The sequence below is a fragment of the Paenibacillus sp. Paensp38 genome (assembly GCF_059491915.1).
In genome coordinates, this window is the sequence record NZ_CP168516.1 from 5,097,672 (window position 1) to 5,155,342 (window position 57,671).

The window sequence follows — 57,671 nt, forward strand, 5'->3', positions numbered from 1 at the left end:
TCTGTACTCACTTCAGAAACGAACTATGTCAAAACCGAAAGCATGGGGCAGGAGGAAAAGATTGAGAACCTCGTGTTTCCTGATAAAATGCTAATTCACCAAGGTGAGAAGAAGCATACCGTTTTTTATCCGGGTGTTACTTTTTACGATTTAATTTATACACGGCTGGAAAGCCGAAGCTTTAACAACTTTCAACGTCGAAGTATTCAATCGGCGGACTGGGCACAGATTCGCAGCGAAAACGAAGGCATCGAATTATCCTTTTCAGGCGGAGTCCCGGTTTCATTACTGGAGCGGGTTATGCGTCTGACGCCGGATTCGGTGTTTCAGGGAGAGACGATTAACCGCATTTGGATCTATATAGACGAAAAGAATGCCAAGCCACACGCGCTCTTTTTCAGTGCCAGAGGCGATGTGGTGTATGAGGCGAACCAGTTCGATATGACAGTAGAGGACATCCGCCAGCATGTGAATTTCGGTAAAAATGCCCCGTTGTACGAGCTGGTAAATAATCAGTACTACATTCCCGTGGATGATCTGGAAACTACGCAGCCTGTAGTGTATGCTGGATTGTTTACGACAGAGCAAATGCAGCGGAATTTGTTTTTCGATCCGGGGATTACGCGTAATATTCAGGAGAAGGACGGCTCCCAAATTTATACGGATAGCAAACGTAGTCTGCAAATCAAGCAGGAGCAACGTTGGATGAGCTATACCGATCCGAGTGCGCCAGGAGCGGGTGGAAGCAGCCCGATTAGGGATGTGCTGGCCGCAGTTGATTTCGTGAATCAGCATGGCGGTTGGGATGCTTCGTATCAGCTGAAATTGAGAAGCAGTGATGAAAATCGTACATCTGTGATGTTTCAGCAGTATTATGGTGCTTATCCAGTGCTCGACACACCATCGTTCCGCTTTGGTACGATTTCGCTGCAAATCCAGCAGGAAACGGCTTCTGTCTATGAACGTTCGTTGCTGTATCTCAAGGGAGGAGAGCAATCCTCGAAGAAGGTTATGCTGCCGGGCGGCGAGCCCTTGAAGAAGCGACTGGAGACTGTAGGCAAAGGGAAGACGATTCGAGATCTGACTCCCGTATATCAACCGGAGCTGACCAATGATGGATTGAAGCTTGCTCCTGAATGGCGCGTTACGTTCGGTGACGGTTCTGTTGCAGAAATTCTTGCTGTTCCTGTAACGACAGCATCCAACACAACACAAACGAAGCCAGACCGGGAGACAAAGAGGTGACAGGAAGGGGGAACGGGAATGGATTGGAGCCGCGCCAAGAACGTATTGATCTGTACATTTTTGCTGCTCAATGTGGTATTGGGTTACCAATTGTGGCATGATGCGCAGGAAACGGCAGGGCCGAGTCTGGATTTTACTTCATTGGATGAAAATACGCAGCGTTTAATGGAAGAGAAAAGCATTCAGGTGCTGGCTCCGATTCCCGGCGATACCCCGCAGCTGCCTAAACTCTCTTACACATACGTTCATAGTGGAGAAAAGGATGATCGTGTGCAGCTGGTGAAGCCAGTGGATAGCAAACTGGTATTCACCCATGATGCGCTAGTGGAGGCATTGGAGCCACAAATCAAGGATATCGATAACTTTCAGTACGATCCGCTGGATGTTCAGGAGGAATTGGCATCCGGACAAGCAGATGCTTTTGTACTTCATCCGCTGGTTCAGGGCAAATGGCCGTTATTTAATGTGAAGCTGGCTCTGTTTTACAGCAATCAAAAGATTACAGGGTATCGCAAAATTAAGGTCGAGCTCCAGCCTTCGGATGAGGCAAAGAAAATGCTGCCTGCGTCCAAAGCACTGGCAAGGCTGATCGACGGCTATTTGCCGCGTGATACGATTGTGAAGGATATCCGGCTCGGTTATTACGGACAGACCTTTAACTCCGATAGTCAGGTGGCTGCCCCCGTGTGGCGGTTTATGCTGGACAACGGAAAAGGTGTGTATTATGTGCAGATGAACGGAGATGTCATTAGTCCAAAGACAGAACATACAGAAGGGTCTTGAACAGATATGGGGATTTCATTTACCGTGCTGTCGAGCGGTTCGACCGGCAACGCTACCGTAGTGCGGAACGAAGACACGACATTGCTCATCGACGCAGGTCTCAGCGCGAAGCGTATTGACGAATTGCTGAAAGAACGCGAGCTGAGTGGAGAAGAGTTGGATGGTATTTTGGTCACGCATGAGCATTCCGATCATGTTAAAGGACTAGGCGCCATGGCGCGTAAATATAATTTACCTATATATGCTAACGAGAAGACATGGTTTGCCATCAGCAATGCTGTTGGGCAAATTGCAGATGATAACCGTAGAATATTGGAGACAGGCGCAACGCGGGAATTTGAATCATTACGCGTGGAGTCTTTTGGTATATCCCATGATGCGGCCGAGCCTGTAGGATATAGCTTTTATGATGGGGCGGAGAAGCTGAGTGTAGCGACCGATCTTGGCTATGTCAGCGACAAAGTGAAACAGGCGATATCAGATGCGGATGTATTGGTGCTGGAGTCTAATCATGATGTGGAAATGCTGCGTATGGGTCGTTATCCGTGGAACATCAAGCGCCGTATTCTCAGCGATATCGGTCATTTATCTAATGAGATGGCGGGCGCGATTCTTAGCGAGCTGCTGACAGGACGGACGAAGCGAACGTATTTGGCACATTTGAGCCGCGACCACAATATGATGGAACTTGCGAAGCTGACTGTGCGTGGGGCGATGGAAGACCGCGGCTGTTTTTACAAGGATAGTGAGTTTCGATTGTGTGATACGTACTATGATCGTCCTACACCTTGGGATAAGGTAAGTGAGCCATAAAGCTGTCCAGCTCGGCGGCTTTGCGTTCTACCTCTTCACGGGTCACTACGCCTTTGTCCACCAGTAGTTCAATCAATGTACTTAGCGCCAGTGTATTGCGGTAATGCTCGTCTTTCAAATCCGCCAGCTTGGCAGCCATGCGAACTTCATCCATAGCCGAACGATGTGAATTCATCATATATTCCTCCTAAAAAATATTTTAGAAATGGCGTGCAATGAGCTTGGTTCTGCCTGTGGTTTTGCTAAGTGCTGTGATACAATAAAGCTAACAACGGAAAGCTTTCTGAAGGAAGGCTCTCATCGAAAGTATAGGCAGCTTTAAGCGGACGGGAACAGGCCAGAACGTCTCTATGAGACGATCATTTTGTAATAGAATAGAAGACTTGTTACTATTGTAGTCCATTGGTTTGGAAATCATTCCTCTTTTTTCCTCTATTCGGAGTCAGATTCGGCGTGTATGCTAATTTATGAGATTCGGTTGCTTAGGAAGGCACCATTTGTGGTGATTAATAAGTAGGCCGGAACGATTGGTTGCTGGATTCCGATGATAAGGGATATTCAATCCATTTGAGATGTTCAACGGAGCAGGTTCTCTGTAGCATAGGTTGGCGCAAGCCCGAATAGCCCTAATTTTTTAGTGAGTGTCGGTGCATGACAACGAAGGGGAGAGGATTAGCATGGGCTTGTTTGAGGACGATTTTTATTCAACGAAGGTATCCACACGTGCGGCTAAAAAAATGGCATTTAAGGCGCGCCGTGGAGGACGGGGACGTTGGCCACACAGGAAGCGTGGAGTAAGTCCGGTGCAAGCTGCTGTCATTAGCGGTGCAGTCAGTGCAGTGATTGCCGTGCTTCTGTTCAGTTTTATTACAGGTCTGCCCTCCACTACAGCGGTAAGCGGAGCCAGTCACTATCCCTTGCGGCAAGCAGCGGGTGACCCGTATGACCGGATTGTGCAGGCGGCAGCCAAGGTGCGCCCAGCCGTCGTTAGCATCGTGAATCTGAAAGATGAAGAGGGTAAAAGTACGGAACAATCCGCGCTTGGATCGGGTGTCATTTTCCGAGTGAGTTCGGGCAAAGCCTTCATTATGACGAATAACCATGTGGTCGAAGGATCAGATGATCTGGATATTGTAACGGTAGACGGTGTCAGAAAAGAGGCAAAGTTGATCGGGAAGGATCGCATTAGTGATATCGCGGTACTGGCAGTTGACGATAAAGGCATTAGCACAGTAGCGGATATCGGCGACTCCAGCAAACTTCGTCTGGGTGAAACGGTCATTGCTATTGGCAACCCGCTTGGCTTGGGAGATACGCTTACCTCCGGTATAGTAAGCTATACGAATCGCATCATTCCGATTTCCATTAATCAGGATGGGGTATATGACTGGGAGCAGCATGTCATCCAGACCGATGCGGCGATTAATGAGGGAAACAGCGGCGGCGCGCTGGTCGATCTGGACGGACGTGTGATTGGCATCAATACGATGAAAATCGCTGATACTGGTGTTGAGGGACTTGGTTTCGCTATTCCCGCCAATGAGGTAATGAAAACGGTGAATGAACTGGTTGAGGACGGCAAGATCACCCGCCCTTATCTGGGGGTATACACGGTCGATCTCAATAATGAATATGCACCGCTGGATGAAACTCAGCGCAAGGAGCTCAAGCTGCCGGACAGCGTGAAGAATGGAGCAGTCGTTCTGGAAGCCCACGGTCCTGCCAAAGAGGCTGGCTTGAAGCTGAACGATGTCATTACAGCGTTTGATAGCGAACCGATTAACTCTACGCTTGATTTGCGTCGCTACTTGTACGATAACAAGAAAATTGGCGATGAGCTGAAAGTTACTTTTTACCGGGCAGGCAAGGAAGAAACGATGACGTTAAAATTAACAGATAAGCCGGAAGGCTAAGGTATGATTATAGGCTTAACTATAAAAAGGCGTTCACCGGCTTAGTTCCGGGAACGCCTTTTTCGATCTTCTGCTGCGCCTTAGATTAAGATGTCGTTCCCGTTACACGGGTTTCGCTCTTAGTGATCTTGTATGTCACCACATCGCCGCTCCAGAAGTGGAACTTCAGCGTGACTTCACCATCTTTTACACTATTAAAAAATTCAGGCAATAGCTTGATCCCATTGGCATCATAGGCAGGGGAAAAGGTATTGCCAAATTCTTTATAAGGTGTCCAATCCTGTGGACCGGCATTACCACCATTCGTATACACGGCTTCCATCGTGGCAAGCTGGCTACCACGGAAGTCTGTTGGAATGGTAAAGGCTTGAGTAGTCCCTTCGACAGCACTTAATTTTGGGGTATCATACACGACGACTCTAAAATTCCAGTCTGCCCCCTTGTTAAACTTAGCGGTAATGGCGGCATTCTCCCCATATTTACCGGAAGTGGTCAGGCTGGTGAGCAAGCTGGCCTTGAACGTTAATGTATCTCCGCTCAGCGTATAGTCGGTGCCCTGTTTCAGTTGCTTGCTGTTAGCACTGAGTGTGTTCAGCTGATTGCCGTTCAGGTTTAAGGTGACTTTGGTGTCCTGAGCAGAGGTGCCTTTCTTCAAGTGAATGAGGTCACGGTCTGCATTGGAGGAACGCCCTTTTAGGCTGGCTTTAATAACATTAAAGAGTTCGGGATCAGACCATTTGTACGTTGTGCGATTAAAATGCTGGCCGTTATCCCAGAGTATGCCTGTTATTTTCTTCTCCTTCATGTAGTAGGTCAGGAACTCGAAGAATTTTAGCTTTTCGCCCTGTTCAATCACGCCTGTATGTTTATCGAAGCCGAGCAGGCCATATTCACCGACAATGACCGGAATCCCCTTGGCTACAAAGGTGTTATAGACGTTATCAAAGGTTTGGATGATATCGTTTTTAGTATCTTTATCAAAAGTAGTATGGCCTGCAATATTTACACTGAAAGGCCAATAACCATAATAGTGGACGGTGGCAATCAGGTTGGGATCGTTCAGCTTGGTTATCGTGTTGTACAGCTCATTGATTTTGGTCTGAGCAGGTGCGGTGTCCAAACCAGGCAGAACAAGGGGACGAGTGGCATTTTTACCGCCAGAAGCACGGACAATTTTGTGGAAGGATATATTCAGTTCCTGGAGCATCTGGTTCATTTTCGCTTCATCCGTAGTCCCTCCTTCGGAGAAACGGGGTTCGTTAATACTTTCGAACATCAGCTTGTTAGGCTGGTCTTTAAAGCGCGGGGCAATTTGTTTCCATAGTGCGTTATAGCGAGCTAGCACCTCATCATGTTTGGGCTCCATACTGCTTACCCACGTCCATGAATCATGATGGACATTGATCATGACGTACAGATTGGCATCTAGTGCCCAGCGAACAACCTCTTCCACACGGTTCATGTAGGCAGACTCAACGGTATAGTTCGGTGCTGCTCCAATGTGTTTATCCCAGGTGACCGGGATGCGTATGCTTTTGTACCCTTGGGCAGCAATTTGCTGAATCAACGCCTGGGTAATGCGCGGATTGCCCCAGGCTGTCTCATCCGCGCCGACAGCATCCAGAGAATTTCCTAAATTCCATCCAGGCTGCATGGCTTCTACATACGATTGCATGCTGCTCGCAGCCGCAGCTTGTGGTGCTTGTTCGTCAGATTCGGCAGCAGCGGCGACGGATGCGAACGTAGATAACAATAGAGTGATGGCAAGCGTCAACGACAGTAATGAAACGGGTCTTCGTTTTAACATAACAGGCCCCTTTACAAAGTTATTTTTGAAAGCGCTTTCTAATAAAAAACTACCATACTATTTGAATATGGAATACCTGTATAATTCATGTAAAAATCATGTGTTTATTAGATATTTTAAATTTGTAAGCGTTATTATTGAAAAAATACAGAAATGAGTGTAGAATCTATGACCCTACAAAATCCTCAAATACAAAAGAAAGAAGGAGATGAATATGAATAAGTGGGACACGGAAGAGGCCATTCGACGCTGGGATATGCATGCAGAAAACTTTACGGCCAAGTACACGGAGGAAGGGGATCGATCTCGCGAAGTCCTGCTGAATCCGGCATTGCAAGCCTGTATGGGGCCCCTTGAGGGCAAAAAAGTGCTGGATGCCGGCTGTGGCGAAGGTTATCTAAGCCGGAAAATGGCCAAGGCGGGTGCTTTGGTAGAGGCTGTCGATTACTCGACAGAGATGCTGAGGCTAGCCAAAGAGCGAACGCCGTCAACGTTGGGAATTACATATCACCATGGCAATCTGGAAAAGCTGGAGATGTTCGGGGACCAGAGTTTTGATCTGATCGTGTCCAATATGGTCATACAGGACTTGGCTCAATATGAACAGGCGATTGCCGAAATGCAGCGGTTATTAGTTCCAGGAGGTAGCTTTATTTTTTCTATTCTGCATCCGTGCTTTCTGACGCCGCAGAGTGGATGGGTGAAGGATGAGACAGGAAAAAAGCTGTATTGGAAAGTGGATCAATATTTCAATGAAGGCCCATTGGAGCAAGCGATTCCTTATGATCAGGAGGAAAAGCTTTTGTATTTTCACCGTACGCTGGGCAGCTATGTACAGACCATTGTTGTGGCGGGTTTGTTGTTGGATGGAATGATCGAACCGAAGCCGTCTGCTGACATGCTGGAGAAATTTCCCCATTTCCGTGAAGACCTGAACGTCAGTAATTTCCTCATTTTTAAGACCAAACGTCAGGGATAGTAGGCAAGCCCTTTCCTTTCCGCGTCAAGTGTGGTAGAACAAAAGAAGGCAGTTTTGACACACCTACAACACGGAGAGCTTCAAACGGAAAGGGATGCAACTGGAATGTACGTGGTATGTAAAGAGCATGTGGAACTGGCAATTGATATGTTCGTCGATGAATACGAGGATGCACCGGATGTCGTCGATCTCAAAGAAACGAAATTTTCGGATTGGGACCCTCCAGTGAAGTGCAAGGAATGTGAGAAGAAAGCCGAGTTTTTGGTCGTCTAAAAAAAACAAGCACGGGCGTTTCGGGCAGAAACGTCCTTTTTGTATACCAGGATTTATTGCAAAAACACCCCATACATAGAGCTATATTTATTCCCACCACGTGCTGAGACAGGAGTGAACGATGGATGGACCCTTTGCTGCATTCACTATTTCGTCCCCTTCAAGTCAATGGAAGTGATCTGTCCACGTATTATATCGAACAAAAGCCCTCTGCCGCGCTGAGAGCTTATGTAGCTTGCTATTGGGAGTCCGGTCCGGCTAATAGGGTGGTAGAGGGGAATCTAGCAGCTTCGTACGAAGACACCGCTTCGTTAAGCCTGCCGCAGGAAGAAACCATGGAGCGGGTATTACCTGACGGCTGTACGGATATTCTATTAGAATACGACTCGGTGAGTAAGCGTCAGGAACTCTCGTACTGCGGGACATTTACGAATCCGTTCGTGTCTACCAGACAAGTAGGGTCCGAGACACGTATTTTTGCGGTGCGTTTTTTTCCGGGTGGTGCGCATTATTTTCACGGGATGCCGACTCACTTGTTTACAGGCGGTAATTATCGCTTGGAAGATCTCTGGCCCGAAAGCATCGCCGTCATAGGTGAGCGCATTATGGAAGCGCAGAATTTCAATGAACGGGTGCGCATAATGGATGAGTATCTTAACCAGCTTCTGTTTCGCCAACGCACGAACGATTGCGACCTGATGAAAAACCTGCTGCATCGCATCTTTGTGAGCGGTGGGAGAGTGGGGGTCAAGGAGCTTGCGGAGCGTGAGGCGATCAGTGAAAGACAGCTTAACCGCAAATTCGGGCAATGGATCGGGATCAGCCCCAAAAAGTTCAGTGAAGTCGTCCGCTTCCAGAGCGTTCTACACAGTATCCAAAGCGGCGGGAGTCTGGATTGGACGGAGCTGGCATTGAAGCACAGCTTTTTCGATCAGGCGCATTTAATCCGCGATTTTCGCAGGTTTTATGGAGATTCTCCGCTTACTGCGGCTAAGGATTTACGGAAGTTGTCCGATTTTTACAATACACGCCCAGAGGCTTCGGCTATACTCAAAATATGAATAAGAATGGTAAAGGAGAGATGAGAATATGAGTGGAACGCTGCAAGTTCGAGGTCATTTACTGAATGAGCTGGAGACCGGAGTACGGACGGGGGAAGCCTTGATCCGTAAAATACGTCCAGAGGATTGGAGCTTTCGTCCACAGGACAATTTCCGCTCGCTGCTGGAGTTAGTACATCACTTTGTTCTTATTCCTGCTTCGGATCTTGCGATCATGCAGGAGAAGTCCGAGGGTGAAGTAGGAGAGATTGAAACCAGCCTGTCCGGGGTGGAAGATCCCGAGCGCTTGGCTGCGGCTTTCAGGGAAAACTTCGAGGCTTATAAGACTTACATTCTTTCGCTTAGCGAAGAAGATTATCTGAACCGTTCGACGAAGGCCTTTTATATGGAGCATGGGCATCTACAGGTTCAATGGCAGATTGAGACCGTGACCCATGTATTCCATCACCGCTCACAGATCTACAATTATTTGAAGCAACTAGGACATGAAGTGAGCTTTTTTATGTTGTACGCTTGAGTATGCGTATAGCTGTAAAAAGATGGAGATGAGCTGGAGCACCTATTAGGTGCTCTTTTTTTTAGTTTGCTTTTTGTAGGTAGACATTGGATCATGAGGGGGTTACATAGAAAATAGTGTAACAGATTGTATGAGTTTCATTATCTTTTTGGACAATCGGAGGTATGGGAGTTATATTGTTTACACTTAGAGCGGGACTAATGAGGAAGTATGCTTATTCAGATTATTGGACTGACAATTAAAAGAAAAGTATTTGGTACAAGGGATTGCAGAATATGCAAAACGTCTTATGCCTTATCTCGAGCTTTAAATCATAATAATTCTGATGAAAGACACCAGATACCCTAAGTAATGCTGAGGTGAAGATCATTAAGGATAAGGAAGGCAAACGGATTTTGGGATACATTAAGCTAGAGGTATAGCACTCACCTTGTATGGGGAAATGTGGGTATAATAGGGGTTTGCAAGTGAATACTATTGCTCCGGCGCCTAAGAAAGCAGCCATGTGGTGTTCGTCATCGGTGGCAGCCACGGGCTAGTGGATAATGAGATTAAATGTAATCAATAGAAGCTATGCTTTGGAAAGATGAACTAGCGCTATCAAACGATGCGGCTGTTGCTGGTAAAGCAGATTTTTCGGCGGTAAAATTAATAGCTATGAACCGTAAAGATTAGAGTCTGAAATTCTTAGAATGCTAGAGGTGTCTATGCATGCTACTAGCATTCTAATGTGGTTTTGAACTATCCCGCCAATAGAGATTAATTTATAGGTATTGTACATTGAGGAAGTTATCATCTTTTTTTCGATTGTATATGTTTGAAAAGGACAAGTTTGTTTTTTTAAACCGTACATTTTGAAGTACGGTGTTTCCAAAATTAGCTTCGAATAATTCGGAGAAAATAAAGTTAGTACTTATAACTTTTGAATTCAAAAATGTGGTTAATGGCATTTTACAACATTTCAATTTAGTAGCATGAAATTTGCAATTGTTAAAGTTTGCACTCTCAAATAAACATGAATAGATTTTTGTATTGCTTAAATCGCTACCCTCTAAATTTACATTATTGAAATTCGAGAAAGAGATTGTACTAAAAGAAAAATCTACGCATTTCATGTTTGATATATTCGAAAAATCTTGAGTGCTAATTCTTGTATATCTCATACTAGTTTTATAAAAAATACAGTTATTAAGTTGAGATGTTGTTAGATCAGTAGAATCCAATATCGAGTATGAGAAGTCTACATTCTCTATAGTAACTTTGTTAAAAATACATCCAGTCAAATTACATCCTCTTAGATTGGTATTAGACAAAGTTGAGTTTGTAAGGTTAGCACCAGTCAGTATTGCATTCTCAAGATTCGCATCTGTGAGATCAACATTTGAAAGGTCTGCATTTGACAGATCTACGTTGCTCAAATCGGCCCCATATAAATCAGCAAATCGTAGGTCACATGATGTAAGTTTTGAGTGTTGGAGCTTTGATCTACATAATTGAGAATATGATAAGAATGAGTTCGATAAATTGACATTAATGAACACACTATTTTGCATGCTTGCCCCTGATAGATTGACATAAATCATTATAGTGTCCTCAATATGAGAATCGTCCATTACAGCGTCGCTTAAGTCACATTGAATAAGTTCTGAATTACTTAAATAACTATGATCCAATGCTGAATTTGTTAGATCAGAGTTATATAATTTAATTTTTGTTAGGGTCGCTCCAACAAAACTTGTATCTATCATGTTTGTTTCGCTTATATTTGCGTACTTCAGTTCTGCAAAATCAAAGTTGGCCCCTTCAAAGTCACTATATTGGATATTTATACTAGAAAGAAGTCCACTATTCAAATTTGAAAAAGATAGATCTGAAAATTTAATAATAGAATTTGACAAGTTGGAACTTTCTAACTCTATTTTCACTAAACTAACATTAGTTATTTCTGAATTTTGTAAATCAACCAAGTCAAATCGTAGTTCATCTACAGTGAATACATCATTAGAGAATTGTACAACTTTCCGAAGTTGATTAGATAAGTCAGATAAATTAACTTTAAATGTTAATCCTAATAATTTGGCAATAGACGGTAACAGTCTAAGAAGGGAGAAAAGTACATTAGATTCTAACGTTATTTTATTATCTGCTTTTCCTGGATATTGGAGGAAAAATTTTTTTAGAAATGCAGTGTTTTCCTCATTTAAAAATTGATGATTTTTCACATAGTTATTGTATAGATGATTCAAGTTGTTATAGATTAATCTTAACTTCTCTGATTCAATTGAACCGAGCATTGGTATCAAGAAAGACTGTAAAATTTCATTGGATAACTTGAATCCTGAGAAGCTGGTATAAAAGTGAGCCTTCAAACTTTCGTCTTGTTCATTAATATTTGCTAAAGAAAGTAATATATCAAGCAAGGCTTCTGCGGCTAAATATTCATAAAAACTTTTATGAACAAACTCAAAAGCAGTTTCATTGATATCAGTCTCGTGGTTAATCTTCATGTAGTTTAAGACAATAAATGAACTAATTAAATTTTCGCTGTTTAAAATTAGAGATTCAAAAAACTTAGGTAGTAATCCTCTGTTCTGGATATCTCGATTTGTTATATGGAATTTATTGGATTTGTACATAGACAAAGAAATATTTTTGTTAAATGTTCTTTTATATTCTGAGAGGGCCTCAAAATCCATATGCTTTTGAAACGGATTAAATGAATTATCGAATTTAGATGTAGCACATGTCCAGTCCATTAGTCTCTTATAAAATTGCCACTTTTCAAGTTGATTTAATTCTTCTAGATTTAAATCATTATCTTCATATAGCATTGTACAAATAAGATAGAGAAACAGAGGTAAGCTTACTAAGAGGTCTTCTTCAACATTACTGATACTAGTCTTATTATTACTTAAAGAATCATCATCCTCATTATTAAATCTGTAATAATCCATATGTTTATTTATGTTTATTATTTCAGTAGATAGCTCTTTATTATAATTTTTAAGTTTTGACCACTTTTTAACCCATTCTATAATCATAAGTGGTGAAAAGTGTTTAATTTCTACTATAATAGACCCCTTGGGGATCAATGTTAAGTATTCTTGAAAAACAATTGTTCTTCCTGTTAAGACAATGTTCACATTGCTATAATCCCTTTGAAAATCATTTAATGACATTAAAAAATCATCCATTTGTCCATCACTAATTAGGTGTAGTTCATCAAAACCATCTAAAATGATTAAGAATCGAGATTTCTTTAAATGGATTAGTTTGAAGGAAGGCAAAATCTCTTCAAACTCCTGCTTGATAGCTATCTTGAAATTATTCACAAATTTAAATCTCTTCAAATCAATATGAATTGTTATTATATCTGGTTTTTTTTCGATAAAAGTGGAGAATAAAAATTTAGAGAAAGTGCTTTTACCTACGCCAGGATCCCCATGTACAAAAATCGGCTTCTTTGTTTCATCCATGATCGTTTCAGTAATAAATAACTCGGTTACTGATATGTCTTTAAGCTTCTTTTTTGATTTGAATTTAATACCTAGATCCTCCTCTAGATCTTTAAACTCGCCTTTGAATTCATAACTTTTGTGTTCAGGTAAAACGAAAATATCAAATAAGTTAAAGTTTTCGTTAAAAATAGGTTCAGAAAACTCTTTTAATTTATTTTTTGAATATTCAATAAATTCGGAATGAAGCCTCTTAATACCATATTCCTCTAGATGATAGTTTACCTTATTGTCAATATCAGATACATCCACTTTTATACTATTCAAATCATATGTAAACTTACCAATTAATTCGATCAGTTCTGAATTAGTATTAGAATGCATCTCCATTATAGTTTCTTCCAGAATTTCACCAAATAAATTATTGTCCAAGTATCTAGCTTTTGGATCAGGGTTTGCAGACTTCATAACTACCTCAGTGAGAAGTCTGCTATAAAGTAGTTGGGTAGGTAATTTTCTTTCAAGTTTGGAAATGTGTTTTTTAGTACTGGCTATTATATTGATTACACTCTCTTGAGGGTCTAGCTCCATAAAAGTCCAGGATATTCGTTCTATAAAGGATTTGCGGACTTCGGATTGATCTAATAAAAATTTGATTTTTTGATATGAGTTTTTAAGTTCAATTTTCACTTCAGAATTTGTATGAATTCTCAAAAGCGCTTTCTCTGATTCTTCTTTTAGAATCAGGCCAATTGTAGTATAAATATACTCTTCACAATTAAGAAGTAAATCTTGAGACAGGCTACCCATATTTTTTATCCATTCATTCAGTAGTTTGTCTCTACTAGAGGGTTTAGAAGAAGAAATAAAATCAAAATAAACTTCTCCTGATTGTAAATATAATAGAAAAAAATTGTATAAGGATTTCTGGACTCCCTTATCACTTAGTGACAATGAATTAGAATAACACTTTGCTTGTTTATAATTAGTGCTAGAAGATTGAATATCTATTGTTTTAATATCATCTTCGACTTCGCAATAAATTATTATGTCATTTTTACTAAGATAGTTGGTGAGCCATAATTCAAGCGTAAGTGCATACTGAAATAAGAACCCACGGTGAGTATAATGAGCATCTGTATTTTTCTTGAAAATATGAAGATTTACATCTTGCATTTTTACCGCACCCATCTTCTCGAAAATATTGAGAATTTTCATTTTTATTTGTAAGTGAATACAAAGAATCGTCAGACGATAGCATTACCTATCGGTTTTTATTTTAAGATGAAAATAAGTCCACTATTAATATATTTATTTCAAAATAAATTTCACTTAAATGCATTTCTAAATTCACTGATGATGTTATTTAAGTTTTGGACCTGTTTAGGGCTTAGTTCGCTAATAATTGAACTATAATTATCTATTATTTTCATCTGTATAGAGTCAATATAATTATCGGAATTGTAAAACAAAGAGTAAGCAGAGACATTCAATCCGATTAAAATCTTTTCCAAGGTATCAATCGAAAAGTTTCTTTCGCCACGCTCTACTGATCCGATATATGCATCATCTAATCCTGAAAGTTCCGCAAGTTGTTGCTGTGTTAATCCCTTAGCCTTCCGAATTGCTCTAATTCTTTCTCCAACTGAATTCCGTAATTTTGTCATATTAGCCACCTCTCCTAAAGGTTAGGAGAGTATCGATGTAATTAGCAGAGACATAAAGGCGGTAAAATTTATTGAAAAAACTGCGATTAAGTTAATTTATTGTACTACTTATTTGGAGTTTCACAAAGGAATATATTAAGAGCGAGTGCTTTTTATCCTAGTCATTTTAAAGGAGGAACCCTCTTTGCGAACTTCTATCCTGAAATCACTCAAACCGGACATCATTGTTGAAATGTTAGAGATGGCTGTGGCTTTTGAAAATTGGAAAAAGGTGATGGAGACGGCGGATATTTTGTACCAATGTGTACAGCGTATCTATGAAGAAAGGCAGTATCATAAAGCAATGAAATTATCCATCCCGCATGTCAATTTAGAACGTCCATTGGTATATTATTTTGGGCTCAGTCACCTGATGTGTGGAATGGCTCACCAGAACCTGGGTGCATATGAGCAGGCAAGGGAGTGCATCTATAAGTATGCTGAGCTGGGGTGGATGGAGGATTTAAAGGAAGAAGACATTCAGGTTGTTGAGGAGTTCAGGTTTTTAGCCAAAACTAATTTATATGCAGTAGATATTTTGTCTGGAAATATAGAGCTGATCGAGGAATACGTAGCCTTTTTGCAGGATAATCTAGAGGAAATATTACCGGGGCTGAATACCATATTACGGGCAGCGCTTATGTATCATTTGGATGTGTCAGATATTTTACATACGTTTGCAGAGCAGATTCATGAATTCGAAAGTTATGAAGACGCAGAGAACGTATCCTACTATTATAGCTACTGCTATCATTTGGCTTTGTACTATCGGAAGTGTGGCAGATTACAGGATGCAGTGGGACTTACTGTGAAGGCGATGCAACTAGCCGATCAGTCGGGTAACGATCGTAATTTCAAGAAATGTACAGCATTGTTCGAATCATTACGGGAGTCAGCGACAGCGGAACAAATCAGCCAATATCGACAGCTGCTAATACAGTGTCTTGATGAATACGGAACTGAAAGCATTCCATCGTGAAGAGTGTAAATGAATAATCCGCTATGATCTGAACAGGGAATAGGCTCGTAATAGAGAGGAAATAGATAGGTAAGAGACGTTTCAGGTGCTAAAATAACTATGTTAAAGGTATCTTTTCATGTTAGGGATCGTAAATACGATTTTACATTATCATTCGACATAGATAGGGGTATGGAATTTGTTTATTCAACTTATAGGTGTGGGCAAGTTAAAAGAGAAGTATTTGGTCATGGGCATTCAGGAATATGCTAAACGGTTAGGGCCATACATCAAGTTTCAAATGATCGAAGTAGCCGATGAAAAGGCTCCCGATACACTGAGCGAGGCGGAGGTTCGACAGGTCAAGGAGCGGGAAGGAGAGCGTATCCTTGCTCATGTGAAAAGCGAAGCACATGTCATTGTGCTCGCCATTGACGGCAAACTGTGGAGCTCGGAAGAACTCGCAGAGGAACTGGACAAGCTCGGAACTTACGGCACAAGCCATGTTGTCTTCGTCATTGGCGGCAGTCATGGTCTCTCTGACGAAGTCCTCCGCCGCGCCCAGCAGAAGCTGAGCTTCGGAAGAATGACCCTGCCTCACCAGCTGATGCGATTGGTGCTGGTGGAACAGATTTACCGAGCGGTGAAGATTAATCGGGGTGAACCGTACCATAAGTAACGGCAAGTTTTTTGTTACGACGTGGTTATAGGTAATCAAAGAAGTAACCTCTGTTAATTAGATATGGTAAAATGAGGATGTTTGACACTAGTTGCTTTTATACGACTTTAGCTAGGGGGTAGATATGGCTGTTCCTGTGCATGAAATTGACGAGTATTTACGTGTACAAACCCGAAAGATCAATGCCCAGTTCTCTAACATGAAAGATGCATCTGCATTATATGATGACTACTATGAAAACATTAAGAATGATGACCTTAAACAAGTTTTCCCACTGTTTCATGCCATGTTAAATAATTTATTTTCCTTCATGAATCAGAAGCTTTCACCTGGATATGGTGGACATTTCAATGCAGACCCTAGCCGGGAATTAATTGATGTGATTGAAGCTTTTCAGAAGCTTCAGACAAATTTGAAGAATTCACCGATTGCCTTTGATTTGGATCCATATTATGTGGAGTTAATAGGTAGATGTAGTGCCTTTTTGAGTAAGAGCGGGGGCAGCACTATTCCCTCTGATTTTCCAATGATTGAACTGATTGAGCATCGAGCTATATTTATAATGATGAACGTCGTCGAAGTTAAGCGTTTATTCAATAAAGAAGTCTTTCAAACCAAGCTAATCGGCGGTGGGTCATATGCTCAGGTATTTAAATACAAAGACCCGTATTATAATCGTTGGTTTGCCCTAAAGCGTGCCAAAACTAATTTAACGGCCAAGGAATTACAGAGATTTAAGAATGAGTACGAGACTACACGTAAATTTAATTCGCCTTACATTATTGAAGCCTATAACTACAACGATGAGAAGCATGAGCATACCCTTGAGTATGCTAATGGAGGAACGCTTGCTGATTACATTCGCGACAATAACACTAAGTTGGATATGCAAGATCGGCTTAAGCTTATTGGTCAGCTTTTCAACGCTTTCATCTACATCCATGAGAAGGAAATATTGCACCGAGACATTAGCTACCACAATATTCTGATTCATCACTTCGATCAAACGTGGACTGTACTCAAGATAGCTGATTTTGGTCTAGTAAAAATTCCAAAAAGCTCATTAACGAGTATAGATTCGAGTGTGAAAGGCTCACTAAACGATCCTGACTTGACAAAGGTGGGATTCGTAAACTACGAAGTGAGGCATGAGATATACGCTCTCACTCAGGTCGTAAACTTTTTGTTTTGTGGGAAGAAGCATGGAAATGGACTCTACGGGAAGAGCCAGGCGGTTAAGGAATTTCTTTTAAAAGGTTTGGCTGCAAATATTGATGAACGCTTTATTTCTGTTGAGGAAATGGTAAATGCCTTTCAAAGTGTGAAGCACGAGTTATTAAAGTTGTAAGGCAGCAGAGTATTTTGAGGACATCATAAATAAAGGTCAATATTTTAGCGAATGTAGGCATTTATGATCTGTTACCTGTTAAAAGTCATTAGGCTAACTGTTAATGAGGAGCGTAACCGAATGGAAGATGAACGTATTAAACAAGGACTATACAGTCTTTCTATTGCGACAAATGCAAGTGAAGTTTTTGAAGCTTGGGTAATGATGGGGGAGTCAACGGAAGGTAAGTCATCAATTATCTCTTTAGATAACTATCACAAAAGTGTATATCCTACTGAGTTGAATAAATTAATCAACAATATCGATAGCCACTTCATTCCTTACTTTGAGACGGACAAGCTATACTTTATTGATGACGAGTTATTGAATGAAATCTTTAATAACGGGGAAAAGGACACCATATTTGGTCTTGACTACTCAATAATGCTGGATACAAATTATGCTAGCTATATACATAATTTTGTAAGTAGAGATTATTCGACTTTAAATAATGAGATATTTACCACAATTGACCTGCTAATCAGGAATAATTTTAATTATGATCATATTTTTTATATGATAGAAAACTATAAGAATTCGTTTGTAAATATAGAAGGTGAGGATGAAGAGACCAAAAGGGATAAAAAGGCCAAGGTATACCTTAATTTGGTCAGCCTCGAACTTTTCAAGAGCATTAATAGAGAAGAATATATTAAAACAGGAAAGTTGCAATATGGGATTACAGAAAATGAAGCACAATTGCAAGCCGATCAAATCTTTAATGGAATTTTCAATTCTGCTTATGCACAAGAAGGGATGGATTATTTCTTAAGAATACAGAGGTATATGGTACTATTCATAATAGGGGTAATGCAAATTAAGTTCGAATCAAAAACAACTGTACATAAGAAAGTTCAGAAGCTCTTTGAGTTTTTAACTAATATTGTTGGTGTGTATTTTGACAGAGAGTTTGTTATTGCTCATAAGTATTTCACTACACAAAACGATGTTAAAATTCTCAATAAAATCAATAAAGGAATGAACCCTAAAAAGGTGCTTCAATTTATTGAAAATATAGCCTGGGATTTCTCTGTACCTAGGATGATGGAGCGACAGCTTATAAATGGCGGACATGGACGTTACTTCATTCCTTTTTTTCTAAGTAATGATCAAAACTTAAGAGAGTTACTACGACTTTTTAAAGTCAAAGGCATTATGTACAGTAGGTCGAATGACTTTTTTATTCCATTTACTAAAATTGTTACCCAAGAATATTTTGAAGCGCATAACTGCAATGTGGAGACTTACTTTACGAAAGAAGCACTTGCCCGTAGGGCAGCAACATTTGAGAATAACAAAGATAGCCTTCCGCAGATTATCGAAAGAGAATTTGAAAAGTTGGTAGGAATATTGGGCTCATAGGTATTGTACGCCGTCAGCCGGGATAATCGAACCAACCACAAATGACATTACACTGATCCAAACAAAAGCATTGTTACTTACAAGAAGGCAAGTTTTGAGAAAGTCCATCCCTCCAGGATGGACTTTCTCAAAACTTGCCGTTACAGACAACGCGGTGAACCGTATCACAAATAGGGCGAAATAGCTGATAGCGCTTCAGCCTTCCCTTTAGACTTTAAAGATGCAATTTAGAGACATCCAATGTATAGCCCAATTCGCTTGAAAGCCTAGCGATTTCTTGGGAATCGCTCTCAGGTACTTATCTAATCAAATAACAACACACTCTCGATTTATTGATTTCTTCTAATACTGGTATATTTACAAAGTTGTACATCATACTCATCGCCATATATCGACAGATTGAAAGACTGATCGTTTTTCCTCGTTGGAAGAGCACATACAGGATCGTGTTGGTGGTCCCTTCGCAAGTGCAGACACGCTTAACGAGCTGGTCTTCTTGTACGACCAGCTTTTCGTAGGCATCCATATTAGGGGGCATTTTTTCACCTCCTGAGAGCAGATTTTTGATCGTTGGCTTTCATGTTTATTTTTTTCACAGACATAAAGAAATATAAGAAGATTCAAGAGCACTTGATCTAGTTTTTTACATTGAGTAGGTGTTAATATAAGAAGGTAAAATTTGTTTTCTGCTCTTAATTCTACAAACAAGGAGAAGGAATTTATGGCCATGTTTTTCATAAGTCATTCCTCAAAGGATGCTACTATAGTAAGAAATCTCATGGATTTACTTCAAAACCAGTTCAACCTTTCGCGAAGTGATTTCTTCTTAACTTCTGACGAAGAGCTAACTTACGGAGGAGATTGGGTAGAGCAGATTCGAAAAGGTATGGAAGAATGCAAAATAATTCTGCCGTTTATAACTCCCAACTACTTACAAAGCCAATTTTGTTTATGTGAGTTAGGGGCTACTTGGGTAAATAAGCAAGCAATTATACCCGTAGTGGTGCCACCGCTGGATTATAGGGCACTAGCCGAAACCCCATACCGTACTAATTTGCAGACCATTACTCTTTCAAATATTGAGGACTTGAATAAGCTAGCTCAAGCCATTGTAGATCGTGGATTGAATTCTCCTAATATGGTGCGTTTTGGAACTAGGGCGAAAGAACTTTACGAGGATAAACTTCTCCCATTTATCAAAGCGACAGAGGAATTGAAACCACTCACAGATGCCGATTTCGATACGCTAAAAACAGAGCTGGCTACTTACAAGGAAGCATATTTAGAAATGGAAGTAGAATTAGAGGACTTTAGAAAGCAGAATGAGCAACTTAGAAAAATGAAAGACGCAGAAGAAGTTAAAGAAATGGACTATGCTGAAATGAGCGAATGGGATACCTTTATGGAAAAAGTAGAGTCCGTTAAAACTAAACTAGATTCTTTACCAGCACTGGTAGTTAGCATCATATATAATGCTCGTCGTCCAGGCTATGATGGTTTTACCAGCAACGAAGATAGGTCGGAGTTGAATGCCCATGAGAGCGATGGCTACATTAAATGGGAAACAGGATGGGAACCTGATTATGAACATCCTATCATTTCCAAGGCAGACGACGCCTTAGACCAATTAGCAGCTTTTATTGGCGATATAGGGCCGGCTATCGAAGAAAGATTTGAAGCAGAGTATGATTCTGTACGAATGAATTTGATCTACCGACCGTTTTGGGAGAAGGTATTGGAACAACGAATACAAATTTCGACATAAATTGATTTAGAGTCTGTGCTTACGCAGACTCTTTTTACTTTACGATACCGGAACATCCTACAATAGGGCGAAATTATGGTTAGAGTAAGCAGTATCAGGGGATATATGGTAAGATGTTTCCGTGCGGAGAAGCAAATAATGTTTATAATGGGGGTTTAGATTATGGCAAATCGGACTGGAACCTATGTTGCCTTTGATGGTTTAGGAGAGGCAGACCCTGCAAAGTCTGACTTCAAATACTATGCTACTCTTCAAGCATGGAATGCGAATAAAAACATTCAGTTTTCGCTGACTAACAGTCACGAGAAAACGGATGCGGTACGTGATACAAGTAAACGGACAACATTGTATGCACGCATCCAGGAACGGCTTAGAGCATCGAAAAACATGCTCGTCATTCTTACGAGTAAGACTCGTTATACCGGAAGTGTTTTATCTTATGAGATCGAGCAGGCCATAGACACGTACAGAATTCCGCTTATTATCGCTTACCCTGAATTCTCATCTGTTTTGTATGTGGATAGCCACAGTGGCATTTGGCCCAAGGCACTTAGAGACCGTATAAATGATACCGGTATAGAAGCAATCCATATCCCTTTCGCTAAAGAGTGCATTTTAAATGCTATCACACGTTTTCATGTGAATGGTGAGCATCTTAGCAGTGGTAAGAATCATTACAAACGTGAAACGCAAATCAAATGGGGCCTAATTCAATAAAGGAGAAGATGTGAATGAAAGTCCCATTTTTTGATAAAAAGATACTACATATATTCTATGGCTTTCTAAGCGTGATAAGTGTAATCACCTCTATTGTGTTTCTTTTCGTTGAAATAGACCCTAAAATCAAGATAGTCATTGGTGGAGGAGCACTGGCATTGTTGGTCCTTGTTTACATCGGAATCTGGGTCCATGCCAATATGCGTCGCAGTATCAAGCTAACGATTAACACTTCAGAGATTGAGGTAAAGTTCGGTGATATATTTTCTGAGGAGGCTGATCTGAAAGCGATCGCTTTTAATGAATATTTTGACACACTGGTAGACGAGAAAGTCATCTCAAGCAGTTCACTCAACGGAATATATATTAAAAAATTCTATCAGGGAAATATCGCTGTTTTAGACGAAATTTTTTCTTCTGACACCCACTTGCCAGAAATGATCGCATGTGAAAATGCAGGCAGAACTGTCGGGAAGAAGATTAGATACAGGCTTGGAACAATCTGCACGGTAGACGATTATCTCCTTACGGCGTTCTCACGTTTCGATGATAGAAACAAAGCATATCTCGAGATGAACGACTATATAAACTGCCTGTTGAATTTCTGGAATGAGATAGACAGAGTCTATGCCGGTAGAACAGTCGCCTTGCCTGTTTTGGGATCTGGGATCACTCGCTTTAGAGGATACGAAAATATACTGGATCAAGAATTGCTTGAGCTCATTATATGGACATTTAAAGTGAGTCGTATAAAATTCACATTTCCTTCCAAGGTGAAAATCGTGGTCTGGCAGAAAAAACAAGAAAAGATAAATCTACTCGCTCTGAAGGACTTGGAATCGTGAAAGTAAATATACAGAACTGGCCAAATTGTAATGACCAACTTCTGATGGAGAAGTGGGGCTTTTCCGGGCAAAAGAAACGCCCCTTCCGTTATATTGTTTGCGGAAGGGGCTGCACTTAAAAAATGCTTCTCAGTCTCCTCGTTGAAGGGGAGTTCAACGCTGTTGACACGCTTTTTGTTGTCCAGCGTAATTTTCTTTACGATCAGGTGCAGGAGAGTCTTGCGTTGCTGAAAAGGGAATGATGCAGCAAGGAACATTAGTGAGCCTGTCGAAGGTAGCTTCTGTTAATTGGATAAGTAAAAAGGAAAACAAACCTGTTGGAAGAAAAAAACTGTATTCGTTGTATACTCATTTAGGTTGGAACTATAAAGGTTATGGGAATTTGTATCATATGCGAAAAAGGCACATTCTGTTTTCGGAAGTATTCCCTTTATCGAAAGCCTAATTTACAAACAGATAAAAAGGCATTGGAATAAAATACAAAGTCGCTTAGTAAATTATCCATAAAACATTGCTTTTCATATAGCAAAGGTCGCACTTTCTTGAGTGCGACCTTTGGATTTCAACCAACTAATAATCCGCCTTACTAACTAAGCAATCGGGGTGAACCGTACCACAAGTAGGACGAAATCTGTGCGAAAACATGGAGATTTCCAGAATGGATGAACATGGTATGTTTAAGAGATGCCATAGTGTAAGATAAAAAGTCCAATCTCATTACAGACACACCGTGCAATCGACAAAAAATCATTTTATCGTGGTATAATTAACCAATACACTGGTTGGTTTGGAGTGATAAAGTGAACTGTAGAAAATGTGAAAGAGTAGTCAATGAGGATTTTAATTTCTGTCCATATTGCCAAGAGCCAGTTCAACAAAGAGACAGTGGCTATAATACGATAAATGCTGGAAATAATAATATTAATATTGGCTTAGGTAATAATAGTAAGCAGGAGTTTTATATTGACAACTTTAATGTTGCTCCTAATATATCCAATGAGTTAGTTGTAGAATATGAGAATTGCTTGGATAGAAAAGTAGTGGGTGGTATTAGAGGATACAAGTTAAAGTTTGAAATTTCAGGGGTGCTATCGGTAATATCGGCAGTTATAACCATATTTACTTACTTCGTTAAAAAAAGTGATTTCTCATTCTTTTTATTAATGGTTTCGCTTGGTTGTGGGGTATATGCTCTTGAATCAATCAACAAACATAAGAAGCTAAAGAACAATGGTGTTTATAAGGGGAATAGTCAGCTGGTACTTTATAAGGATGATAATGGTGATGTTTATACAATAAGAAAGTATGGGGTTTGTCCTATTTGCGGTGGACGAGTGAATATTTATAACGATGAAAGATTCAAGAAAAAACTGGGCAGATGTGTAAACAATAGAGATCATATTTATAGCTACGATCACACTATAAATAAAGGTTTTCCACTTGAAATTGTTGAGTTTGTTTCAAATAAGTAATTTGCAGCGAAGCTTAAGGGAAGTACACATCATTATATAGTTAGTGTTGTATACTCTGGGAATGCAGATAAGCAACTAAAGTATATGAAACTACCAATAAAGTGTTCGTGTAGTCAACGAGACTATTGATCTTCTGGATAATACCAGTCTTCAAGTTGAAGTTATTATCTAAAAAAGCCTAACAAAATCTTATCTACACCTACATTGAGTGCCTCATTCAAACGGGAGTCTCCAGGCAATTCGTGGAAAATATCAGGTTAGTGTGGCTTGCTGCTCGGCAACAATGAGGTTTCTATACCTTCCGCCGTATTCGTTCCCAACGAATGAAATACGCAACCAAGTGAGGTGGAAATTGTTTCTTATTATATAAATGGTGAGTAGTTTCTAGTGGGATTAAAATGATTTAAGTGGCTTTGTTTATGTCTAAAGAGGATATCGAACTTTAGTGGAATCTCATCTCCTAGAAAAAATCCGGTATAGAGGCTGGGGACTCATAAAACTCATACAAGTGCTGCAAAACTAGTAATGTGAACGTTTGACTAGATAAATACCGAATTTCAAGGAAGTGGCCTTGTGTGTAGTGTTGGGTGTAGGAGGAAGTTATTTCTAGCATATTTAAGATCAACAGTTATAGACCAATCTAATTGTAGGTATAAGAAAAGGGTAGTAATAAACAAAATAAATCAGTTTCAAGAGTAATGGGAATGGAAAAAAATATTATTTTAGTAATAAATCCTTTATATAAGTTTGTAAGTAATTTAGTTAGAGGTGAAGAGTTTGACGGAACTTGTAGTTGTTTTTGCAGATAACTGGGGAACTGAAGGAGGGGGAATAAATTCTTTTAACCTTGATTTAGTCAAATCAATCGATTCTTACTTATCCACAATAACATTAGAAGATATCAAAGTAATTTGTGTAACTAACAAAACTGAAGTGTTAACGAATAGCAATGCAATACTAATTAATGGGTATGAAAAGTCTGGTTACATGGTGAACTTTTTTAAAATATTAGAAAGATTATCATTTGTTCTGAAATTATCAATCGAAGAAGTAAAAGAACAATTTAAATTCTCATGGTGGGTGGGACATGATGTTATTACTGGCGAACATGCAATTTCATTATGTAAAGAATATAACGCCTTATTTAAAAAAAGCTCTCGTTTCGCTTTAATACATCATATGGTCTACGAAGATTATTATGGCCTCAAACAAGACCTACCTATTTCTGAAGAGGTACAGAAGGAAAAATTCGACAAACAAAAAGATTTGCTAAGAAGAGCAGATATGGTGTTTGGGGTAGGGCCTAAACTTACCAGGCATGCAAACGAATATGCAAGACAAAATGCGGTTGAGTTGATCCCCGGACTTCAGGACTTAAATAAAAGGCATCGACCTGGAGTGGGCAGTAAAAGAACATTTACAGCCACACTGGTTGGGCGATTAGATGCGAAGGATGATGCAATTAAGCAATCTTCCCTAGCTCTTGAAGCACTAGAAGATTTTTTTATGCAACATAAAGATACTTTAACACCAGAATCAAAAGTGAATCTTATAGGCGTTGAGGAAAAGGATGCTGAAAGGTTAACAAAAGTTCAATTTCATACTTATAGAGGTAGAGACCATGTTTATGAGTATCTAGTTAAATCAAATATCGGATTTCTACCGTCATCACACGATGGTTTTGGATTAGTTGGTTGGGAGTTTATTTCAGCAGGAATTCCACTAGTTATTTCTCAAAACACAGGTCTGTATGAATTCTTAGATTCTTTCATTAGGGATTCAGATCTTGTGGATGCTATATATCTTTTAGATTTAAACTTAACTCCAAACCATAACATTTTCCTGGATGATTCAGAAGATGCTATAGCAGAAAAAAATACAATTATTAAAAATTTGAATTTTAAAATTAATGAAGTTTACAACCGATTTGCATTTTTTAATAAACAAGCTGAGATTCTAAAAGAAGAATTACTGAAAAAAGGATACACGTGGGAACGAACAGTTGGTGACTTTTTGGGAGGACTAGGATACCGAGTCAACATATCTTCATTAGAAAATTATGTCGCTAAAGCACAAAATCCTTATGGTATTGTTAAAATAATTGACACAAATGTTCAGCGAATTGAAGATTATAAGACATGCCTTTATGAGGCAAGAGGCCATATTTTTATTTCAGGTACTTCAATGATACATCTTTCTAGTGACTCTAAGGGATTAATTTTGGAAAAGGCAAAAACTAATAATATAAGTTTATTATTACTTGATCCTGATTGGATTGACCAATACCATGATATATTATCATTTCGTAACTCTTTTGAAAAAAGTGAAGATTTTAGCTCTGAAATACGGAACTCAATAAATAGGTTGAAAGCTGTGAAGGCGAACTTAGGAGATTTGGGAAACAACATTACAATTAAGACGTATAAGACAATATTCCCATATATTATAACGGGATATGATAAAACCAATTATGGAAAAATGGTTTTTGAAATAACGGATTATGTGCCTTCTGAGCATAGACCTAGATTTACTGTTTATAAAACAGAAAATGAGGAATCATTGTATACACAGGTTTATTCGAAGTTTTTTGAGTTGTGGGAAAATGAAATCCTAACAAGTGAGGTGAGGTAACTTGATGGAAAATGAATATAAATATCTAAAGTATGATTGGAAGTATAGTAAGGAAGACTTAAAATTTTGTCCCCGCTGCGGTTCTCCTTTTATTCTTCAAGACTTGCATATAGCTGACCAACCACAACTTGTTTGTGACAATTGCCAATTTATTTTTTATTTAGATCCCAAGTTAGTAGTAGTTGCTCTTGTTCTTTTTGAGAATAAGGTGTTGCTCTTGAGAAGAGCTGAGAACCCGAGCAAGGGATTATGGGGGTTGCCAGGTGGACATGTAGAGCGAGGAGATGATGTCTTTGAAACAATAGAAAGAGAAGTAAGAGAGGAGGCAGGAGCACGAGTAAAAGTTAAAGATATTATCAAAACACATTCTATGTCAAAATACGGAACAGTTCAGTTGGCGTTTGAAGCCACTGCTGAAAATCAATCCCTTAAGACAAACATTGAAAGTTTTGAGGCTAAATATTTTGGTTGGGGAGAAATACCTTGGGATGAGCTTGCTTTTGAAACAACAAGAGATATTCTAAGTGAATTCGCATATAAGAATAATATTAATATGGAGAACGGCGCTAATAGTGATTAACTGAATTGTAACCAAGAGACTGTAATAGAAGAAGGGCCCAAAGATCATGTGAACTGTGACCCACAAGAAGGACACTTGAAAAAAGTGACCCTCTTATGGGTCATTTGTGTAGTAAGCGTTGAAAAAATTGGTTACTGACATATATATACATAAATACCATATAAATCATGTTGGAAGATCGCGGAATGTGGAATGACACTGAGTTCGATATTTGAAGTGTTGCATGAATGTGAAAAAGAACGCAATAACCTGTCGAACTGCCGGCAACGGCTAGTTTTGCTTCCAACGTTTTTGAGCAGGCTAAAGCTCCGATGACGACGAGATCATCAGGCGATTTTTGGCGTGCGTATGTCCTATTCGCACAAGCAGGCAGCCCGCCCCTGGCGTAAACTGAATTATAATCAGTGAGCGAGGTGAACTTCCATGGCACAATCGAAAGAGATGCGTGCACGGGCTAAGAAGTTTCAGGGCCGTCCGGTCTGTGTCACCCTGCACAGCGGAGAGACTTACGTCGGCTACATCACCGACGTTAATTACGGCGGGTTGGTACTTTCCAGTGCCGGAGTCCCCCCACGCGCTTCTTCCGGGAAGCAAGACTCCCGATCTATTAAACGCAGAGCTGGTGCGCATGCCCCGGGCGTCCGTCTCGGCAACCGGAAAAGCGGCGCGCGTAAGCCGTCCGGCCGTTCGCGCTCCCGCAAGCCAGACGCCAAGGTGTCGGCATTCCTGCCGATGATGGGCTCGCTGTTAGGCGGCCTTGGCGGCTCCACTGCGGGCGCAGGAGGGCTTGGCGGTATGCTCGGCGGCGGCTTGCGGCTGTTCGGCATGATCCAGAAATTTGTCCCGGTCGTGAAGATGGGCTACGGTATGATCAAGTCCATTCGCCCGTTTCTCGGCGCCGTTAAAGGCTTGATGCCTTCGGCCAGTCCGGCCACGCCAGATAACGAATAGTCGTATCCCTGTGAACTTTAAGCCTCCTTTGAGTGGTCAAAGGGGGCTAGTTCACAAACCATTACGACTACCACTGTCTAATCCAGATCGGTTTGAACTCGGAATAGCCCATTTCCTTTAGTAAATCCCAGGCATGATCCAGAACGTGAGGCTTCCCCTGGACCCAAAGTTCTTGTCGTTTTGCCATCAAGTAAGAGATGATTTCAGCAATATGTTTGGGTTTACCTAGATGGATGGCAGTTTCTACTTCATTATTTTGGGCTGAAATGTCATAAAAGGACCAAAAAGTATGAGGCTCTTCTTCAGGAGGAATGGCCTGAAAGATGAGCGTGATTTTGATGTTTTTATTCTCTTTGGGAGATAGGTTTAGGATGAAGCGAGACCCGCCTGAGTACCAATAAACGAAGGCATAACCGTCGACCGTAATATTTCTTAATTGGCTTTTCATTATTTTCTCCCTCAATCTATGTTGTTTAGAATGAACTGCGTTTAATGAGTTTAATTAAATAATATGTCGTTAATTTCCGAGAAATGAGGAGTGGCTTACATGAATAACAAGGTGATTATAGTCTAATCCACATATAGGTTCCATTCATATGGATTTTTTCCTGTGGTACTCTAGATACATATCATTTTAAAGAGGTACGACCCATAGAAAAAATAATAAAATTGCTGGATAAGCAAACAAAGGAAACCTGGCTATGGTCAACAGGAGGGTTCAAATATGTGGTTTGGCAAGAAAGAAACGCAACTGGATCGAATAAAAAACAAACTGAGCCAAGCTATGCGCAAAGACGCGGGTTTCTCAGTGTTTGGATCATCCTCACATCAATATAGGGTTAAAGAGAAGCTTACAGCAAAAGAGCTGGCGGACTGGCAAGCCCACAATCAGGTCACACTTCCTGAGCCTTATGCGCTGTTTTTAACGAACATCGGCAATGGAGGCGCCGGACCCTATTATGGAATATATTCAATTGAAAAGGCAACTTCCTACACCGAGCGCCAAGCGCTCCTTGCAAAATCCGTTCTGTACCCCGGGATGACCAAAGAGGAATGGAACCGTCTAATTGAGCCCCTGACCAAGGACGAGGACATTCCCGATGAGGAATACGACGACACCTGTAATAAGGTGTTGGGCGGCATGTTGTGCATAGGCACCCAAGGCTGCGAATACGACATGTATCTCGTACTTGAGGGGAAATATAGGGGGAGAATTGTGTACACCTCCGATTTTCATCCTGATCATCCTTTTTTCTTTGTCTATGAAGACAGCTTTCTGGACTGGTACGAGCGCTGGCTGGATGAAATTATTCTGGATTATGATATCGGGTGGTTTGGCAGTCGAATGCCGGGTGATGAGAATGCGCTGAACCAGATTTATCAGAGCGCTCCAAACGAAGAAATCCAAGCCAAAGCGCTTGATGGAATGTTCAAGTTTAAGAAAGTCTCTCAGCTAACCCTTGCTTTTTTGAAAAAAATTGCGGAGCAAAGCCCCAAAAATCGGACCACAGCCATTTGGCTCATCTGCAAAGCTTCTTTTGACACGGGTAGAAAGTATCCTCTGGAGCTGTTGCAATCGGATGAACATGAGGATTTTCTGCAAGCTTTACAGATTCTGCACGCTTCCAGTAAAACTGAGGATTTAACGGAGTTTATTCCAGTGATCTTGCAAAGGCTTGACCGGATTCACGACCCGGAAACGTTGCGTTATGCAGGGTATATCTTGGAAGATTACGGTGCGATTACGCTCCAGAACTTTGCGCCTTTCTTGTGTCACGCCGACCCGAAAATGCAAACCACTGCCATCTATGCCGCGCGCAGTTGCGAAAACAAGCTGGGAAGCTGGCAGATCATTGAACAGATGTTGATGGGGGGCGGCCTGCAGGTTCTGAATAACTTGATTTTATACTGGGGCATTATTCCACATGAGAAGCTGCTGTCTTATTATAAGGAGGTATGGCCGAAATGCAAAAGCAATCCGAATTTCAGAGAAAAATTTATCGGTTGTTTGCGAGAACTGCATTTGCCAGATGATTATTTCGACAAAGACGAATCGTAATGAAGGCGTACATGAATTATCCATAAAATACGAACCAATAAGGTTCAGAGTATCATCCTCCAGATGATGGGCACCTGTGGGCTTACCTTGGATTTAATTATGACGTGGCGGAGCCTGAGTATTCCGAAATCGGATTTACGAGGAAGCCGAAAAAATGCTAAAACGCTACTGACATCCCGTTGTCAGTAGCGTTTTTGTATATTAGGAGTATGCGAATATCGCAGTGCTTTGAGAGGGGCGACCTTTCTCAAAATCTTATTATAGAGGTGGAATTTATTTATGAAAGATATCAATTGGGAAGTGGATCCGGACCACAGCTCCGTCGAGTTTTCGGTGACGCATTTAATGATTAGTAGAATTAAAGGAGTATTCGAGCATTTCCAAGCGATCTTGAGTTTTGACCCCAACAATTTAAAAACCATGGGTATTCAGGCTTCCATAGATGCAAATAGTATTACAACTCGCCAATCGCAACGAGATGAACACCTGAAGAGTGACGACTTCCTTCATGCAGCCAAGTATCCAACCATTACGTTTCAAAGCACCAGCTGCGTCCTTGCTGGCGAAAGGCAATATGAACTTACGGGCAATCTAACTCTGCATGGAGTAACCAAACCCATCACTTTTCATACCTTTTTTGAAGGACTAAACAAAGACCCTCGTGGCCGGGAACGTGTAGGATTTCATTCAACAGCCAGTATTGACCGCAATGAATTTGGCTTGACATTCAACTCGCCTCTGGAAAAAGGCGGGGTTATCGTCGGAAATGAAGTGAGAATCGAGCTTTATATCGAGGCAATTAGAATAGAATAGCAGTCCTAAAGGCCATCCTTTTAGCGGGGTGGTCTTTAAACTTGCCGTTACAGGTAGGGCGGTGAACCGTATCACAAATAAGGGCGGAAATTTTGAAGCAAAACAGTTTTGTTTTCCATAAGCATGAATTAGAATGTGGACTAAATGCAAATGCTTCGATAGAATATCATTCTATATTGTTGTGTTTTTTATTAAGGCGGATTGGGGAGGTAATCATGGGAAATACGGATAAGTTTGAAATGATAGCTAATGTATATGACACTTCTGAAAGAATTCAAATTGCAAAGGCATCATCTGATGCCATTCGTGAGTATGTAGTTGACGCTAATAGTAAGAATGCTATTGATTTTGGGTGTGGAACAGGTCTTGTCGGAATGAGCTTGTTAAATGATTTTAATTCTATGCTTTTTCTGGATACTTCACAAAACATGATTAATCAAATAAAGCAAAAAATTACTGATCTTCACATTCAGAATGCAGATACATTATGTTTTGACTTTGAAAAGGAAGGTCTAACGGATTTACATGCGGACTATATTTTTATGGCTCAGGTTCTACTCCATATTCATGATGTTGAAATCGTTTTATCAAGGCTATTTGATGTTCTAAATGAAGGAGGACATTTACTAATCGTAGATTTTAATAAAAATGAAAAAGTAGTTTCAGATATAGTTCATAACGGATTTCATCAAGAAGAGCTGACTGACATTATGACTAAAATAGGATATAGAGATATTCAGTCCAAAACTTTTTTTAACGGAAGTAAAATATTCATGGGACAAGATGCATCTATGTTTATTCTTGATTCTCGAAAATAAACTTTTAGGCAGAAATCAAGCTCTCCTTATAGTTAGCGGTTCTAAGGTACAACGAAATAAAAGGCCGCCCCTTATGAGACAGCCCATGCTTCTTGTACGGTTTTAAACTTATGATTCAATCTGTGCCTAGTAATGAATTAATTATGTTCAGGTGGCTTTTTTATAAACCAACCCAGCGCCAGAATAAGTATTGCCAGAATAAATTCAATCCAAAAAACCGTTTGTAGACCGGAAACCATGCTTTGTGTCTTCTCATGCATCGCAGTGGGATTGAGCGAATGGTGAAGATAACGATTGGCTCCAGACGACATGATGCCGACGAACAATGCGATGCCAATTCCCCCTGCAATCTGTTGGAGCGTATTATATATGGCTGTGCCATGAGGAACCAGGTGACGTGGAAGTTGATTCAATCCTGTCGTCTGAGCCGGCATGACGACGAATGACATGCCTAAGAATAAGAGGATATGATTGAACAGAACGGAACCTTGTGTTGTATCACTGTCGATGCCGGTAAACAGCCACAACGATATGGCGATCAGGAATAGTCCGGGCACAATGACGAGTCTCGGCCCGAATTTATCGAGTAATTTCCCCGATACCGGCATCAGCATTCCGTTCAAAATGCTACCTGGCATTAGAAGTAAGCCTGTCGCGAATGCTGTCAACTTCATCACATCCTGCATATAGAACGGCAGCAATGTTGTTGTGGCGAATAGAACCATCATCAGAATTACAATCAATACCGCAACCAGAGAAAAAGTGGAATGCCGGAATACGGAAAGATTGATCAACGGCTCTTTGATCTTAAGCTGGCGCCATACAAGCAAGAGCAAGAAAAGACTACCTATTGCAATCGATCCGTAACCTTCTGGCTCAAGAGAGACACTTGTTTGGCTGAAGCCATAGGTGACGCAGCCGAAACCGACGGTTGACATCACAATGGATACAAGATCGACCCTTGGCTTGGTCAGTTCTGTCACATTCTTTAAGTACACGAATGCATAAATCATCGAAAACAGTGCGACAGGAATCACCATGTAGAACAGCCATCGCCATTGAAAGGTATCGATAATTAAGCCAGACAAAGCCGGCCCGATGACAGGGGCGACCATGATGACCAGCCCCATGAGACCCATGGCGGCACCCCGACGTTCTGGAGGATAGAGAGCGAGAATCGTATTCATCATCAACGGGATGAATAATCCTGTCCCGCAAGCCTGAACAACCCTGCCCATCAGCAAGATTCCGAATCCCGGGGATACTGCACACAAGCAGGTACCGGCCAAAAATAACGCCATCGCAGACATAAACATCTGGCGAGTCGTGAACCATTGCTGTAGTAATGCGGTCACCAGCACCAGTACGCCGATCACGAGCATATATCCCGTCGATAACCATTGTATGGTCGAAGCAGCAACGTTAAATTCTCTCATCAACGCAGGAAACGCATGGGTAAGTAAATTTTCGTTAAGAAACGCGACAAATGTACCGATGAGTAGAGCGGTTAATATTGCCCCTCTCTTCATTCCTCTTGCATCTTGAGCCTGATTGTCCATCTTCTACCTCCCGATTGTTCATTACGTTCCGTCCATTGTTTGTATATCGCTTAACCCGCAACGCCTGAAGATCATTTTACGTGGAGTGGGATGAATTGGAAAAAGCGGAATTGCCCATCATACTCGGAAATTCATTCATATTTCGAAAGCATAAGGGGGGCTCCACCACGGTGTCGCTCATTCGCGCATTATTTCTTGACAAGATGAGGTTAGGGGATTATGATAACGTGCCGGTCAACTCTATAAGGCAAATAAAATCAAAAAGGCTGACTTTTCGTAGTGCCTTGGCACTGGAATCGTCAGCCTATCGTGCAGATTATCCTACACCATCACTTTCTAACAAAGAATAAAAATTATCACGGTCTTGGTCATCAAATTTGCCAAGTGTCCTTACCCTAACAAATTCATGTCCGCCATACATGTCTATTTCCTCACCGTACCTATTGTAGAGCGCGATCATATTGCCATCCTGATTCAACTCCAAGTACCCATAAATTTTGCTTCAGGAACTTCACTGTAAAAGAGCGTAAATTTGATTTTGATCACTCTGTGCGTGCAGATCCTCCCTTCCTGTCTTTCGTATTGGCTTTGAATATATATAGTATTCTCCATAAAATGTCAAGAGATAAGGTTTCTACGTATCTCTAAATGTTATTCAATTTATAATGACAAGCTCAATATATGGATAGTGTAAATTTCAAGCTTCTAAGTTTTTGGTGGGCAGTTTTTGTTTAGCCGTGCGATCGAAAATTGCCGTACACACAGTAACTACTGTTGTTTTTCCCCATTAGGTTCGCAGACCGCTTTCGCTTTGTGTCATATGACATTATGGCACTGGCGGATTTGACATCAAGAGCCGTAGGATACGATGACTACTTGTAAAGGATGTGGGCTCTTTGATGACAAGAACCGTCGTCAGCTTTATTCAAAATGGCTATTTCCTACTGCTTACTTTCGCTACCGGATTGTTTTACTTTTGCTTTTATCTGGTCGCTCTTACATTAGGCTTGAGTCTTTCGTTTACCGTCGCGGGCGTTCCTCTGATTACTCGCATTTTGCGAACTACAAACACCTTCCTGCAATTTGAACGCACACAGACCAAGATCTATACGGATATTACCACAGAGCTTTACGTTAAACCAATAAACACCGATGACTCTATCTGGCTTCAAGCAAGGAAGGAGCTGCTAAATCGGCGCAACTGGATCGCTATCGGCTGGCTGATGCTGAAGCTTCCGGTGGGGATTTTAAGCCTCATTAGTGCAGCCTTGCTTTATATAACTCCACTCGCAATGATTGCGGCCCCGCTCCTCTTTCCACTATTTAATTATTATTTTATGGGTGTACCTATAGATACTGTGATAAAATCCGTACTGGTTTCGGCCTCAGGAGTCATATTCACTATGGTGAGCTACAGGCTTGCGAACAGCTTCACGCGCATGCTAGGAGGCTACACCCGTCTTATGATCAAGAGTGTGAACCGGTAGCCGGAATGTCCCGGTCTGGATTTAAAAGTATTGTTGGATGATGATCTGCTCTATAATAGTTACGTAATGTCATACTGATAGTTCTTAGGGGTTGATGGTTTTGTTCGATATGGTAAAGCAGTGGTTCTGGTACGACTGGTTCATGCTTATGATCCGCCTGATTTGCAGTACTTCTCTCCTGCTCACTATCATAGAGCGGCAAGCTCATTTCACGCTGCCGCTTTGGGTTCTTGTGTTTTGGCAGCTTATTGCTTTTTCCGTTCCCTGGCTGTGCTTGCAGCTCAATTATAGATACTACCTGCTTACCGAGATTGTGATCCCGGGCGGGCTCTGCCTGTATTTAGTTTTGTTCTTTCCAGAAGCCTACCTCACATTCCTGGTATATGCATTTTTGATTGCCTCTAATAGCAAACAAAGAACATATCTTTGGTCAGGTCCTTTATCCATACTGCTCCTACCCGCTATAGTTAAGCTGCTTGCAGAGCAGATTGATTTTTGGATTATGACCATTCAATTCGGGACGGCTTATGCATTCGGATTTTCCTTCCATTTATTGATGGTCAATCATCGTCAAAGTGAAATTATACGCGAGCAAAATGCGGTGCTGGAGCAGTACTTGTCCCAAATCGAGCGCATCACGCTGGCCGAAGAGCGGAATCGGCTCTCCAAAGAGCTCCATGATACCGTCGGTCATGCGTACACTTCCCTCATTATGGGGTTGGAAACCTTGCGCCCTGAGCTAGAGACGGATACAGGAACGAAACGGCTCGATTCCCTATTGAACCTGGCCCGGGAAAATATGGATGAAGTGAGAGGCTATGTGCATCAAATCGAATCGCCGCATGAAGAACTCCCACTGCTTCAGTCTTTGCGGAAGCTGGCAGAGGAGTTTCAGGAGCATGCTAAGGTGTCGGTTCGTTTCCAGGCCTTCGGGGAGGAATACCCTGTAACGAAGCAAGCGAAGATAGCGCTGTATCGCTGCTTGCAAGAATCATTGACGAATGCCGTGCGTCATGGACACTCGACGGAGATTACGGTTTCAGTGCAATTCGAGCCTCAGCAGACGAGGCTGGAAATTCAAGATAACGGCCGTGGGATGGAACATGGACGGGATGGTTTCGGCTTGAACGCCATGAAAGAGCGAGCGATGAATTTGCAAGGTCATGTTGGCGTCTATACCCAACCGGGCGAAGGCACCCTCGTTACCTGCACCCTGCCACGACAAACGGAGCTTAAGGATGATGTCATCCGTCTGTTGGTCGTCGATGACCAGCCTTTTATCCGTGAAAGTCTACGGATTCTTCTCGAGGAGCAGCAAGATTTGCAAGTCGTAGGGGTGGCAGAAGATGGCGAGCAAGCCATCGAACTGTGCAGACAGGTTCAGCCTCAGCTGGTGCTCATGGATTTGGACATGCCGAACCTGGACGGAATCTCCGCATCCCGTACCATAAAACAAACGTGGCCCCACATCCGCATCTTGATTCTCACCACGTTCGAAGATACTGGACAGGCTCTGGAAGCGCTGCGAAGCGGAGCGGACGGATACCTATTGAAGTCGATGAAGCCGGTAGAGCTTGCCGAAACAATACGTACGGTCTATCGCGGAGGCACGCTGATCGATCAGGAGATGTCGCACAAATTGTTTGCTCAGCTGGAAGCCGCCAAGAGCGGAGACGTTCCGTCGACAACCAAAGTGGCTGCGACCTATGATTTAACTTCACGGGAGCTTGAAATTTTACAGTTCGTGTCGAAAGGACTGCGGTATAAAACCATTGCTTCCAAATTGTATTTATCCGATGGTACGGTTAGAAACTATGCGTCATCGGTCTATCTGAAGCTGGGGGTTCGCAACCGAGAGGAAGCAGTGCAAAAGGCCCGGGAGGCAGGGCTTATGGAATAACTTTCGGTACGCCTCCTTAGGTGCCTGCTAGTACCGTGCCCTTATCGGTTGGCTTTTGCTTGCCCATAACATCCTCGAATGGGCGAGATGAGCCAAAAAGCGCGAGTCATGGGGAAATCCCCCCTGCACTCGCGCTTTTTTTCGTTAATCCCGAAGTAAGCACTGTCCTTTACGGTAGAAAATTTACTTAATCCTTTTGAATTAGTGACTGATTGGCAACGTATAGTAATTAAATGCTTGATCCAACAAGGCACTGGCTTCTTGACGCTTCAAAAGCTGTTTGGAGCGGAAGTCTATGGAGCCGTCTAAATTGATCTTGGTATTCGGGTCCATGATACCTTGGGAAACAAGAGCTGTGATGGCTTTAACTGCCCAAGCATCCGTTTCGCCACCCAATTTAACCTTAATTCCAGGCTCAACCTGTTTCAGGTTCTGGATCATTACCGCCGCCATTTGTCTAGTGATAGGAGAATTAGGCTGATAATTACGTAGTCCGGCCATCATCTGTTTTGTATTCGGTTCAATCATGAAAGGTTGTTTATACCACCCGTGGGCGCGCAGCAGCACTTCTGAGAATTCTCTCTGAGTCATCGTTCCTTTCGGATCGAAGAGGTGGGCTGATTTTCCGCTCATGACTTTCAAAGCATTAAGGTTGTTTATATATGGAATATATTTACTATCCGCAGGTACATCAGAAAATGGTGAATCAATGTTTATTTTTTGCGCATAAGCAACGAGGTCTGGGAGTTGCATGTAATACAAATATGCAATATGGCCTGCTTGATTTTTATTAAACGTCAATTTATTACCTGATTCATCTTCAAATAATAAAGGGTGGATCATTTTTAGTGTATGTTTGCCTGATGTTCCTGTCTCCATTATTAATTTCCCGTCCGAATACGAAACCTTCGTCCTTAAGGCAGCGATACGCGTGTTTTGGTATAATCCCACGTAGTCTTGGGCCTGCTGCTCACTTATTGTCGCGTAGGTTGACTTTGGAAGTTCTGATTTTCTCGGATAATAATGATTCATAAATTCTTCATACACGTCAAGACTCATCATGGAGTCGTTATTGTAGGACATGTACATTGCTGTATTCTTCTCAGGCAGAATAACAATCAAGGAAGAATGCCCTGTAACATTTCCTCCTTTTAGAATCACATGCTGATTATTCATCTTCTCTTTGAAGTAGCCTTCGAATCCAATTGTTGTGACCGGGAACTCCTTATCAGGGAATAATTGGTATGTGTGCATTTGCTCTATGCTCTTTGGACTCACTACTTCTTTACCTTTGTACTTGCCTTTGTTCAGGTGCATAATAAGGTACTTCGCCATGTCATCTGCTGTTGAGACGATACCGCCTTCAGGTTTTTCCGTTGGTTTAAACCCGTCCAAGGGTATCAGTTCGCCTGTTGGTCCATAGTGAGCAGCCATTCTGCTTAACAATTGGGGGGTAAACCGCACATTCGTCGAATTCATGCCTAACGGTTTGAAAATATTCTTTTCCATATATTTGGAATATGACATACCCGTTACGTTTGCTACAGCATATCCCGCTAGCATGAAACCAAAATTGTCATAAGTGTACGCTTCTCCTGGAGTCCTGACAACAGTTGGCATATTTGATGCAATGAACTTCTTCATCGGAAAATATTTGTCCGCGTATTCTGGATGCATTTCCATGGAAATATCTGGTTCATCAAATCCACTTGAATATGTAAGTAGATCAAACATCGTCAGTTTTTTTCCTGTTTTATTCGGAACCTTTATTCCTCCTAAATACTCTTGGATATCGCGTTTTAAATCCATTTTCCCCTTATCGACCAACTGCATAGCTGCCAATGCAGTGAATGACTTTGTAACAGAGCCGATTTGGAAAACGGTATTTTTATCAACAGGAATTTTTTTGCCCTTGTCGGCATACCCGTAACCTTTGCTTAGCATCACTTTCCCACCTGCAACGACCACAAAATTAGAACCAACTGTATTATACTTCTTCATCTTGTCCGCAAAAACGCCATCTGCAAAAGCTTCTAGTTCCTTAGCATCTCGCGGTCCCTCCAAGCTAGCCTTCTCAGATGCAACTGGTACGTTAACGGGTGCGGCAACTGATGCGCCGTTGGGTGCCATACACGCGGTAGTTACCGTAGCAGATAATAGTAGAACCGCGAGACTGGTGTGAATCATTTTTTTCATGAATGATTTCTCCTTGAAATGTATTTTTGCCTTATAGCGTCCGGCAAAACCAAGTATGGCAAAGGACTTGTCATACCAACAAGTTACATTTCGCCACCCACCATACCAAGTCACTCCAAAGTGTCATATGACAATTAGGCACTAGGTTTAAAGGGCGATGGTTCATTCAGAAAAAACGGAAATTCACCACAGTTACATATCCTTTTTCACTTCAGTTTCTTCTTAACCGTCTCTCCTTCAATTAACACAGGCTGATAATAGGTGTGGTTACGTAGATCCTTTTTCCCTTGAAGTTTCTTAATAACCCAATCGGCGGCATCACGTCCCATTTGTTCCTGGGGGTGCGTTAATGTCGTTAGTTTGATGCTTGCATTCTTGGAAATATAGGAATTATCTTGACCAATAATGGATAAGTCTTCGGGCACCAATATCCCAAGTTGTCTGCATACATGTACAACTTCTAATCCTACCTCGTCGTTATAGCAGACAATTGCGCTTAACTCGTCTCTTTGTTCGGTCAGAAATTTCCTCAAATTGGTGGACAAATCCTGCTTCGTTTCAGTATAGAATGAGAGCACTTGCTCGGGGTGAAACCGTAATTTGGCTTCTCCAAGCGCTTTGATATAGCCTTTCATTCGATACTTTCCTTGTAAATCGTCCATTTTGGCAATGATACCAATCTGTGTGTGTCCGTTAGCGATCAATTCTTTGGTTGCCAGATAGCTGGATTGTACGTCATCGAGGCAGAAGTAAGGAACTTCCAACTCTTCATAATAGGCATTAATCATGATGAAGGGAACATCCTGTTCCTTGAACGTCAGATAATAAGCGATATTGGGATTATATAGATTGCTCTTCGTAGGCTCAATGATCAAACCATCCACACCAAAGGACAGCATCATCTCCAAGGCTTTCTTTTCCTGGGCGACATCATTATTGGTACTCGCTAATAGTAATGAATAATTATCTTCATTTAATCTGGCTTCAATCCCGCGAATTATCGAGGGGAAGATGTAATCAGAGATGTAGGTCGTGATGACTCCGATGGTTTTATTACTGGAGTTCCCACCAGTCTTTGAGCGGAATTGGTTACTGACATAGGTGCCAGATCCTTTTTCACTTCTTAAGAAACCTTCGTTGGATAGTTCCAAAATAGCCTTCCGAACCGTCTGACGACTAACTTTATACTTATCCTGCAAAGCGAATTCCGTTGGAATTTGTTCTCCTACGCTGTATGCCCCTGAAAGAATATTGCTTTTTATATCCTCAAGGATGACCTGATACTTTGGTTTCACTTTATTCCTTCTTTCCAAGTTGTTCTAATACTAATTAATGCATCTATAATATTTGTATGTACATATTTTAGCATAATTATGAGTTTATTATAATCTATTGTCCTATCTGTATAAATACTAAAGTTAAAACTAGAAAAACACTCGGTTTGTCAAAGTATTTGTAAGTATAACTATGGTTTTGTGTTGACAAATGTACGCACAAAAAATATACTAAGGCTGTAAACAAAAGAAAGCGCCTTCTTTCAATTATTGCGATTATAACAGTTGTTCAGAGAGAGGAGTAACGTGAGCATGGATCAAGACATTAAACAAGCGATTACTAAGGGAGAAACCTCACTTGGTATCGAATTTGGATCCACACGTATCAAGGCAGTGCTGATTGATCATCGTTTTGAAACCATCGCATCTGGAAGCTATGAGTGGGAAAACCTCCTGGTAGATGGATATTGGACGTACAACTTAGAGAGTATTATTATGGGCCTGCAAGAGGCTTATCGTGAAATGAAGCAAGAGGTTGAGCAAAAATATGGAGTCACCCTTCGTACGGTTGGTTCTATAGGATTCTCTGCAATGATGCACGGCTATATGGCTTTTGACAGCAAGGGTGAGTTGCTTGTTCCGTTCCGGACTTGGCGGAATGCGACAACCGGGGTTGCAGCAAAAGCTTTAACTGATAAATTTCAATTCAACATTCCTGAGCGATGGAGTATTGCTCACTTGTATCAAGCGATATTGAACGAAGAGCAACATGTCCCTCATATTGATTTTATGACGACGTTGGCTGGATATATCCACTGGCTGCTGACTGGCGATAAGGCAATTGGTATCGGAGACGCGTCGGGGATTTTCCCAATTGATGAGACTACACATGATTATAACGAGTCGATGGTTAAGCAGTTTGATGAACTCATTGCAGCCAAAGGCTACGATTGGAAGTTACAAGATATTATTCCTAAAGTTCATATCTCAGGCGAGCAGGCAGGTGTACTAACCGCAGCGGGAGCGAAAATCTTAGATAAATCCGGAGATTTACAACCTGGTATTCCGCTTTGTCCTCCAGAAGGTGATGCGGGAACAGGAATGGTCGCTACGAATAGTGTGAGAAAACGTACTGGCAACGTGTCTGTGGGAACCTCGGTTTTTGCCATGATTGTATTAGAGAAGGACCTTTCAGCGGTATATCCGGAAATTGATCTGGTGACCACACCGAATGGTAATCCGGTCGGCATGGTTCATGCCAACAACTGTTCAAGTGATCTCAATGCTTGGCTGGGCTTGTTCCGTGAATTCTATGAGGCCATGGGGCACAAGGCGGATCCGAATCAATTGTTCAGTGTGTTGCTGAATAAGGCTTTGGAAGCGGATCCAGATGGCGGTGGTTTACTCAGCTATGGCTATTTGTCAGGGGAGAATATCACCGGAATAGAGAAAGGCAGACCGTTGTTTGTCCGCTCTCCTGAGAGCCGTTTCAATTTGGCCAATTTCATGCGGACTCATCTGTTCACTGCATTTGCTGCTTTGAAAATCGGAATGGATATTTTGACGAAGAAAGAATACGTCGCAATTGACAGCATTCTGGCTCACGGTGGTTTATTTAAAACCCCTATCGTCGGACAAAAAATTGTTGCGGCTGCTATGAATGTCCCGGTATCCGTGATGTCAACAGCTGGAGAAGGCGGAGCGTGGGGTATGGCTATTCTGGCTTCTTACATGATGAACAAGGATCAACAAGAAAGTCTGGAAGACTTCCTCGACCAAAAAGTATTTAGAGATGTTGAGGGACAAGAAATTCATCCTGACGGTTCCGATGTTAAGGGGTTCGAAACATTCTTAGAACGCTACACACAAGGCCTGGCGATTGAGCAGGCTGCTGTAGATAATCTAGTGGAAAACTGGAGGAATTGACGTGTTAGAGCAGCTGAAAGAAGAAGTATTTCAAGCCAATCTGGATTTGCCTAAACATGGACTCGTGAAATACACCTGGGGTAACGTAAGCGCTGTTGATCGTGAGCGTGGCTTATTCGTTATCAAACCGAGTGGTGTTAGTTATGACACGATGAAACCTAGCGATATGGTGGTTGTTGATTTTGACGGCAATGTTGTTGAAGGAGAGATGAGACCTTCATCGGATACACCGACTCATGCCGTACTTTACAAGCACTACGCAGAGATCGGCGGTATTGTGCATACGCATTCGACTTGGGCGACGATTTGGGCTCAGGCAGGCCTGGATGTACCTGTAATGGGGACTACTCATGCAGACACCTTCTATGGTTCTGTTCCCTGTGCTCGTTTCTTGACACAAGAGGAGATTGATCGTGGCTACGAAGCCGAAACCGGCCGTGTCATCATCGAAACTTTTGAGCAGCGCGGGCTGGATATTTTAGCAGTGCCAGGTGTCCTGCTTAAGGGTCATGCTCCCTTCACTTGGGGTAAGGATGCGAAATCTGCAGTCATGAATAGCGTCGTATTGGAAGAAGTTTCGAAAATGAATTTATTCGCACGGGAATTGAATCATTTTGCCGAAGAATTGCCGCAGCGGATTCTAGATAAACACTATTTGCGCAAACATGGGAAAGACGCCTACTACGGGCAAAAGTAAGACCAACTAAACTAACAAACGAAGAAAAGAGGATGAATGTTATGTCAACAGTAGGTACAAAACAGTTCTGGTTTGTCGTAGGTTCACAACATCTGTATGGAGAAGAAGCATTAGCAGAAGTCAAAGCACACGCACAAGAAATGACCGATGCCCTAAATAAGAGCGGCGTTCTGCCTTATCCGCTTGTATTGCAAGATCTGGCGGTTAGTGCAGACAAAATCACCAGCCTTATGAAAGAAGTCAACTATCGTGATGAGGTTGCTGGTGTCATCACTTGGATGCATACTTTCTCACCTGCAAAAATGTGGATTCGCGGTACTAAATTGCTGCAAAAGCCGCTACTTCATTTGGCCACACAGTACAATGAAAGCATTCCTTGGGCTACAATTGACATGGACTTCATGAACCTCAATCAGGCAGCTCATGGTGACCGTGAATATGGGTTTATCAACGCCCGCTTGAAGAAACAGAATAAAGTGGTTGTAGGTTACTGGGAACGTGCAGAAGTGCAAAAACAAATCGCAGAGTGGATGGATGTAGCGGTTGCTTATAACGAAAGCTTCAATATCAAAGTCGCCCGCTTTGGCGACAATATGCGTAATGTTGGCGTTACGGAAGGTGATAAGGTCGAAGCCCAAATTCAATTTGGATGGACTGTTGACTACTTCGGAATTGGCGACCTCGTTCAGTACGTCAATGCTGTGAAAGAAGAAGAGATTGATGCTTTGTTTGCGGAATACTCTGAACTTTATGAATTCGATTATGGTACTTATAGCAAGGAAGCTTGGGAAGCCAGTGTAAGAGTGCAAGCAAGCTATGAAATTGCTATTAAACGATTCCTGGATCATGGCGGCTATACTGCCTTCACTACGAACTTCGAAGACCTCTATGGTATGAAACAGCTCCCTGGTCTTGCCGTTCAACGTTTGATGGCACAAGGATACGGATTTGCTGGTGAAGGAGACTGGAAGACTGCAGCGCTCGATCGCCTGCTTAAAGTCATGAGCCATAACCAATCCACTGGCTTTATGGAAGACTACACCTATGAATTAGCGGCTGGTCAGGAATCGATCCTTCAATCCCATATGCTTGAAGTTGACCCAACGTTGGCGAGCAACAAGCCTAAAGTCATCGTTTCTCCGTTAGGTATCGGCGATCGTGAAGATCCAGCCCGTCTGGTATTTGACGGCAAGGCAGGAGATGGTGTGGTTGTTTCTATGGCTGACTTTGGCACTCATTATAAACTGCTGATCAATGAGGTTACGGCATTTGAACCGACAGTTCCTGCTCCAAATCTTCCGGTAGCCCGTGTACTGTGGAACGTGAAGCCTAACTTCCAGGATGGAGTTAAGGCATGGATTGAGAACGGTGGCGGTCACCATACTGTGGTTTCCTTGAATCTAACCACAGACCAAATTGTGACTTATGCAAAACTGGTTAACCTGGAATACGTAATTATTAAATAACTAGAAGATAGCCATCTATAAAAGCATTGGGTCAGTCCTTAGGATCCAATGCTTTTTATTGGTTTTCTAAGGATGTCGAGATAAAGGAAAGGTTCCTAAGCTATCTGGCGATATAACGAGATAATTGGATTCTCCTTAAGGTAATCATTTAATTCATAAGGATGTGATACTATGGCGAATGTACCAGCTACGAAAACGAAATTGGTTATCGTCGAAGGCATACCTGGCTCTGGCAAATCCACATTATCTAGATACATACATGACATGTTAAATACACATCAAATAGAATCGGAACTATTTTTAGAAGGAAATTTACGGCATCCCGCTGATTATGAATCGGTTGCATGTATGCCGAACGAAGAACTTGATCGGCTCCGATCAATCTATTCCGAGGTGTTTCATTACATTGATCCGTTCGTATCTTTGAATGGCAACGACTCTTTAATCGCATATGCGCTTGCGCAGCAATCAGCCCAAAATAAAATTCCTTCTAGTTTGTATGAGGAAATCCAGCGTTATGAAATCTACGATGGAGTACCCGTGGAAAAGTACTGCAAATTGATGATCCAACGTTGGAAGTCTTTTGTTAAAGATCAGCGAGAAAAAGAAAATTTGGTGGTACTCGAGTGCTGTTTTTTACAGAACCCAGGGTGTGCATTACTCGCCCGGCATGATGCTGGAAATGATCGATTTGTTCGGCATGTATTACAGATTGCGGAGCAAATTCAGGAGTTAAATCCAATTTTGTTCTATTTGAAGCAACCTGATGTGCGTGAGACGATTGAGCGAGTAAAAACGATGAGATCTCAAGAATGGTTAGATTTCGCGATTTGGTACCATACAGAGCAAGATTATGGAAAGAAGAAGGGGCTTCATGGGTACGAGGGATATATTCAGTTCCTTGAATATCGACGAGAGCTAGAATTACAAATTATTGAGCAACTTCCTTTTCAATCGTTTGTTATGGATAACTCCGATTATGATTGGGTGAATCAACAACAGACTGTTTCGAATATCATGATGAAGTATTTATAAACCATGAAGCTCATTCGAGGAAACGTTAGTGCAATTAGAAAGGGCCTGTCCCGTAAAGATTGGCCCAAAAACTTGCCGTTACAGGCAGCCCTGTGACTCTCATGTTTTAAAAGTTCAGTAGAGAGAAGGTTATAAGCTATGAGTGATTATGGTCCAGATCTATTTAAAGGTACCGCTTGGTACTACTCTAGGTATCGACCTCCTTATCCTTCGTCGCTTATTCGGTTTTTAGTTAACAAGTTTTCTCTGAATGGGGAAGGTCGCTTGCTTGACTTAGGATGTGGAACGGGTCAGCTAGCTCTAAGATTTAGTGATTGGTTTGAAGAAATAGTAGGTGTAGATACTGAATCAGAAATGCTAGATGAAGCAAACCGTTTGTCCAGTGATAAAAGGTTGGACAATGTTAAATGGGTACAAGGAAGGGCGGAAGAGCGCGTATGTGACTGGGGTGTCTTTCGCCTCGTTATAATTGCGAAAGCATTTCATTGGATGGATAGAGAGTCCATTCTTGACATTCTGTATAACAGTTCTGATACTAATGGTGGCGTAGCTATTATTGATAATACTGGGAAGCAGGAACCCTTACTTTGGCAACTCAAGGTCAACGAAGTAGTGAGACGTTGGCTAGGAGACGCAAGAAGAGCTGGTAATAGCACTTACACTCCCCCAAAGGAGAGGTATGAGGATATTGTAAGAAAATCTGGATTCAAAAATGTCCAAAGACATATTTTACCGAGTTATTCATATACATGGACTGTTGATTCGATCATTGGAAATCTGTACTCTACATCATTTGCTTCAAGACGCCTTTTTGGTGATAATTTAGTACGATTTGAAAATGATTTAACATCTGTTCTACTAGATATGGACTCCACGGGTGTGTTTACCGAAGAATTGTCAGTGTCTGTTATTACTGCTAGTAAGTGAAGCCCCAATAATACAGCGTGTTGAGATCCATTCTTATTATTTTGCAAAGAAAATTCTCACTTTTTAGCAGAAATGATTTATAATTATCAGATAATAGACAATATAATTTTTAAAAGATTATATTTTAGTTATAATAGAGACAGAAAAGATATGTTCCTGAGTGGAGCCTTGCTTCTTGTATCACCTAAGCAGGAGGGCCTGCTCTTTTTTGCAAATATAAGAGATAAGGAAGGTTTTTATGAATAGCATTCAGAAAAATACAGACGTTATCTTAATTGGTGCCGGAGTCATGAGCGCGACTCTGGGATCATTGCTAAAAGAGTTAGCACCAGAATGGGAAATTAAAGTGTTTGAGAAACTCGCAAACGCAGGAGAAGAAAGCTCTAACGAATGGAATAATGCAGGTACAGGCCATGCTGCACTGTGCGAACTGAACTATACATCCGAAAAAGCTGATGGATCTATAGATATTCGTAAAGCTGTAGACATTAATGAGCAGTTTCAGCTTTCAAGACAGTTTTGGTCTTTTCTTGTAAACAGCCATTTGATTCGTAATCCTCAGGACTTTATCAAGCCAATACCTCATATGAGTTTGGTAACAGGAGAGAAAAATGTATCTTTTTTGAAAAAAAGGTTTAAAGCGCTTTCAACTATTTCTCTATTTCAAGGCATGGAATTTTCCGACGACCCTGAAAAGCTGAAGGAATGGATTCCGCTAATTATGGAAGGCCGTACATTGAATGAACCAATCGCGGCAACCAAAATCGACTCTGGAACAGATGTCAACTTTGGTGCTTTAACACGCATGTTGTTTGAGCATTTAAAAAGTAAAAACGTTGAGATCAATTACAAGCATAGTGTAAAGGATATTAAACGTGCGAGCGACGGCTCGTGGAAAGTCAAAGTCCATAATCTGGATAACGGTAAAATCGAATACCATACTGCCAAATTTGTCTTTATCGGTGGTGGGGGTGGAAGTCTACCTTTGCTACAAAGAACCGGTATTCCTGAGTCCAAATATATCGGGGGATTCCCGGTAAGTGGACTATTTATGGTATGTAACAATCCTAAGGTTGTCGCCCAGCATCATGCGAAAGTATACGGTAAAGCTAAGGTTGGTGCTCCTCCCATGTCTGTTCCGCATCTGGATACAAGATATATCGGTAACCAAAAAGCACTGCTATTTGGACCGTTTGCCGGCTTCTCACCGAAGTTCTTGAAAACGGGCTCAAATTTGGATTTGATCGGATCTGTAAAACCCAATAATCTCATCACGATGTTGGCGGCAGGCGCAAAAGAGATGGCATTGACCAAATACCTGATTCAGCAAGTGATGTTATCGAATGAAAAGCGTCTGGAAGAATTACGCGAGTTTATTCCGAACGCCAAAATCGAGGACTGGGGGATCGTGGTAGCGGGTCAACGTGTGCAGGTGATCAAAGATACGGAGGGCGGTAAAGGAACACTTCAATTTGGTACAGAAGTGGTTAGTGCTGCTGATGGTTCGATAGCTGCACTGCTCGGCGCCTCTCCGGGTGCTTCTACTGCTGTTCACGTTATGCTGGAAGTATTGGAAAAATGCTTCCCACAACATATGGAAGAGTGGGAACCAAAAATAAAAGAAATGATTCCTTCTTATGGGGTGTCACTAGCGGAAAACCCAGAGCTTTACCAAGAAATTTATGACTCCACAACGGAGGTGCTCGGTCTGGGCGAAAGGGAACCGCTTCATCGTTAATTTTTACATGGCTAGTAACTCGATCATCCAAATATTTTTAATAAAAAGCACAGTAATCTTACGATATATTTTAGAGTCCAATAAGCAACAACACCAAGCGGTGGGAAGAAAATCCCCACCGCTAAAAATGTTTGTTTAACAAAACAAAGTTTTGCAATCCTTCTGCATTTTCGATGTCACATGGATGAACAGCTTCCATGGTAAAGCTTTATGTATGAATAGATAGGGGCGCACTCACAAGAGGAGGTGCCCCTATCTATTTATGTTATATTTGTGCGGTTGGACGGATCACGATTTCGTTCACATCAATGTCAGCCGGTTGTTCAATTGCGAATCCAATTGCGCGGGCTACCGCGTCTGGTGTCATGGCTAGTTTATCCCGGATGACGGCGAGTTGATCTCTTATAGCCGGGTCTGTTAAACTTTCGGTGAAATTTGTCTGCACAATACCTGGCGAAATGATGGTTACGCGCAGTTTATCACCAGCCTCCTGGCGCAACCCCTCTGAGATGGCGCGTACGGCGAACTTCGTACCAGAGTAGACCGACTGGTTCGGAACGGTCTTGTGTCCTGCTGTAGAAGCAGTGTTCACGAAATGTCCGAAACCCTGTTTGCGAAAGACAGGCAACGCTGCAGCAATGCCATACAAAACGCCTTTAATGTTGACGTCAATCATGTGCTCCCAATCTTCCACGCGCAGATCATCGAGAGGGGATATAGGCATAACGCCAGCGTTGCTGACGAGAACATCCAGCTTCCCGTATCGTTCGCAAGCCAAAGTAACGAGGTTGCACAGATCCTCGCGCCGTCTAACGTCAGTGCGTGCATAGACAGCTTCGCCACCCCTATTCGTAATACGTGTCGCCAGTGCTTCAAGGCGGTCCACCCCGCGCGCCCCAAGCACGACTTTTGCTCCACGCTCGGCAAGCAACAGTGCTGTTGCTTCTCCAATTCCGCTGCTTGCACCTGTAATCACGACGACTTTGTTCTCTATTCTTCCTTCCAAACTCATAGCCCCATCCTTCTTTCTTTGATCTATTTGCCTTAGGCCCTTTGTTGGCCTTGCAAGTAAATTTTAAGTAGAATTCAATTGAGACAGGTAGACCGATCAAGTCCAATTCTTGCCTAATCCTATTCGGCGTGCATATAATTAGCACATCAATATTAGCGTTCAACGGAAAGGAAGGTGAAGCATGAATGGTTTCGTCTCCTCCCCCCTCTGATATTTCTACGAATCTACAAGAACTGATTCGTCTGATTGATCAACGCGCGTCTTCGGACGGTACGTTTGTTTCGTCTGTGCCAGGACTTTATTTCAGACGTGCAAGCCATGTGTCCGAGCTGAATCATACGGTCCATATGCCCTCCCTGTACGTGGTTGCGCAAGGCTCAAAGACAGCAATGCTGGCTGGAGAAAACTATGTGTACGATCCAACAACCTACATGGTCACATCAGTTCAACTTCCCGTAACTGGTAAAATAACTCAAGCCTCGTCGGAGCTTCCTTATCTCAGTCTTCAATTATCCATTAGTCCAGACGCCATCCTGGACATTATCAAGAAGAGTCCTCCTCCATGTAACGTTAAGACTGGACGCGGCATACTGGTGAGCCAATTTGACCCTCTGCTGCTTGATGCGCTGCTTCGGCTTGTCAGACTTTCGGATACGCCTGCGGATATTCAGTTTCTTGCGCCGCTTATCACGCACGAGATCCTTTATCGTGTATTACAAGGTGAGCAGGGAGCTTTAATCAGGCAATTTGCCGTAGTTGGCAGCTATGCACATAGCATCTCCAAAGCGATCCATCTGATTACCCGCGATTACTCTAAGCCTCTTGTGATCGAGGAATTGGCGAAGGAAGTAAACATGAGCCCTTCTTCCTTACACAAGCACTTTAAAAAGGTAACGGCTATAAGTCCTCTGCAGTATCAGAAGGCCATTCGACTGCAGGCTGCACGCCGCTTACTGCTCTCGGAGGGATTGGAGGCCGCCACTGTAGGCTTTCGCGTTGGCTATGAGAGTCCTTCGCAGTTCAGCCGAGAATATGGACGCATGTTTGGACGGCCACCGATGAGTGATGTTAAACATTTGCGTAATTCTCTTAGTGTCTCAGTTGATTGAGAAGTTTATCGGGTGATCCGTGGAGGTTAATATGAAAACTTTCATTTACATGGTGAGACATGGCGAATCACCAAAGACGGAAGGAAATGAAAGAACAAGAGGTTTGACTGATAAAGGTAAGTCAGATGCTTTTCAAATAACTGAGTTATTGAGAGGAGAGGGGATCGAGGTTTTCGTTTCAAGTCCATATCAACGGGCAATCCTAACCATTCAAGAATTAGCTCAATGCTCAGGACAAGAAGTTTTAATACTCGAGGATCTTAAAGAAAGAATTTTTTTGAATGAAGACAACCGAATGCCCGATGATGAATTATTCCCTTTGTTAGATAAGTCATTTTCTGATCCCAACTTTACTTTAACGGGAGGAGAGTCTAATGCAGTTTGTCAGAATCGAAGTATAACAGTCTTAAAGGAATTGCTAATAATCTACCGAGGACGGAAAGTCGCATTAGGCACTCATGGAGCTGTAATGACTTTAATGATGGGGCATTATGACAAGCAGTACGATTTGAATTTTTTACTACACACATCCAAGCCAGACGTATACAGAATGGAATTCAATGATCAGGAATTAGTTGAGGTGAAAAGATTGTGGAACATGCCGTAATAGTTTGTGAGGAAAAGGTATAAGGACTATTCTCCAAAAAGAGACCACCCCTAAAAAAGGATGGTCTCTCTTCAAAGCTTTTCTTTTATAGCTATTGCGGTGAAGCGTTAAGCAGATCCTCGGCTATTTTTACCAGGTCTTCCTTGGTCAGTGGACTGTCCTGGTTATCAGATATGTTGAAGTGTAACCGTCTTTTTTCATCAAGCCAGCCCAGTCGGTTTTTTCCGGCCTCCAAGGGATTGCTTGTTTTGCTTGCCCTGATGTAATAGGCCTTGGTTCCTTTAATTGTCAGTTGCTCAGCCGAATCCTGTTCATTTTGCATGATGGTTGTCTTTGTGACTTCAGAAGTGTATTTGGTGACGGTAATGTTTACATAGTCGTTTCCTCTCGCATACCGGGCAAAGGAGGTGTCTGACTTGTCCCAGCTCAGCTTTTGAATAAACAGATTTTCACCCTCCGGTGCAGCTTGGGCCTGTTGCATCAGTTTATCGGTTAAAGCTCGATATTCCTTTTTATCCATCATCCTAGGATATGCAGCGCTTGGATAGACGTATCCGAATTCAAACTGATAGCCATCTGGTAGATGAGTGGGGTTGCTGAATAATGGAGCCTCAGTTCGCTTGATTTCATCTTGTAAGCTGTTGAAACTTGAAAGTTCAGCTGGCTTGTACGCAAACAGGGCCGGATTAGATAGGTTGTTCTGATTCATAGAATCGTCCTTGACGTAATAGGCAGCATACTCTCCGGGCTGCAGGCGATCTTTCACTTTTTCGTTCCACTGTGCGTAGGTGGAGGTATACGTTTTCGAAGCGTCCGTTTCGGCAGGTGTTTTGGCGGTATTTAATACAACGTCGCCCTTACTGTTGCGGAATTCAAGATATTGCGAAGCGGCGTATCCGGTCACAGAAGCCCCTAACACAAAAAGTAAGATCATAATGGGAGCGGTAATGCGCGGTTGAAGACGCATTTTTACAATGAACCCCTTTTTGGGCGTCACCTTTTGGTAGACCTGTTCCATCACTTTGTCAGAAACGTCAAAAGCTTGGATTTTTAGGACACTTTCTGGTTCTGTCAGCTTGTCCATGTTTTTTAAGTCTTTGTCTTTTGGATCGGTGTATTTCAGATTTTGTTCCTGATTTCTGCCTTGTAATTCACGCATTTCGGGTCCTCCTTTATGGGTTCCATCATTTTTTTGAGCTTTGTTTTTGTTCTGCCGTATTTTTTCTTGATAGCTTCCTCGCTCTTGTTCATAATTTCCCCGATTTCTCCAAACGTTTTTTCTTCAAAAATGCGCAGCACCAACAGGTTTCGTTCTTCTGCATTCAGTTGGTCTAATGCCCGGCTCAGCGGTTCACTGAAAAGCTGACGTTCCAAAACCTGCGCAGCACTGTCTGAAGTCATATTAGTTGAGGTGAACAGGGTAATCTTAAATTTGCGCTGTAGATTCTTCCTGCGAATCAAGTTCAGGCAGTGATGATAAGCCATTTTATACAGCCAGGAGGAGAAGCCCATTGTCGGTTTGTACATGTTAATTTTTTCAAAAGCTTTGACCAAAATATCCTGTACGGCTTCTTCTGCCTCATGCTCACTTCCTAATAGCCGCCAGCAATACACAAATATCTGACGCTGATACTCCTTCACAATGTAGGCGTAATCCTGGATTTCGCCAGCTTGAACTCGTTTGATTTTGTATTCGATTTCCTCATTCAAAAATTTAGGCACCTCCTCTGATCAAAAAGAAAACTATACCTGTATAACAAATGAAGATGACCGAAAGGGACACCTTTTCTAAATTTTTTTAGTATTAAATCTACTCTCTAAGAGAGTACGATAAAGCAGAACAATAATCACTCACGTAGTTAGTTTTATAGAGTTAAAGGTATATTGTGGAAGTGGGGGGTGTTAAAATGAAATTAAGATATTGATAAGAAGGAGGTCTACGGAATTCTTCATAAAAAGCCTTATGAGGACGCTTTGGGGCCATCTCGTAAATAAATAGGAGAGGATACGGTTTCTAATGAATGTAAGTGCTAAGAAATATAATTTTGATAATGTGATGCTTTACCTTCATGATCAAATGAAGCTGCTGCCTAACCTAGAATCAAAATACATTGGATTAACCATGCCATTTCCTCGACAAGTTGCGCTACGGAATAGGGTGGCTGAGAGTATTGAGACATTAATAGCATACGATGAGGATGTTTGTATTGCTGTTCATTTTAATCAATCTGCTGCTGGAGCTATTGAATATGAGAAAATAATTTTTATAGGAATTGATTACTTGCATCTCAAGAGAATCGCTGATTTTATGAAAAGACAAGATATAAACCTGAATATCAAAGACACCTGCATACTTTATAGAGAATGTACTGCTGACTTGAACATAAATTTGAAAGGCAATCATTCCAGAATAACAAGTTTAAATGACTTATTTGCAGGAGTCGAAATTCATATTGGTCATTTAGAGGCTGGGATGGGATATCAATATGAAAATAAACAAGTGAATGAAGATATTATTCATTACTGCTGTCATAAAGATGATGAGGAAGGTAAGGAGCATGGATACCAATTATTCGTAAAATCGTTAGATTACTTTTCCAGGAAATTGTTAGCTGAAGGATTTGTATTAGGGTACCCTGCTGTAGATTCAAAAATTAAAATGATGAAGGCTTCTTGTTCAATGTGTTTTTATCGGGATTATTATTACATTAGTGGAGCACATATATCACTCAGAACCGCTATGCAGCAAGCGGATTGGCAAATATGCGAACCATTGATGCAGATCCAAATGACCTGTAACAAGCTATATTTTGAAGAGAACTCCTTTTTTAGAGGGGTAGAAAATCGATGTATACTCAAGGACGAAGATGACTATAAGTTATCATTTAAATCTAGACTTTCCTCAATTATCGATATCCTAGAAGAGATGTATGACCATAAAAAAGATGTTTCGGACTTCCATATAGAATTAAACAGCTTTGTGCCAATTGAAGATGATACTCAGTTAACAGAAAAATTTAAAGTGATTTATGATATCGATAAATGGAAAGATGAATTAAACGATCAAGAGGTAAACTCGGCAATCCCGCCCGTTAGCTAACGAAAACTATCGGCTGTACGGGCGGGGTTGCCTCACCTTCTTTTATGCAGCATACTTCTACTTATTATTCCCTTTGCGTACCTTTAACAGCTTACCCTTTACGGTTGTATTCTTCATAATCTCAAGCACCAATGGACCCTTGCCATTCAGAATCTCGACATCTGTCACATTATCTAGAATCGTAATGATCCCGATATCATCTGCGTTGACTCCGTCAAGCTTAGCGATGGTCCCCACGAAGTCGACAGCTCTAAGTTTTTTCTTCTTACCGCCGTTAAAGTTCAGCTTCATAATCTGTTGGTTTAATTGCTCGCGCTTATCTTTTTTGAGTGCGGTTTTTACATGCAGTTTTTGCTCAAAATCTTCTCTACGGAGGTCAACAGCCTCTTCTGAGGGAGCCTTTACCTGCGGAATCGCGAATCCAATATATGCTTCGATATCAGCTAATCTTCGGCCATCCTTAGGAGTGATGAGGGAAATGGCCTTCCCCGTTTTGCCAGCACGTCCCGTACGTCCTGTGCGGTGAACATAGCTTTCCTTCTCAAGGGGAATATCGTAGTTAATGACATGGGTGATATTCGTGATATCAATTCCTCGTGCGGCAACATCTGTTGCAATCAAGTAACGAAATTGACCCCTTCTGAATGCATTCATTACCTCAAATCGCTCGTCTTGCTCCATGCCACCATGAATGCGATCACATGGATATTCAAGATCAGCCAATGCCCTGAATAATGTATCTACATTCTCCTGCGTACGACAGAAAATAATGCAGCTGTCAGGATTCTCAACAATGAGCAGATCTTGCAGTAGTGCCAGCTTGTCTGACTCCTTCACCTGAATAAGAGAGTGATCAATTGTAGCGGTCGTTATACCAGTCGCTTTAATCTCAATTCTAACAGGATCTTTCATATATTTACGTGACAGTGTGGCTACGTCCTCAGGGAAGGTAGCGGAGAATAACATGGTAACCCGATCACTAGGCAGCGCTTGAATAATCGACTGAACTTGCTCGATAAAGCCCATATTCAGCATCTCATCAGCTTCATCAATCACGAGATAGGCAATCCGATCTAACGGTAACGTCCCTCGTTCAATATGATCCAGTACACGTCCTGGCGTACCTACAGCCACATGCGTCCTTTGTTTTAACTCAGCCTTTTGGATATGAAAAGGATGTTTCCCATAAAGGGGTGTTGCTTTGATCCGCTTAAAGCGTCCAATATTCGTGATGTCTTCGGTGACCTGTAACGCGAGTTCACGGGTTGGCGTCAGGATTAAAGCTTGGGGCTTATTCTCATTCCAATCTACTAGCTCACAGATTGGAATGCCGTAGGCTGCTGTTTTGCCGCTACCTGTTTGCGATTTGGCGACAAGATCCTTCTTTTCAAGCGCCACAGGAATGACTTCCGTCTGAATCTCTGTTGGCGTCTCATAGCCCAGGCTATTCAGCGCTCTTACAATTTCTTCACTTAATGCGTAATCTGTAAAATGCTTCTGACTCATTTTCAACCTCTTCTGCGCTGTATTTGAATACCATTACATATATAATGTCATCGTGTATCGAACTTATACTCATCTAGTATACTCTATATCCAGACAGCAAAGGGAGGCCATGAAGGCATGGGTATCAGCATGTTTCCATATCCGCATGCGTGAAAACATGTGTTACGAACAAAGGGCACCCAATCGGGTGCCCTTTGAACTGCCGTTAGCGCGGAAAATCGTATCAAAAGTATTGTTACGATGAAAAGTGAACCCAATCTCTCCCTTGGACAGCATCCATCTTTTTAAAGAAAATTTGAGCGCGTTTATTCTCGGTAGAAGTTATCCAGGCCATATGAGCATAGCCTTGATTTCGTGAGTATTTTTGACATTCTAAAAAAAGCTGTGTTTCTACTTCTGTATCTCTAAATGGTTCCAATACAAATAGATCGTTCATAACAGTGACTTTGTCTGCTTTCATCGTGCTAAAGGTAAAGAATAATGTAGCAAAGCCGATTAATTCTCCATTTTGTTCCGCCACAAATTGTATACCGCTTTGCTGCTCAAAAAGGGTGTGTATCAAATTATGGATTTTTTCGATAGGTGGCCTAGGGTTTTGATAAAAACCAACGATGTATTCATACATTAACTCGGTTAAACTGTTTAAATCATCAGGCTTAGCGTTCCTTATTAAAAATGACATTAGATGCACTCCCTTTTTTATTAGTTTTGAATTATTATACATAATAAAGCATATATATTCAAAACTGAATTCATTCCGAATTACTTAAGAAGTGTAAGTGTCACCTCTATCGTGTTATCAATAAATGATCGTTCTGGACGAGACTTTATCATTACGGTCAGTCCAATTAACGATACGACTAGCGCCTGTGATACAGCCTTCGCATTGAGCCCGATCTCAAGCTCACCTGATTGTATACCTCTTTCAATGGTTTCTTGAAATATAACCGCTAGGTACATTTGATGCTCCCTTGTAAGAATTTCAAACTTCTCATCATGGGGCGCAAGTTCAACCATTGTATTAATGCAAAAGCATCCTTTTCTAGGATTTTCCGCATATTCCTCATCGACCACACCTTCAAAGAAAGTCCGAAATGCTTCTTTTACAGATGGATTGCTTTGAAGTTTGGTTCGGATCAGAGAAGCACGGGACATCATGTATTTGCGCAGCGCAGCTTCGAACAATTCTTTTTTGCCTCCAAAAGTGGAATATATACTGGGTCGTTGAATTTCCATTCTGGAAGTTAAATCACTCAATGAGGTAGCTTCATATCCCTTCTCCCAAAATATTTGCATAGCTGCATCTAATACTTTATCTTCGTCAAATTCGCGGATTCGTCCCATAATCAATACCTCTCATTGTTCGTAATTTTATTCTTAATTCCATGACTCTGATCATAATTGTTAGGGGTCTTTATTTGCGTACCAGTTAGTATGTTATTATCTTATAATTAGCCCGTTATATTGTCAAATGCAGATTGGTTTATCGCACCAAGGAGATATCAGTATGAGGATAAATCAAAGATTTTTACTATATTTATTGACAGTACTCTTTTTAATGAGTTATATTTACTGGGAAAAATATTTTACCGATCGGTATGATATTTTACCGATATTTAATTAACATACAAAGAAAGCTATTAGAATAGGAGAGATGGACGATGGAGATAGGTATTACTTCGTTTGTAGAAACAAAGCCCGACGTTCAGACAGGTGAAGTGATAAGTCACGCACAGCGATTGCGCGAAGTTGTCGAGGAAATTATCCTTGCTGATCAAGTGGGGCTTGATGTGTTTGGTGTAGGTGAGCATCATCGGAAGGATTATTCTGCATCTTCACCAGCAGTTGTGCTGTCAGCGGCTGCAGCGCAGACGAAACGGATTCGGCTGACCAGTGCAGTGACAGTGCTTTCTTCAGCTGATCCCGTTCGCGTTTTTCAGGATTTTGCTACGCTGGATGGTATTTCGAATGGACGTGCGGAGATTATGGCGGGTCGAGGTTCCTTTATTGAATCTTTTCCACTGTTCGGCTATGACTTGGAAGACTATGATGAGCTGTTTGAACAACATTTGGAATTGCTCCTTAAAATACGGGAGTCCGAAAAAGTAACCTGGAAAGGCGGACATCGGCCAGCAATTAACAATTTGGGTGTGTATCCACGGCCGGTTCAGAATCCTTTACCCATATGGGTTGGCAGCGGGGGCAGGCAGGATTCTGCTATCCGGGCAGGTCTGTTAGGACTGCCCTTGATACTCGCGATCATTGGCGGGAATCCGGTAAATTTTGCACCACTTGTCCAGCTTTATAAGAAGGCAGCAGCGCACGCCGGTCATGAGGAATCAAAGCTTAGGGTTGGGTCGCACTCGATAGGATTTGTCGGAGAGAATAATGAGCAAGCTGCAGATACATATTTCCCTTCTACGATGGCAGGTATGAATAGATTGGGCAGGGAGCGGGGCTGGGCACATTATGATCGTTCTAGCTACGATGCCGCGCGCAGCTTTGAAGGTGCGCTGTATGTCGGCGATCCAGAGACTGTTGCC

49 protein-coding genes and 1 pseudogene (2 of these 50 cut by a window edge) are annotated in these 57,671 nt (G+C 41.7%); 34 read left to right on the forward strand and 16 right to left on the reverse strand.

The features are described from left to right. The 3 genes in view from ACEN8J_RS22560 to ACEN8J_RS22570 are tightly spaced (at most 18 nt apart) and all read left to right on the forward strand, a layout consistent with a single transcriptional unit that may run on beyond the window. On the forward strand, positions 1-1,245 hold the 3' portion of the coding sequence (locus tag ACEN8J_RS22560) for a YycH family regulatory protein (RefSeq protein ID WP_029518930.1). 96 nt of this gene lie to the left of the window's left edge; the window shows 1,245 of its 1,341 coding nt (coding positions 97-1,341); its start codon lies off the left edge, out of view; the stop codon is at positions 1,243-1,245. Positions 1,246-1,263: 18 nt separating this feature from the next. Continuing rightward, complete coding sequence (gene yycI, locus ACEN8J_RS22565) at positions 1,264-2,028, forward strand: two-component system regulatory protein YycI (RefSeq protein WP_029518929.1); 765 nt, start codon at positions 1,264-1,266, stop codon at positions 2,026-2,028. A gap of 6 nt (positions 2,029-2,034) precedes the next feature. Then, positions 2,035-2,841, forward strand: a complete 807-nt coding sequence (locus ACEN8J_RS22570; protein WP_029518927.1) for an MBL fold metallo-hydrolase — start codon at positions 2,035-2,037, stop codon at positions 2,839-2,841. On the opposite strand, the gene ACEN8J_RS22575 is transcribed toward ACEN8J_RS22570, so the two are convergent. After that, a complete protein-coding gene (locus ACEN8J_RS22575; RefSeq protein WP_025723164.1) occupies positions 2,810-3,016 on the reverse strand; it encodes a hypothetical protein in 207 nt (68 codons plus the stop codon). The genes ACEN8J_RS22570 and ACEN8J_RS22575 overlap by 32 nt on opposite strands. A 502-nt stretch (positions 3,017-3,518) precedes the next feature. Here ACEN8J_RS22575 and ACEN8J_RS22580 point away from each other — a divergent pair. Continuing rightward, positions 3,519-4,754: a S1C family serine protease gene (locus ACEN8J_RS22580; protein WP_029518925.1), complete on the forward strand. Its 1,236-nt coding sequence runs from the start codon at positions 3,519-3,521 to the stop codon at positions 4,752-4,754. Between the two features lie 85 nt (positions 4,755-4,839). Here ACEN8J_RS22580 and ACEN8J_RS22585 read toward each other — a convergent pair whose 3' ends face one another. Further along, the gene (locus ACEN8J_RS22585) at positions 4,840-6,561 is read right to left on the reverse strand and encodes a cellulase family glycosylhydrolase (RefSeq protein ID WP_495593988.1); all 1,722 of its coding nucleotides are present in this window, start codon (positions 6,559-6,561) and stop codon (positions 4,840-4,842) included. A gap of 214 nt (positions 6,562-6,775) precedes the next feature. Between ACEN8J_RS22585 and ACEN8J_RS22590 the strand changes: the two genes are divergently transcribed. The 4 genes from ACEN8J_RS22590 to ACEN8J_RS22605 all read left to right on the forward strand — a co-directional run bounded on the left by ACEN8J_RS22590 (position 6,776) and on the right by ACEN8J_RS22605 (position 9,391). Beyond that, the gene (locus tag ACEN8J_RS22590) at positions 6,776-7,540 is read left to right on the forward strand and encodes a class I SAM-dependent methyltransferase (protein WP_340933785.1); all 765 of its coding nucleotides are present in this window, start codon (positions 6,776-6,778) and stop codon (positions 7,538-7,540) included. Positions 7,541-7,645: 105 nt separating this feature from the next. After that, entirely contained in the window at positions 7,646-7,813 is a 168-nt protein-coding gene (locus ACEN8J_RS22595) for a CxxH/CxxC protein (protein WP_013373879.1), read from the forward strand. A 125-nt stretch (positions 7,814-7,938) separates the two neighbouring features. Next, positions 7,939-8,874 (forward strand): AraC family transcriptional regulator, encoded by a 936-nt coding sequence (locus tag ACEN8J_RS22600; protein WP_029518921.1) that lies wholly within the window; start codon positions 7,939-7,941, stop codon positions 8,872-8,874. Positions 8,875-8,902: 28 nt separating this feature from the next. Next, entirely contained in the window at positions 8,903-9,391 is a 489-nt protein-coding gene (locus ACEN8J_RS22605) for a DinB family protein (protein WP_029518920.1), read from the forward strand. A 764-nt stretch (positions 9,392-10,155) separates the two neighbouring features. Here the strand turns inward: ACEN8J_RS22605 and ACEN8J_RS22610 are convergent. Together ACEN8J_RS22610 and ACEN8J_RS22615 are read right to left on the reverse strand one after the other, a co-directional pair. Continuing rightward, the gene (locus ACEN8J_RS22610; protein WP_495593990.1) at positions 10,156-14,022 is read right to left on the reverse strand and encodes a pentapeptide repeat-containing protein; all 3,867 of its coding nucleotides are present in this window, start codon (positions 14,020-14,022) and stop codon (positions 10,156-10,158) included. A 152-nt stretch (positions 14,023-14,174) separates the two neighbouring features. Continuing rightward, complete coding sequence (locus ACEN8J_RS22615) at positions 14,175-14,513, reverse strand: helix-turn-helix domain-containing protein (RefSeq protein ID WP_029518918.1); 339 nt, start codon at positions 14,511-14,513, stop codon at positions 14,175-14,177. 184 nt (positions 14,514-14,697) lie between these two features. On the opposite strand from ACEN8J_RS22615, the gene ACEN8J_RS22620 reads away from it, so the two are divergent. The 4 genes from ACEN8J_RS22620 to ACEN8J_RS22635 all read left to right on the forward strand — a co-directional run bounded on the left by ACEN8J_RS22620 (position 14,698) and on the right by ACEN8J_RS22635 (position 18,938). Further along, positions 14,698-15,531 (forward strand): DNA-binding protein, encoded by an 834-nt coding sequence (locus ACEN8J_RS22620; protein WP_495593991.1) that lies wholly within the window; start codon positions 14,698-14,700, stop codon positions 15,529-15,531. 178 nt (positions 15,532-15,709) lie between these two features. Further along, positions 15,710-16,189, forward strand: coding sequence for a 23S rRNA (pseudouridine(1915)-N(3))-methyltransferase RlmH (gene rlmH / locus ACEN8J_RS22625; RefSeq protein ID WP_013312768.1), 480 nt, complete (start codon positions 15,710-15,712; stop codon positions 16,187-16,189). 124 nt (positions 16,190-16,313) lie between these two features. After that, the gene (locus ACEN8J_RS22630) at positions 16,314-17,537 is read left to right on the forward strand and encodes a protein kinase domain-containing protein (protein WP_049817057.1); all 1,224 of its coding nucleotides are present in this window, start codon (positions 16,314-16,316) and stop codon (positions 17,535-17,537) included. 120 nt (positions 17,538-17,657) lie between these two features. Then, positions 17,658-18,938 (forward strand): hypothetical protein, encoded by a 1,281-nt coding sequence (locus tag ACEN8J_RS22635; RefSeq protein WP_029518915.1) that lies wholly within the window; start codon positions 17,658-17,660, stop codon positions 18,936-18,938. 298 nt (positions 18,939-19,236) lie between these two features. Here the strand turns inward: ACEN8J_RS22635 and ACEN8J_RS22640 are convergent, their stop codons facing one another. Further along, positions 19,237-19,476, reverse strand: a complete 240-nt coding sequence (locus ACEN8J_RS22640; RefSeq protein ID WP_029518914.1) for a hypothetical protein — start codon at positions 19,474-19,476, stop codon at positions 19,237-19,239. Between the two features lie 183 nt (positions 19,477-19,659). On the opposite strand from ACEN8J_RS22640, the gene ACEN8J_RS22645 reads away from it, so the two are divergent. The 7 genes from ACEN8J_RS22645 to ACEN8J_RS22675 all read left to right on the forward strand — a co-directional run bounded on the left by ACEN8J_RS22645 (position 19,660) and on the right by ACEN8J_RS22675 (position 27,899). Continuing rightward, positions 19,660-20,703, forward strand: coding sequence for a toll/interleukin-1 receptor domain-containing protein (locus ACEN8J_RS22645; protein WP_029518913.1), 1,044 nt, complete (start codon positions 19,660-19,662; stop codon positions 20,701-20,703). A gap of 162 nt (positions 20,704-20,865) precedes the next feature. Next, positions 20,866-21,420 (forward strand): TIR domain-containing protein, encoded by a 555-nt coding sequence (locus ACEN8J_RS22650; RefSeq protein ID WP_029518912.1) that lies wholly within the window; start codon positions 20,866-20,868, stop codon positions 21,418-21,420. A 14-nt stretch (positions 21,421-21,434) separates the two neighbouring features. Then, positions 21,435-22,265 carry a macro domain-containing protein gene (locus ACEN8J_RS22655; RefSeq protein ID WP_029518911.1) on the forward strand — a complete coding sequence of 277 codons (831 nt, stop codon included), beginning with the start codon at positions 21,435-21,437 and terminating at the stop codon, positions 22,263-22,265. Positions 22,266-23,065: 800 nt separating this feature from the next. Next, complete coding sequence (locus tag ACEN8J_RS22660) at positions 23,066-23,737, forward strand: hypothetical protein (RefSeq protein WP_029518909.1); 672 nt, start codon at positions 23,066-23,068, stop codon at positions 23,735-23,737. Positions 23,738-24,514: 777 nt separating this feature from the next. After that, entirely contained in the window at positions 24,515-26,368 is a 1,854-nt protein-coding gene (locus ACEN8J_RS22665; protein ID WP_029518908.1) for a glycosyltransferase, read from the forward strand. A 4-nt stretch (positions 26,369-26,372) separates the two neighbouring features. Next, positions 26,373-26,948: an NUDIX hydrolase gene (locus tag ACEN8J_RS22670; protein WP_029518907.1), complete on the forward strand. Its 576-nt coding sequence runs from the start codon at positions 26,373-26,375 to the stop codon at positions 26,946-26,948. A gap of 423 nt (positions 26,949-27,371) precedes the next feature. Then, positions 27,372-27,899 (forward strand): hypothetical protein, encoded by a 528-nt coding sequence (locus ACEN8J_RS22675; RefSeq protein WP_029518906.1) that lies wholly within the window; start codon positions 27,372-27,374, stop codon positions 27,897-27,899. A gap of 67 nt (positions 27,900-27,966) precedes the next feature. On the opposite strand, the gene ACEN8J_RS22680 is transcribed toward ACEN8J_RS22675, so the two are convergent. Next, positions 27,967-28,347: a hypothetical protein gene (locus tag ACEN8J_RS22680; RefSeq protein WP_495593993.1), complete on the reverse strand. Its 381-nt coding sequence runs from the start codon at positions 28,345-28,347 to the stop codon at positions 27,967-27,969. A gap of 276 nt (positions 28,348-28,623) precedes the next feature. On the opposite strand from ACEN8J_RS22680, the gene ACEN8J_RS22685 reads away from it, so the two are divergent. The 3 genes from ACEN8J_RS22685 (at position 28,624) to ACEN8J_RS22695 (ending at position 31,589) form a co-directional block, all read left to right on the forward strand. Beyond that, positions 28,624-29,958 (forward strand): SMI1/KNR4 family protein, encoded by a 1,335-nt coding sequence (locus tag ACEN8J_RS22685; RefSeq protein WP_495593994.1) that lies wholly within the window; start codon positions 28,624-28,626, stop codon positions 29,956-29,958. A 279-nt stretch (positions 29,959-30,237) separates the two neighbouring features. Beyond that, a complete protein-coding gene (locus ACEN8J_RS22690; RefSeq protein WP_029518903.1) occupies positions 30,238-30,771 on the forward strand; it encodes a YceI family protein in 534 nt (177 codons plus the stop codon). A 215-nt stretch (positions 30,772-30,986) separates the two neighbouring features. Continuing rightward, a complete protein-coding gene (locus ACEN8J_RS22695) occupies positions 30,987-31,589 on the forward strand; it encodes a class I SAM-dependent methyltransferase (RefSeq protein ID WP_029518902.1) in 603 nt (200 codons plus the stop codon). Positions 31,590-31,726: 137 nt separating this feature from the next. Here the strand turns inward: ACEN8J_RS22695 and ACEN8J_RS22700 are convergent, their stop codons facing one another. Both ACEN8J_RS22700 and ACEN8J_RS22705 read right to left on the reverse strand, forming a co-directional pair. Further along, entirely contained in the window at positions 31,727-33,148 is a 1,422-nt protein-coding gene (locus ACEN8J_RS22700) for an MDR family MFS transporter (protein ID WP_495593995.1), read from the reverse strand. 316 nt (positions 33,149-33,464) lie between these two features. Further along, positions 33,465-33,760: pseudogene (locus tag ACEN8J_RS22705) on the reverse strand (hypothetical protein). Positions 33,761-34,047: 287 nt separating this feature from the next. Between ACEN8J_RS22705 and ACEN8J_RS22710 the strand changes: the two are divergent. Continuing rightward, the gene (locus ACEN8J_RS22710) at positions 34,048-34,635 is read left to right on the forward strand and encodes a sensor domain-containing protein (RefSeq protein ID WP_495594562.1); all 588 of its coding nucleotides are present in this window, start codon (positions 34,048-34,050) and stop codon (positions 34,633-34,635) included. A 100-nt stretch (positions 34,636-34,735) separates the two neighbouring features. Then, positions 34,736-36,535, forward strand: coding sequence for a helix-turn-helix transcriptional regulator (locus tag ACEN8J_RS22715; RefSeq protein WP_029518898.1), 1,800 nt, complete (start codon positions 34,736-34,738; stop codon positions 36,533-36,535). Between the two features lie 201 nt (positions 36,536-36,736). On the opposite strand, the gene ACEN8J_RS22720 is transcribed toward ACEN8J_RS22715, so the two are convergent. Together ACEN8J_RS22720 and ACEN8J_RS22725 are read right to left on the reverse strand one after the other, a co-directional pair. Continuing rightward, on the reverse strand, positions 36,737-38,731 hold the full coding sequence (locus tag ACEN8J_RS22720; protein WP_029518897.1) for a serine hydrolase domain-containing protein: 1,995 nt from the start codon (positions 38,729-38,731) through the stop codon (positions 36,737-36,739). Positions 38,732-38,937: 206 nt separating this feature from the next. Then, positions 38,938-40,026, reverse strand: coding sequence for a GntR family transcriptional regulator (locus tag ACEN8J_RS22725; protein ID WP_495593996.1), 1,089 nt, complete (start codon positions 40,024-40,026; stop codon positions 38,938-38,940). A gap of 291 nt (positions 40,027-40,317) precedes the next feature. Here ACEN8J_RS22725 and ACEN8J_RS22730 point away from each other — a divergent pair, with 291 nt between their 5' ends. The 6 genes from ACEN8J_RS22730 (at position 40,318) to ACEN8J_RS22755 (ending at position 47,794) form a co-directional block, all read left to right on the forward strand. Then, the gene (locus tag ACEN8J_RS22730; RefSeq protein ID WP_029518895.1) at positions 40,318-41,931 is read left to right on the forward strand and encodes a xylulokinase; all 1,614 of its coding nucleotides are present in this window, start codon (positions 40,318-40,320) and stop codon (positions 41,929-41,931) included. A gap of 1 nt (position 41,932) precedes the next feature. After that, positions 41,933-42,628: an L-ribulose-5-phosphate 4-epimerase gene (locus ACEN8J_RS22735; RefSeq protein WP_013373853.1), complete on the forward strand. Its 696-nt coding sequence runs from the start codon at positions 41,933-41,935 to the stop codon at positions 42,626-42,628. A gap of 41 nt (positions 42,629-42,669) precedes the next feature. Next, positions 42,670-44,094 (forward strand): L-arabinose isomerase, encoded by a 1,425-nt coding sequence (gene araA, locus ACEN8J_RS22740; RefSeq protein WP_029518894.1) that lies wholly within the window; start codon positions 42,670-42,672, stop codon positions 44,092-44,094. Between the two features lie 171 nt (positions 44,095-44,265). Further along, the gene (locus tag ACEN8J_RS22745; protein ID WP_495593997.1) at positions 44,266-45,129 is read left to right on the forward strand and encodes a P-loop NTPase family protein; all 864 of its coding nucleotides are present in this window, start codon (positions 44,266-44,268) and stop codon (positions 45,127-45,129) included. A gap of 138 nt (positions 45,130-45,267) precedes the next feature. Continuing rightward, positions 45,268-46,056: a class I SAM-dependent methyltransferase gene (locus tag ACEN8J_RS22750; protein WP_029518892.1), complete on the forward strand. Its 789-nt coding sequence runs from the start codon at positions 45,268-45,270 to the stop codon at positions 46,054-46,056. A gap of 238 nt (positions 46,057-46,294) precedes the next feature. After that, complete coding sequence (locus ACEN8J_RS22755) at positions 46,295-47,794, forward strand: malate:quinone oxidoreductase (protein WP_029518891.1); 1,500 nt, start codon at positions 46,295-46,297, stop codon at positions 47,792-47,794. Between the two features lie 265 nt (positions 47,795-48,059). Here ACEN8J_RS22755 and ACEN8J_RS22760 read toward each other — a convergent pair whose 3' ends face one another. Further along, a complete protein-coding gene (locus ACEN8J_RS22760) occupies positions 48,060-48,800 on the reverse strand; it encodes an SDR family NAD(P)-dependent oxidoreductase (protein WP_029518890.1) in 741 nt (246 codons plus the stop codon). 191 nt (positions 48,801-48,991) lie between these two features. On the opposite strand from ACEN8J_RS22760, the gene ACEN8J_RS22765 reads away from it, so the two are divergent. Together ACEN8J_RS22765 and ACEN8J_RS22770 are read left to right on the forward strand one after the other, a co-directional pair. Further along, positions 48,992-49,915, forward strand: coding sequence for an AraC family transcriptional regulator (locus ACEN8J_RS22765; protein ID WP_029518889.1), 924 nt, complete (start codon positions 48,992-48,994; stop codon positions 49,913-49,915). A gap of 31 nt (positions 49,916-49,946) precedes the next feature. After that, on the forward strand, positions 49,947-50,522 hold the full coding sequence (locus tag ACEN8J_RS22770; RefSeq protein ID WP_029518888.1) for a histidine phosphatase family protein: 576 nt from the start codon (positions 49,947-49,949) through the stop codon (positions 50,520-50,522). Positions 50,523-50,613: 91 nt separating this feature from the next. Here the strand turns inward: ACEN8J_RS22770 and ACEN8J_RS22775 are convergent, their stop codons facing one another. Together ACEN8J_RS22775 and ACEN8J_RS22780 are read right to left on the reverse strand one after the other, a co-directional pair. Next, the gene (locus ACEN8J_RS22775) at positions 50,614-51,681 is read right to left on the reverse strand and encodes a DUF4367 domain-containing protein (RefSeq protein ID WP_029518887.1); all 1,068 of its coding nucleotides are present in this window, start codon (positions 51,679-51,681) and stop codon (positions 50,614-50,616) included. Then, positions 51,642-52,232 carry an RNA polymerase sigma factor gene (locus tag ACEN8J_RS22780; RefSeq protein WP_029518886.1) on the reverse strand — a complete coding sequence of 197 codons (591 nt, stop codon included), beginning with the start codon at positions 52,230-52,232 and terminating at the stop codon, positions 51,642-51,644. The genes ACEN8J_RS22775 and ACEN8J_RS22780 overlap by 40 nt, the downstream gene beginning before the upstream one ends. Before the next feature lie 307 nt (positions 52,233-52,539). On the opposite strand from ACEN8J_RS22780, the gene ACEN8J_RS22785 reads away from it, so the two are divergent. After that, positions 52,540-53,622, forward strand: coding sequence for an elongation factor G (locus ACEN8J_RS22785; protein ID WP_239645252.1), 1,083 nt, complete (start codon positions 52,540-52,542; stop codon positions 53,620-53,622). Between the two features lie 57 nt (positions 53,623-53,679). On the opposite strand, the gene ACEN8J_RS22790 is transcribed toward ACEN8J_RS22785, so the two are convergent. The 3 genes from ACEN8J_RS22790 to ACEN8J_RS22800 form a co-directional block, all read right to left on the reverse strand. Next, positions 53,680-55,128, reverse strand: coding sequence for a DEAD/DEAH box helicase (locus ACEN8J_RS22790; protein WP_029518884.1), 1,449 nt, complete (start codon positions 55,126-55,128; stop codon positions 53,680-53,682). Positions 55,129-55,363: 235 nt separating this feature from the next. Further along, positions 55,364-55,810, reverse strand: coding sequence for a GNAT family N-acetyltransferase (locus ACEN8J_RS22795; protein ID WP_029518883.1), 447 nt, complete (start codon positions 55,808-55,810; stop codon positions 55,364-55,366). A gap of 80 nt (positions 55,811-55,890) precedes the next feature. Then, on the reverse strand, positions 55,891-56,472 hold the full coding sequence (locus tag ACEN8J_RS22800; protein ID WP_029518882.1) for a TetR/AcrR family transcriptional regulator: 582 nt from the start codon (positions 56,470-56,472) through the stop codon (positions 55,891-55,893). Positions 56,473-56,789: 317 nt separating this feature from the next. Here ACEN8J_RS22800 and ACEN8J_RS22805 point away from each other — a divergent pair, with 317 nt between their 5' ends. After that, a protein-coding gene (locus ACEN8J_RS22805; protein ID WP_029518881.1) for an LLM class flavin-dependent oxidoreductase crosses the window boundary here: on the forward strand, positions 56,790-57,671 show its 5' portion. The gene runs 180 nt beyond the window's last position; the window shows 882 of its 1,062 coding nt (coding positions 1-882); its start codon is at positions 56,790-56,792; the stop codon falls past the right edge of the window.

What these genes read in the sequence shown, in the direction of transcription:
- ACEN8J_RS22730 (WP_029518895.1), top strand. Translation starts at nt 40,318, where the DNA reads ATGGATCAAGACATTAAACAAGCGATTACTAAGGGAGAAACCTCACTT.
- ACEN8J_RS22785 (WP_239645252.1), top strand. Translation starts at nt 52,540, where the DNA reads ATGAATGTAAGTGCTAAGAAATATAATTTTGATAATGTGATGCTTTAC.
- ACEN8J_RS22650 (WP_029518912.1), top strand. Translation starts at nt 20,866, where the DNA reads ATGGCAAATCGGACTGGAACCTATGTTGCCTTTGATGGTTTAGGAGAG.
- ACEN8J_RS22630 (WP_049817057.1), top strand. Translation starts at nt 16,314, where the DNA reads ATGGCTGTTCCTGTGCATGAAATTGACGAGTATTTACGTGTACAAACC.
- ACEN8J_RS22790 (WP_029518884.1), bottom strand. Translation starts at nt 55,128, where the DNA reads ATGAGTCAGAAGCATTTTACAGATTACGCATTAAGTGAAGAAATTGTA.
- ACEN8J_RS22700 (WP_495593995.1), bottom strand. Translation starts at nt 33,148, where the DNA reads ATGGACAATCAGGCTCAAGATGCAAGAGGAATGAAGAGAGGGGCAATA.
- ACEN8J_RS22695 (WP_029518902.1), top strand. Translation starts at nt 30,987, where the DNA reads ATGGGAAATACGGATAAGTTTGAAATGATAGCTAATGTATATGACACT.
- ACEN8J_RS22690 (WP_029518903.1), top strand. Translation starts at nt 30,238, where the DNA reads ATGAAAGATATCAATTGGGAAGTGGATCCGGACCACAGCTCCGTCGAG.
- ACEN8J_RS22570 (WP_029518927.1), top strand. Translation starts at nt 2,035, where the DNA reads ATGGGGATTTCATTTACCGTGCTGTCGAGCGGTTCGACCGGCAACGCT.
- ACEN8J_RS22710 (WP_495594562.1), top strand. Translation starts at nt 34,048, where the DNA reads ATGACAAGAACCGTCGTCAGCTTTATTCAAAATGGCTATTTCCTACTG.
- ACEN8J_RS22670 (WP_029518907.1), top strand. Translation starts at nt 26,373, where the DNA reads ATGGAAAATGAATATAAATATCTAAAGTATGATTGGAAGTATAGTAAG.
- ACEN8J_RS22750 (WP_029518892.1), top strand. Translation starts at nt 45,268, where the DNA reads ATGAGTGATTATGGTCCAGATCTATTTAAAGGTACCGCTTGGTACTAC.
- ACEN8J_RS22585 (WP_495593988.1), bottom strand. Translation starts at nt 6,561, where the DNA reads ATGTTAAAACGAAGACCCGTTTCATTACTGTCGTTGACGCTTGCCATC.
- ACEN8J_RS22685 (WP_495593994.1), top strand. Translation starts at nt 28,624, where the DNA reads ATGTGGTTTGGCAAGAAAGAAACGCAACTGGATCGAATAAAAAACAAA.
- yycI (WP_029518929.1), top strand. Translation starts at nt 1,264, where the DNA reads ATGGATTGGAGCCGCGCCAAGAACGTATTGATCTGTACATTTTTGCTG.
- ACEN8J_RS22615 (WP_029518918.1), bottom strand. Translation starts at nt 14,513, where the DNA reads ATGACAAAATTACGGAATTCAGTTGGAGAAAGAATTAGAGCAATTCGG.
- ACEN8J_RS22635 (WP_029518915.1), top strand. Translation starts at nt 17,658, where the DNA reads ATGGAAGATGAACGTATTAAACAAGGACTATACAGTCTTTCTATTGCG.
- ACEN8J_RS22720 (WP_029518897.1), bottom strand. Translation starts at nt 38,731, where the DNA reads ATGAAAAAAATGATTCACACCAGTCTCGCGGTTCTACTATTATCTGCT.
- ACEN8J_RS22755 (WP_029518891.1), top strand. Translation starts at nt 46,295, where the DNA reads ATGAATAGCATTCAGAAAAATACAGACGTTATCTTAATTGGTGCCGGA.
- ACEN8J_RS22600 (WP_029518921.1), top strand. Translation starts at nt 7,939, where the DNA reads ATGGACCCTTTGCTGCATTCACTATTTCGTCCCCTTCAAGTCAATGGA.
- ACEN8J_RS22590 (WP_340933785.1), top strand. Translation starts at nt 6,776, where the DNA reads ATGAATAAGTGGGACACGGAAGAGGCCATTCGACGCTGGGATATGCAT.
- ACEN8J_RS22765 (WP_029518889.1), top strand. Translation starts at nt 48,992, where the DNA reads ATGGTTTCGTCTCCTCCCCCCTCTGATATTTCTACGAATCTACAAGAA.
- ACEN8J_RS22675 (WP_029518906.1), top strand. Translation starts at nt 27,372, where the DNA reads ATGGCACAATCGAAAGAGATGCGTGCACGGGCTAAGAAGTTTCAGGGC.
- ACEN8J_RS22645 (WP_029518913.1), top strand. Translation starts at nt 19,660, where the DNA reads ATGGCCATGTTTTTCATAAGTCATTCCTCAAAGGATGCTACTATAGTA.
- ACEN8J_RS22605 (WP_029518920.1), top strand. Translation starts at nt 8,903, where the DNA reads ATGAGTGGAACGCTGCAAGTTCGAGGTCATTTACTGAATGAGCTGGAG.
- ACEN8J_RS22770 (WP_029518888.1), top strand. Translation starts at nt 49,947, where the DNA reads ATGAAAACTTTCATTTACATGGTGAGACATGGCGAATCACCAAAGACG.
- ACEN8J_RS22610 (WP_495593990.1), bottom strand. Translation starts at nt 14,022, where the DNA reads ATGCAAGATGTAAATCTTCATATTTTCAAGAAAAATACAGATGCTCAT.
- ACEN8J_RS22775 (WP_029518887.1), bottom strand. Translation starts at nt 51,681, where the DNA reads ATGCGTGAATTACAAGGCAGAAATCAGGAACAAAATCTGAAATACACC.
- ACEN8J_RS22640 (WP_029518914.1), bottom strand. Translation starts at nt 19,476, where the DNA reads ATGCCCCCTAATATGGATGCCTACGAAAAGCTGGTCGTACAAGAAGAC.
- ACEN8J_RS22575 (WP_025723164.1), bottom strand. Translation starts at nt 3,016, where the DNA reads ATGAATTCACATCGTTCGGCTATGGATGAAGTTCGCATGGCTGCCAAG.
- ACEN8J_RS22800 (WP_029518882.1), bottom strand. Translation starts at nt 56,472, where the DNA reads ATGGGACGAATCCGCGAATTTGACGAAGATAAAGTATTAGATGCAGCT.
- ACEN8J_RS22745 (WP_495593997.1), top strand. Translation starts at nt 44,266, where the DNA reads ATGGCGAATGTACCAGCTACGAAAACGAAATTGGTTATCGTCGAAGGC.
- ACEN8J_RS22655 (WP_029518911.1), top strand. Translation starts at nt 21,435, where the DNA reads ATGAAAGTCCCATTTTTTGATAAAAAGATACTACATATATTCTATGGC.
- ACEN8J_RS22795 (WP_029518883.1), bottom strand. Translation starts at nt 55,810, where the DNA reads ATGTCATTTTTAATAAGGAACGCTAAGCCTGATGATTTAAACAGTTTA.
- ACEN8J_RS22580 (WP_029518925.1), top strand. Translation starts at nt 3,519, where the DNA reads ATGGGCTTGTTTGAGGACGATTTTTATTCAACGAAGGTATCCACACGT.
- araA (WP_029518894.1), top strand. Translation starts at nt 42,670, where the DNA reads ATGTCAACAGTAGGTACAAAACAGTTCTGGTTTGTCGTAGGTTCACAA.
- ACEN8J_RS22680 (WP_495593993.1), bottom strand. Translation starts at nt 28,347, where the DNA reads ATGAAAAGCCAATTAAGAAATATTACGGTCGACGGTTATGCCTTCGTT.
- ACEN8J_RS22595 (WP_013373879.1), top strand. Translation starts at nt 7,646, where the DNA reads ATGTACGTGGTATGTAAAGAGCATGTGGAACTGGCAATTGATATGTTC.